Consider the following 57671-nt stretch of genomic DNA (forward strand, 5'->3'; position numbering starts at 1 on the left):
ACGAATTGGTAGACGCGCGAATTCCCGTATCATCACGAAATCCGATGATTGACGAAATCATCTCCAATAAACCAAGAATCATCCTACTAAACAAAGCAGATATGGCAGATGCAAAGGTAACGCGCGAATGGTTGGAGTATTTCAATCTCCCAGGCTCATCAACAAAAGCGATTGCCATTGACTCTCAAACAGGTAAAGGCATTCAGCAAATTGCAACATTATCAAAAGAGCTGTTAAAAGAAAAATTCGATAAAATGCAATCTCGCGGAATCAGACCAAGAGCTATCAGAGCACTGATTGTCGGCATCCCCAATGTTGGAAAATCTACGCTGATTAACAGATTGGCGAAGAAAAATATCGCGCAAACAGGAGACAGACCTGGTGTAACAAAAGCCCAGCAATGGGTCAAAGTAGGGAAGGAATTGGAATTACTTGATACACCAGGTATCCTTTGGCCGAAGTTTGAGGATCAGGAGGTAGGCTATCGCTTAGCTACTACTGGTGCCATAAAAGATACAATCATCAACCTTCAGGACATTGCTGTATTTGCATTAAGATTTTTGACAGACGCATATCCAGAGAGATTGAAGGAACGATATGGTCTCGAGGAAATACCAGAGGATATCGTGGAACTTTTTGACGCAATCGGCTCTAAACGAGGGTGCAAGATGAGTGGTGGATTAATCGATTATGATAAGACTGCTGAACTCATTATACGGGAAATCCGTTCTGAGAAGCTTGGCAAGCTTAGTTTGGAGAAGCCGGAAAAATTATAGAGAAAAGGCTGGCACATGTGCAGCCTTTTTCTTTTTGGGTAAAGGAGTTAAAAACATGAAAAATAAGTCGATAAAAGAAATAGAGAAAATGCTAAATGATATTGAAAGTGAAAAAGACCCCTTTCTCCAATCGATCAAAGAAGATGAACGAAAAGGTGTTAAAGCTCTTTACAAGAGATGGACAAAGAGAAAGGCGGAACAGGAGAAACTTATCGACCAGTTTAAAGAGATGCAAAAATATGAACGCGCTCTATGGCAAAGTGGCCGCAGATTAATTGCAGGTATCGATGAAGTCGGGCGCGGTCCCTTAGCTGGACCGGTAGTAGCCGCTGCAGTCATTCTCCCAGAGGATTTTTACTTACCTGGACTCACTGACTCCAAGAAACTGAGTTCGCAGAAACGAGAACACTTTTACCATTACATAAAAGAATATGCTATTAGTTATGGAATAGGCATCGTGGATTCTGTAGCAATTGATCAAGTTAATATATATGAGGCAACAAAACTAGCAATGATAGAAGCAGTGAAGTGCCTTACTGAAACACCTGATCACCTCTTAATTGATGCAATGAAGCTGGATTTAGCACTTGAACAAACATCCATTATTAAGGGGGATGCTACGAGCATTTCCATTGCTGCCGCTTCAGTGTTGGCTAAGGAAACAAGGGACACATATATGAAGGGCCTTGCAAAGGAATTTCCACAGTATGGGTTTGACAAAAACATGGGGTATGGAACCCGTGAACATCTTTTGGCTTTAGAGGAAGTCGGAGTGACCCGAGAGCACCGTCGATCATTCTCGCCAGTAAAAGAATTGGTTGACTAAAAAGGGAGTTAGCTATGAACATTTTGCAGTTCATCCAATCAAAGGGAATTGGTATTGATTCGTTGTATGGCAAACCATCTATCGACCCTCTTTCACAAATACCTGGAAGAGCTCTTCAAGCAATGGTAACAGAGCAGTTGGATGGTGCTGTTTTTTCCATTAAGAAGGGTTCTATCTCTACACAAGCTGTTATCTATGGCAAAGTGGAGGTTGGCAAGGAATATACTTTCTCCGTACAGAAGGGAGAGAGTGGAGTGTTCTTGGTGCCTACCAAACAAGATATAGCTTCCCATCAATCGCTATCTTCTCCAATAGAAAATAAATCTGATGGGACGGGTAAAGCCGCTATTCAAACAACTTCTTTACCTTCCCCTTCACAAACGACTCAAGAGGTCATACAGGCACTGGTCGCACAAAAAGGAGGAAAGATGCCTTTTGTGACCATAAAAGAAATGGCAGAGGTGATAGACCGCCTGCCACCATTACAAAAGGAAAAGGCAATGGAGTTGGTAAAAGTGCTAGTTTTGCGAAATGGTCTCACCAACATTTCAGAAAAGCTCGAAATGATGGTTACTGGCCTTTCTGATGAGGAAACGACCTTGCAAACACTCGCCAAAGTGGAAGCTCATCTTCAAAAAGCAGCACCTCCTACAATGATTCAGGAAAAACTGTTGAATGTCATTCAAAAAATGCAGCTTCCTAAAACCCTTCACACCAAAGGAGAGGCTTTGCAATTTATTCGACAGGTTTTACCCCTGCTGGGCTTGAATTTTGAAAATGATCTATTCCATTTCGTGCGGCAGGAACAGCCCTTATCACAAGATAAGCTAGAAAACTTGAAGCCGCTACTTTTGAATTATTTAAATCAAGCAACAACAACTGAAGAGAAAGGGATCATCCATCAACTTGTCTCCAAATTGACTAGTTTTCAACTCCTAACAAGAGATGAAGGTAATCTTCATCATGTTTTCATCCCCCTTCCTGTTAACTTGGAGAATGAAGCAAGAGATTGGTATGTACATATAAGCTCGAAAAAAAAGAACGAAACCCTGGATCCCGAGTATTGCCGTATTGTCCTTTTACTGGACCTCCCCATATTTTCATCCGTCATGGTGGACGTGCTTGTACAAGGAAAAGTAGTGAGTATTTCTTTTCAACATTCCTATCCAAGACTTGAAACACTTGTCCAACAAAGCACCAGTCTCTTAAAAAGCACACTAGCTGAGAAAGGCTATACTTTAAGCGCAATCAAAGCTGAATGGAAAAAAGACGATAGAACACCTGGGATCTCGTTGGATTATTTAAGGACGATTTTGTCCCCGCCACAGGAAGGGGTGGACTTGCGAATATGAGTAAAGACATCATAAAGAGAAAAAAAGCGGTCGCCATCAAGTATGAACAGAATAAAAGTATCGCTCCTGTTGTGCAGGCAAAAGGTACGGGGTTGATAGCTGAAAACATTCTAGAGGAAGCAAAAAAACACCATATCCCCATACAGGAGGATCAGGCTTTATTGGAGATACTGATGGAAATAGAATTAAATGAAACAATACCTGAAGAACTATATGAGGTGGTGGCCGAGGTCTTGGCCTATGTGTACACCCTTCATAAAGACGAGAAAAAGAATGTGAAAAATACCACGTGAAAGTTTTTTAACATAATGAAAATAGATTGAATAATCTGTCAAATATGATGTGTTTTTGCGAAATAGCTTCTTTTCCTCGACAAAATAGAATGTCAATCTATTAATTTTTTGAAAATAGTATAATATTTTTGCAGAAAGGTAGACATTTGATGAAGCATTTAATAAAATGAAAGCGCAGTCTATTTTTAAATAATGTTCTGTTATACATAAGATTGGAGGATGGGAAATGAATATCCATGAATATCAAGGAAAAGAGATCCTCAGAAAATACGGGGTAGCTGTTCCAAATGGCCGCGTTGCCTTTACAGTAGAAGAAGCAGTGGACGCTGCAAAAGAACTAGGAACAGAAGTTTGTGTTGTGAAAGCGCAAATTCACGCAGGTGGCCGCGGAAAAGCCGGCGGAGTTAAAGTTGCCAAAAACCTGGATGAAGTTCGTGAATATGCAGGAGATATCCTGGGTAAAACGTTGATTACTCATCAAACAGGCCCTGAAGGTAAAGAAGTAAAACGCTTACTTATCGAAGAAGGTTGCGACATTAAGAAAGAATACTATATTGGACTTGTTTTAGACCGCGCAACTTCCCGTGTCGTGTTAATGGCATCTGAAGAAGGCGGAACAGAAATTGAAGAAGTGGCGGAGCAAACGCCAGAAAAAATCTTCAAAGAAGTGATTGATCCAGTTGTAGGTCTTACTGGCTATCAAGCACGCCGAATCGCATTCAACATCAATATTCCAAAAGAATTGGTTGGAAAAGCAGTTAAGTTCATGATGGGATTATATACAGCATTTGTAGAAAAAGATTGTTCTATCGCTGAAATCAACCCATTAGTAGTTACTGGCGACGGTAATGTAATGGCACTTGATGCAAAGCTTAACTTTGATTCCAATGCGTTATACCGTCACAAAGATATCCTTGAGTATCGTGACCTGGAAGAAGAAGATGCAAAAGAAATCGAAGCTTCCAAATACGATTTAAGCTACATCTCACTAGATGGTAACATCGGATGCATGGTTAACGGTGCAGGACTTGCGATGGCAACAATGGACATCATCAAGCATTACGGTGGAGACCCTGCTAACTTCCTAGATGTTGGGGGCGGAGCTACTGCTGAGAAAGTAACAGAAGCTTTCAAAATTATCCTTTCTGATGATAATGTAAAAGGTATTTTCGTGAACATTTTCGGTGGAATTATGAAGTGTGACATTATTGCTACAGGTGTTGTGGAAGCAGCGAAGCAAGTTGGTCTTGAAGTACCTCTAGTAGTTCGTTTGGAAGGTACAAACGTAGACTTAGGAAAACAGATCTTACGTGAGTCGGGCTTAAACATCGTTGCAGCAGAATCCATGGCTGATGGTGCACAAAAAATCGTAGCGCAAGTAGGATAAGAAAGGCAGGGGACATTCATGAGTGTATTCATTAATAAAGATACAAAAGTAATCGTACAAGGTATTACTGGTTCTACAGCGTTGTTCCATACAAAACAAATGCTTGAGTATGGCACACAAATCGTTGGTGGTGTAACTCCAGGTAAGGGCGGCACTGAGGTAGAGGGTGTACCTGTATTCAATACAGTAGAAGAAGCTGTCAAGACTACTGGTGCTAATGCATCTGTAATTTATGTTCCTGCTCCATTTGCTGCAGACGCGATCATGGAAGCGGTAGATGCTGAGCTTGATTTAGCTATTTGTATTACGGAGCATATTCCTGTTCTTGATATGGTAAAAGTGAAGCGTTATATGGAAGGGAAAAAGACTCGCCTTGTTGGTCCTAACTGCCCTGGCGTTATCACTCCTGGTGAGTGCAAAATCGGAATCATGCCTGGTTATATCCACACAAAAGGCCACGTTGGGGTTGTTTCCCGTTCTGGTACATTAACGTACGAAGCGGTTCACCAATTATCACAAGAGGGTATCGGTCAATCTACGGCAGTAGGTATCGGTGGAGACCCTGTTAACGGTACGGATTTCATTGATGTATTAAAAGCATTTAATGAAGATGAAGATACGTATGCAGTTATCATGATCGGTGAAATCGGCGGAACAGCGGAAGAAGAAGCAGCTCTTTGGGTAAAAGAAAACATGAAAAAACCTGTCGTTGGCTTCATCGGCGGCCGTACTGCACCTCCTGGTAAGCGAATGGGGCACGCTGGTGCAATCATTTCTGGCGGTAAAGGTACTGCGGATGAAAAGATTCGTGTGATGAACGAATGCGGCATTGAAGTTGCTGATACTCCATCTGTTATGGGTGAAACACTAATTAAAGTAATCAAAGAGCAAGGTATTTACGACAAATGTAAAACACATTAATATAATGATGGTCAAGGGATAGTCGAGTTAGGCTATCCCCATTTCCATTAAAATCGAAAGAGGTGTATTGCTTATATGCAAATAGAGAAAAGAAAATTGATAACCCTGCATCATTGTCCAGGACTCTCCTTAAAAACATTCCACCTTCTATTAAGTAAAGATCCCACACTTGACCTTCTTTACACCATGAAACCTTCTGACATTACTTCCTATTTCACTATCTCACAAAAGCAAGCAGATTCCATCTTCTATCACATCCACCACAATAATGTCACACAGCTTCTTTCTATTTATAAAGAACACAGCATTCACCCTCTGACTATTTGGGATGATCATTACCCTGCCATATTAAAAGAAATCTATGATCCCCCTATAGTCCTTTATACAAAAGGTAATCACCAACTTTTGAAAACCAGAATGCTAGGAATAGTCGGTGCTAGGTTGATGTCTGCATACGGCAGTCACTCCTTAAATAAATTGCTTCCCTCGCTAATACAAGAAGACTTTACAATTGTAAGTGGATTGGCAAAAGGGGTGGACATTTGTGCTCATCGGTTAGCGATGGAAAGAGGAGGAAACACCATAGCTGTCCTAGGTAGTGGATTGTTCCATATTTATCCGAAAGAACACCGATCATACGCAGAAGAAATGGCCTCTCACCATCTTCTCGTCTCAGAATACCCTCCATACACACCTCCAACTAGATGGAACTTCCCACAAAGGAATCGTATTATCAGCGGGTTAAGTGAAGGTGTAATCATTATAGAAGCGAAAGAAAAAAGTGGTTCCCTCATTACTGCAGATCAAGCAATGGAACAAGGAAGAGAGGTGTTTGCTGTTCCAGGGTCGATCCTTTCAGAGACGTCCAAAGGGACAAATACACTCATTCAACAAGGAGCAAAACTTGTGATTAGTCATCTTGATATTCTAGAAGAATTGACTAGCAACGAACTAGTAAAATGAAAAAATAGGAACAGAGATTACAATTAAGTGACAAAAAATTAAACTATTTTGAGTGAATTTTTGTTTTTTACTTTACAAATTAATATATGTCTATATTATTATAGGGTACAATGATATAAACATTGTACCCTTTCGTCGTTATAAGTGAGGCTACTCTAACTAGAAAAGTTTGCGAGAACTAGTATATAAAGAAGATTCTGTGTCTACATATAATACATAAGGGTAACCGGAATGTTTAATGAGGATAAAACTAGGAAAATACATAAAATATTGAAATACTCTGTTTGACAAACGGTTACATAATATTTAATAATGGTGAAGATTTATAATAATAGATAAAACTAAAATGAAAATAGAAGCTAAAAACTTTGAGAAAACGCATCATCTTATTGTTTTTTCTAAGAATTTACCCTCTTGAGGAGGATTATTGAATGGCAGATTACTTAGTGATTGTGGAATCACCAGCAAAAGCGAAAACAATAGAACGATATTTAGGAAAAAAATATAAAGTGAAAGCCTCCATGGGGCATGTAAGAGATTTGCCTAAAAGTCAGATGGGTGTTAATGTCGACCATGAATTTGAGCCGAAATATATTACCATCAGAGGAAAAGGTCCTGTCTTGAAGGAATTAAAAACTGCTGCAAAAAAAGCGAAGAAAATTTTTCTCGCGGCTGACCCGGATCGTGAAGGAGAGGCTATCGCATGGCATCTTGCCCATAGCCTCGATATAGATATCACATCTGATTGCAGGGTCGTTTTTAATGAGATTACAAAAGACGCAATTAAAGAATCATTTAAACATCCAAGACCGATTAATCTTGACGTAGTCGACGCCCAGCAGGCAAGAAGGATTTTGGATAGACTTGTAGGATATAATATTAGCCCTTTATTATGGAAGAAAGTTAAAAAAGGATTAAGTGCAGGACGCGTTCAATCCGTTGCTGTACGTCTAGTCATTGAGCGGGAGCAAGAGATAAATGCATTTGAACCTGAAGAGTACTGGTCCATCAAAAGCAGCTTCCTGACCGGGAAATCCAAAGAGTTTGAAGCAAGCTTCTATGGAGTAGACGGAAAGAAAACAGAGTTGAAATCTGAAGAGGATGTTAATGAGATTCTTGGTAGGCTTCACGGCAACTCATTTGAAATCAAGAGTGTCACTAAAAAGGAGCGTAAACGTAATCCAGCTCTTCCTTTCATCACCTCTTCCTTACAACAGGAGGCAGCGCGTAAACTTAACTTCCGTGCCAAGAAAACCATGATGATGGCTCAGCAGCTTTATGAGGGTATTGAGCTTGGAAAAGAAGGTACGGTTGGTCTTATCACTTACATGCGTACCGATTCAACGCGTATTTCAGAAACCGCTAAGAAAGAAGCGGTAGAATATATCGAAAAGACATATGGCAAACAATTTGTTTCTACTGAAGAGAGAAAAGAAACAAAAAAGAGCAACGCACAGGATGCCCATGAAGCGATACGTCCAACATCTACCATGAAGGATCCACAGTCCATTAAAGAGTACCTATCACGAGATCAATTCCGTTTATACAAATTGATTTGGGAGCGTTTTGTTGCAAGTCAGATGGCACCTGCAATCTTGGATACAGTCAGTGTGGACTTGACGCAAAATGATGTGCTGTTCCGTGCGACAGGATCTACGGTCAAGTTTCCCGGTTTCATGAAAGTTTATGTAGAAGGTAATGACGATCAACAGGAAGAAAAAGAGAATCTGTTGCCTCCTTTAGAGAAAGGAGATACAGTCTTTTCTAAAGATGTTGATCAAAAACAACACTTTACACAACCTCCACCAAGATATACGGAAGCTAGGCTTGTACGAACATTAGAAGAGCTTGGAATAGGTAGACCGTCAACGTATGCACCTACACTTGATACAATCCAGAAAAGGGGCTATGTTGCGCTTGATAATAAACGATTTGTTCCAACGGAGCTTGGAGAAATTGTCATCCAATTGATTTTGGAGTTCTTCCCGGAAATCATCAATGTAGAGTTTACTGCAGATTTAGAAACAAACCTCGATAATGTCGAAGATGGAAAAGTAAACTGGGTAAACATCATTGATGGCTTTTATCATGAATTCGCCAAGCGGTTAGAAAAAGCAGAAGTAGAAATGCAGGAGATTGAGATCAAAGATGAGCCTGCAGGTGAGGACTGTGAACTTTGCGGTCACGAAATGGTCTTTAAAATGGGAAGGTACGGAAAATTTATGGCTTGTTCCAATTTTCCAGACTGCCGTAATACAAAACCTATTGTGAAAGAGATCGGCGTACCTTGCCCTAAATGTGAAAAAGGAAATATCGTCGAAAGAAAAAGTAAAAAGAAACGAATTTTCTATGGATGTGACCAATACCCTACCTGTGAATTCCTATCATGGGATAAGCCTATTGCCAGAAAATGTCCTAAATGTGAATCCCTACTGGTCGAGAAAAAGCTTAAAAAAGGTGTACAGGTACAGTGCGTAGAATGCGATTATAAAGAAGAACCACAAGGATAACACAAGGATAAGCTATGTGATAGCAAAGAGGGGACTGACACTTGAGTGGTTGGGTCAGCCCTTTTTCCTTTGTAAAAAAAATAGTAGTTGCAGCAATAAATTTTGGAGGTATCAGATATGACAAACACAGTAGTTAATGTAATTGGAGCTGGCCTTGCAGGCAGTGAAGCAGCATGGCAGCTTGCAAACAGAGGGATACAGGTTCACCTATATGAAATGCGTCCAGTTAAACAAACACCTGCCCATCACACAGATAAATTCGCAGAACTTGTTTGCTCCAATTCCCTACGCGCCAACAATTTAACAAATGCTGTAGGTGTGTTAAAAGAAGAAATGAGAATGCTTGACTCGGTCATCATTCGTTCAGCAGATGACTGTGCAGTTCCAGCAGGCGGTGCCTTGGCAGTGGACAGGCATGAATTTGCTGCTAAAGTTACCGAAAGAGTGAAAGAACATCCGAATGTAACGGTATTTAATGAAGAAATGGAACAAATCCCTGATGGACCGACCATCATTGCAACAGGGCCACTTACGTCCAAAGCCCTTTCCGACCAGCTTCGTTCCTTAACGGGTGAAGAATATCTCTATTTCTATGATGCTGCTGCACCAATTATCGAAAAAGATAGCATCAACATGGACATTGTTTACCTAAAATCCCGTTATGATAAGGGGGAAGCTGCCTACTTGAATTGTCCGATGACAGAAGAGCAGTTTAATCGTTTCTATGATGCCTTAGTGGAAGCAGAAACAGTTCCATTGAAAGAATTTGAAAAGGAGATTTTCTTTGAAGGATGTATGCCGATAGAAGTGATGGCAAATCGCGGAAAGAAGACGATGTTATTTGGACCTTTAAAGCCAGTTGGTTTAGAAGATCCCAAAACAGACAAACGTCCTTATGCTGTAGTCCAACTTCGTCAAGATGATGCAGCGGGCACTTTGTATAATATTGTTGGTTTTCAGACACATTTAAAATGGGGTCCGCAAAAAGAGGTAATCCGTCTAATTCCTGGTTTGGAAAATGCAGAGATTGTTCGGTACGGTGTGATGCATCGCAATACCTTTATTAATTCTCCTAACCTGTTGAAACCAACTTACCAATTCAAAGAAAGAGAAGATCTCTTCTTTGCTGGTCAAATGACAGGAGTGGAAGGATATGTAGAATCAGCAGCGTCAGGCCTGATAGCGGGGATGAATGCAGCGCGCCTTGTGCTTGGAGAGGAACCATTGGTGTTTCCAAAAGAAACTGCAATTGGAAGTATGGCACATTATATTACTTCTACAAATGCGAAAAACTTCCAACCGATGAATGCTAATTTTGGTCTATTCCCTGAGCTTCCGAAGAAAATTAAAAATAAGCAAGAGCGCAATGAGGCACATGCTAGGAGAGCTTTGGAAACAATTCAGAATTTTGTAAAAAATTAATCAAATTAATTGCAAGGGCTACTAAATTGTGATAATATTTAGTAGCCCTTGTGAGGTGATAAGTATGCAAAATGTTAAAGTTCCATTAATTTCTTTTCTAGAATATTTACAAATTGAAAAAAATTACTCAAAATATACTATTGTATTTTATCAAAAGGATATTGAAGATTTTTTTGATTTTATGAAAGAGGAAGCCATTTCAAGCATCAATGAAGTCACTCATACAGAAGCAAGAATGTACTTAACCAGGCTTCATCAAAAAAAGTTCGCACGAAAATCGGTTGCAAGAAAAACATCAAGCTTGCGCAGCTTCTATAAGTTTCTTCTCCGAGAAGAAAAAGTGGAGCAAAACCCATTCAGCAGTGTTTCCTTGCCTAAACAGGAAAAGCGACTTCCACAGTTTCTCTACAATGAAGAGTTGGATAAGTTGTTTGCTGTATCAGACCTTGCAACACCTCTAGGTCAGAGGAATCAAGCGCTTTTAGAATTGCTCTATGCCACTGGCATTCGTATTAGTGAATGTTGTCACATTCAAGTTCATGATATTGACTTTCAAGTCGGTACCATCTTAGTCACTGGAAAAGGAAACAAACAGCGTTATATTCCGTTTGGAAGTTTTGCTCAAGATGCAATGAAGGCCTATTTGGAAGACGGACGCAAATCGCTGCTTGAAAAGCAAAAAAACCCGAATTCCACCAAGCATCTTTTCCTAAATTTCCGAGGAGGTCCCCTTACTCCACGTGGTGTAAGACTAATACTGAATGAGATGGTACAAAAGGCGTGTTCAACCTTACATATCAGTCCACATATGCTTCGGCATACGTTTGCCACGCATATGTTAAATGAAGGAGCAGACCTTCGAGTTGTGCAAGAACTGCTCGGACATGCCAGTTTATCATCCACCCAAATCTATACACATGTGACAAAAGAACATTTACAGAAGACGTATAATCAATTTCATCCTCGTGCATGAGGAACGATTGGAGGGTCATTTCATGTCATCATTTCATGCTACTACGATATTTGCGGTCCAACATAAGGGACAATGCGCAATGTCAGGTGACGGTCAGGTTACATTTGGAAACGCAGTTGTTATGAAGCATACAGCGCGAAAAGTGCGCAAGCTTTTTAACGGAAGGATTCTAGCTGGTTTTGCGGGATCTGTGGCAGATGCATTTACCTTGTTTGAAATGTTCGAGGCGAAGCTGGAGGAATATAACGGCAATATCCAGCGTTCAGCAGTTGAGCTTGCCAAAGAATGGCGAAGTGATAAAGTGTTGAGGAAATTGGAAGCGATGTTGATTGTAATGGATGAGTCCAGTATGTTGTTAGTATCCGGGACTGGTGAAGTAATTGAACCTGACGACGGAATACTTGCGATTGGTTCAGGTGGAAACTATGCACTTTCTGCAGGGCGTGCTTTAAAAAGATATGCGGGCGATCATATGACAGCACGTGAAATAGCAAAAGCCTCCCTGGAAACAGCTGGAGAAATATGTGTGTACACAAATGACAATATCATTGTAGAAGAACTATAGAAAAGGCGGTTGTTGACATGAGTACAAAATTAACCCCTAGGCAAATAGTAGATATGCTCGATCAATATATTGTAGGTCAGACTAATGCAAAAAAAGCGGTTGCTGTTGCTCTTAGAAACAGGTATAGAAGGAGCCTCCTTAAAGGCAGTCTCCGTGATGAGGTAGTTCCTAAGAACATCCTAATGATCGGACCGACTGGTGTTGGTAAGACCGAAATAGCACGCAGAATTGCAAAGCTTGTTGGTGCGCCATTCATCAAAGTAGAAGCAACCAAGTTTACTGAAGTTGGTTATGTGGGCCGTGATGTGGAATCGATGGTGCGCGATTTGGTGGAAACATCCGTCCGTCTTGTAAAAGAAGAAAAGATGGCGAGTGTAAAAGAAAAAGCCTTGGAAAATGCAAACAAACGTTTGGTGGAACTACTGGTTCCAGGCAAACAAAAAAACACGTCATATAAAAACCCGCTTGAGATGTTTTTCGGAGGAAATGCAAATCCGAATGACGCGGATGAGCAGGAGAAGCAAGAAGAAGTTTCTCTGAAAGAACAAAGAAGAAGAATGGCCCATCAACTTGCTCTAGGTGAACTAGAAGACCGTTATGTGACGGTTGAAGTGGAAGAACAGCAAGGCTCCATGTTTGACATGCTGCAAGGCTCGGGTATGGAACAAATGGGCATGAACATGCAGGATGCTCTAAGCAATCTAATGCCAAAGAAAAAGAAGAAAAGAAAGCTTACAGTCCGTGAGGCAAGACCGGTTCTTGCCCATGAAGAAGCACAAAAGCTCATTGATATGGATGAAGTGACTCAAGAAGCTGTGAACAAAGCGGAACAGAGTGGTATCATCTTCATTGATGAAATCGATAAGATCGCGAAAAAGAACAGTGGTTCTTCCGCGGATGTATCCCGAGAAGGAGTACAACGTGATATTCTTCCTATCGTGGAAGGGTCAACTGTTGTGACAAAATACGGCCAAGTAAAAACAGATCATGTTTTATTTATTTCAGCCGGTGCCTTTCATATCGCCAAGCCATCTGATCTCATCCCGGAATTGCAAGGTCGCTTTCCAATTCGTGTGGAATTGACCAAACTATCCATAGATGATTTTGTAAGAATTTTAGTAGAGCCAGATAATGCTTTACTTAAACAATATACGGCATTATTGGAAACAGAAGGTATAAAAGTCGAATTTTCTGACGATGCTATTCGTAAACTAGCTGAAGTAGCGTTCCAAGTGAACCAGGATACTGATAATATCGGTGCCCGCCGCCTTCATACGATTCTAGAGAAGCTGTTAGAGGACCTGTCATTTGAAGCGCCGGATATCAATTTAGAAAAAATCGTCATCACACCGAAATATGTGGACGAAAAACTAGGTAATATTGTAAAAAATAAAGATTTAAGCCAATTTATCTTATAGAGCAGATTTTTAGGAGGATATAAACATGCCATTATTACAAAAAACAAGAACCATTAATGCTATGCTGCAAAGAGCGGCTGGTAAACCAGTTAACTTTAAGGAAATGTCGGAAACGCTTTGCAATGTAATTGAAGCAAATGTTTTCGTATTATCACGACGTGGAAAGCTTTTAGGCTACTCCATTAATCAACAAATTGAGAACGAGCGTATGATTAAGATGCTTGAAGATCGTCAATTCCCGGAGGAGTATACAAAAAACTTATTCAACATCTCTGAAACATCTTCAAACTTGGATGTGGAAAGTGAATATACAGCTTTCCCTGTAGAGAACAAGGAATTATTCAAGTCAGGTTTAACGACAATCGTTCCAATCATCGGTGGAGGAGAGCGATTAGGTACTCTTATCCTTGCACGTCTTCAAGAGCCATTCTCTGATGATGATTTAATCTTGGCTGAATATGGTGCGACCGTTGTAGGTATGGAGATTCTTCGTGAGAAAGCAGAAGAAATTGAAGAAGAAGCAAGAAGCAAAGCTGTTGTGCAAATGGCAATCAGCTCTCTTTCTTACAGTGAGCTTGAAGCAATAGAGCACATCTTTGAAGAGCTTGATGGAAAAGAAGGTCTACTTGTAGCAAGTAAAATTGCCGACAGAGTAGGAATCACTCGTTCTGTTATTGTTAACGCACTAAGAAAATTAGAAAGTGCCGGTGTCATCGAATCCCGTTCCCTGGGAATGAAAGGTACTTACATTAAAGTCCTAAACGACAAGTTTCTATTTGAACTTTCCAAGCTTAAATCACATTAATAAAAAACATAAAAAAGGGTCTGACTCCTATCTGCAACTTGCAGAAGAGTCAGACCCTTTTTTGGTTTAACTTGAGAGAGTATATAAAAATAAAATCCTTGATTTCCGTTCCAGACGCTTCGCTTGCCTGCGGGCGGTCCATGAGCCCCCTCACTGCGTTGAAGGCCACTGAAAAACTAGTATTTGAGAATTTCGAGCTGTGGATTGGAGCAAAAGGCGAAGACTCCTGAGGGAGATAGCGCTAGGTGGAGACCCCGCAGGCTTGCCGAGGAGGCTCCAGCAGCGCCCCTAGGAAAGCGAAGCCATTTGCGGAAATCCACAGCGGTGTATATAGAATAATTAAATTCAAAGACTTTTTCAGTGGCCTTCTGCGTTGTGGGGTCTCACCTGTCCTTTCTTTTCGCGGGCGTCTACGCGCCTTCCACTCCAATCAACTAGATGACCCCATCCACTAAAGGGTTTGTTAAAAAATAATCTTTGAGTGTTAACTATAAAAGCACTAACATTTCGGTTTCTTAAAATCTAGCTGTGGATTGGAGCAAATGGCGTAGACTCCAGCGGGGAAGTAACGGTAGATTGAGACCCCTGAAGCGTTGTGAGGCTCAAGCACCGTCCCGCGGAAAGCGAAGTCATTTGTGGAAAGGAAAAGCGGCGTTAAAGTTATAGTTATATCACTTTCTATCCTGATATAGTTATAGGTCTTTATGCCTAACGAATAAAATGAGTCAAATTATCGATTTTTTTTAACATTTGACACATAGACATATGAGTTACCTTAATTTACAATAAAAGAATACATATTTCGACAAAACTATATAATTCGCAACAATAGATTCATTTACGGGGGTACTAATGAAGATTTTTTCGACATCAATCCAAGCATTGGAAAAAGGTATACAGTATTCAGGTGCAAAGCATAAAGCCATTTCACATAATATTGCAAACGTAGATACACCAAATTTTAAGCGTAAAGAAATAAAGCCTACTTTTGGAGAAACCTACCAAAAAGCATTAACGGCAAATAAGACAGATATCAGGCATAGAGAATTTTCGGGCAGTTCAAATATAGCTTTTAAAATGGACAATACATCTTATTCCTACTCACATAACGGCAATAATGTCGACATAGATAAAGAAATGTCAGACTTGGCTGAAAATCAAATATATTATTACACCTTAATTGATCAAATGAGCGGGAAATTTCAATCGCTTCAAAATGTGATTAAAGGAGGGCGATCGTGATGTCTATGTTTAAAAGCATGAATATCTCTGCCTCCGCTCTTACAGCTCAGAGGTTAAGAATGGATGTTATATCCTCTAACATGGCAAATGTTGATTCTACTCGTGGCGAATATCGCAATGGGCAGTGGGAACCTTACAGGAGGAAGCTGGTGGAAACTGCACCAAAGGAAAATAGTTTCCAATCCTATCTGCAAAAAGCTTCTGGAACAGGGCATGGAACTGGTAGTGGCGTAAAAGTAACTAGGATAAAAGAGGATGACGCTCCTTTCCGCCTTATGTTCGACCCGGAGCACCCAGATGCAAATGATGAAGGATATGTTCAGCTACCGAATGTCGATCCTCTAAAAGAAATGGTAGACCTAATGAGTGCATCAAGGTCTTATGAAGCCAACGTAACAGTATTTAATGCTTCTAAAGGGATTATGATGAAAACGCTGGAGCTTGGTAAATAGGTGGAGGGTAAATAGATGATTACTAAAATAGCAAAATCTAATCAGATGTTTCAGAATCTAAATAGTGTTCAGAAAACCAGTGGTGATGTGCATCAACAGTTTTCTACCTATTTAAAGGATGCCATGAATGAAGTGAACAATGCACAAGTGGCATCCAATCAAATTACTACAAAGCTGGTCAATAATGAAGGGGTAGAACTCCACGACGTATTGATTGCCCAGCAAAAGGCCAGCGTAGCCATGTCGCTTACAATGGAAGTGAGAAACAAGGGTGTAGAAGCATATCAGGAAATTATGAGAATGCAAGTATAAACCAGTTGGAACTATACAAAGAAGATTGATACACTAATAATTTTGTCACCCAACAGTGACAGTGATCTTACAGATAGAAAATAATGCGGTTATTTACTGCATAACCTTGCTGCAAGATAATAACCGGGGGAATTGACGTAATGAAAGAGAGATTACAAGAAATAAAGACAAAAACTTTTTCCTTTTGGACGAATAGATCAAAAGCTCAAAAGACAGCGATGGTCAGTACAGTTATCGTATCTTTTTTTGCAATAATCGCAATGGTGTACTTTTTAAACAAAACAGACATGGCCCCCCTATACAAAGATTTGACTGTACAGGAAACAGGGCAAATTAAAGAAGTATTAGATGGTAGAGGCATCCAATCACAGATAACCAATAATGGTACCGCTATTCTAGTTCCTCAACAGTCAGTAGATTCATTGAAAGTGGAACTGGCTGCCGAAGGTCTTCCGAAAAGCGGAAGCATCGATTATGGTTTTTTTGGCGAAAGATCAGGCTTTGGTATGACAGACAACGAGTTTCGCATAATGAAACTAGATGCTATGCAAACAGAGCTAGCAAATTTAGTGAAAAGTATTGAAGGTGTGAAGGATGCCCAGGTTATGCTCAGTCTCCCAGAAGAAGGAGTATTCGTAAGAGAAACCACGCAAGTGGCATCAGCATCCATCGTCATTGAAAATGATCCTGGATATCAATTTGACCAGAATAATGTAAATGCGCTGTACCATCTAGTATCAAAGAGTATTCCTAACTTATCTACTGATAATATCGTCATCATGAACCAAAACTTTGAGTATTTTGATTTAAAAAATAACCAAAATTCTGGCAGTACTTTTAATGCATCCACACAACTGGAATTAAAGAAGGAAATTGAAAGAGACATTCAAAGACAGGTTCAGCAGATGCTCGGAATGATGATGGGCTATAACAAAGTGGTTGTATCTGTGACAACTGACATAGATTTTACACAGGAAGCAAGGGAAGAAAACACGGTAACACCAGTGGACCCAGAAAACATGCAAGGAATTGCTGTCAGTGTTGAACGAATTACCGAAAGTTATACAGGCGGTGAAGGTAACACTGGAGGGGTGCCAGGGACTGGAGAAGCAGATATTCCTGCATATGTTGCCGGAGGGGGAAATGGCAGTGGCGATTACGAAAGATTGGAAGAAAGAATTAATAATGAAGTAAATAGAATTAGATCTGAAATTGTAGAAAGCCCTTATAAAGTAAGAGATTTGGGCATTCAAGTTATGGTGGAGCCTCCTGTAGCCGATGATCCATTATCCATGCAAGAAAATACGATTGATGATATTAGACAAATTCTAAGCACGATTGTCCGTACAACCATCGATAAGAATATGTTAGGGGATGACCCTGAACAAGCTAACATTGATGACAAAATTGTTGTTTCTGTTCAGCAGTTCAATGGAAAAGTGGAAATGGAAGAAACGACAGAATCAGCAATTCCAACTTGGATATATATTGCAGCTGGTATTCTCCTTGCTGTCATCCTATTGTTATTATTCCTTTTATTCAAACGCAATGGAAAAGAGGAAGAGGAAGAGGAAGAACAAGTAATGGTTACAGAAGAAGAGACTGTCCAAATCCATGTGCCGGATATTAACAATGAAAAAGAATCAGAAAGTTCAGCGCGTCGAAAACAACTAGAAAAAATGGCCAAAGAAAAGCCGGATGAATTTGCGAAATTATTACGTTCCTGGTTGTCGGAATAGAAGGGGAGGGAGACGAATATGGCAAAAGCACCACAGGCAAAATCCTTTTCAAATAAACAAAAGGCAGCCATCTTGTTGATCTCGCTTGGTCCGGATGTTTCGGCTTCCGTATACAAGCATTTATCAGAAGAAGAAATTGAAAAATTAACCCTTGAAATCAGCGGGGTACGTACAGTCGATTCTCACATCAAAGAAGATGTCTTAGAAGAGTTTCACCAAATAGCCCTTGCTCAAGATTATATCTCTCAAGGCGGGATTGGTTACGCCAAAACCGTTTTAGAAAAAGCTTTAGGTAAAGATCAGGCAACAGCCATTATAACAAGGCTTACTTCGTCCTTACAGGTTAAACCCTTTGACTTTGCTAGGAAGGCAGATGCTTCACAGATTCTGAACTTTATACAAAACGAACACCCACAAACGATTGCGCTTGTCTTATCCTACTTGGAACCTACAAAGTCGGGTCAAATATTATCAGAGTTACCGCAAGAATTACAAGCAGATATTGCAAAAAGAATTGCAGTGATGGACAGTACATCCCCCGAGATTATAAATGAGGTTGAGCAAATTCTAGAGCGAAAGCTTTCTACTACCGTTACTCGCGATTATACAAACACAGGCGGAATCGATTCTGTCGTGGAAGTGTTAAATCAAGTAGACAGAAGTACAGAAAGAACGATCCTTGACTCCTTGGAAATTCAAGACCCTGAATTGGCAGAAGAAATTAAGAAACGCATGTTTGTGTTTGAAGACATCGTTACGCTCGATAATATGGCAATTCAACGTGTGATTCGTGATGTTGAAAATGAAGATATGATGCTTGCACTGAAAGTAGCCAGTGAAGAGGTTAAAGAGATTGTGTTTAAAAACATGTCTAAGCGAATGGTAGAAACCATGAAAGACGATATGGAATACATGGGTCCTGTCCGCTTAAAGGATGTTGAAGAATCGCAATCTAGAATCGTAGGAATTATAAGAAAGCTTGAAGAAGCAGGGGAAATCGTCATTGCTCGTGGCGGAGGAGATGACATCATTGTCTAAGTTAATAAAATCATTTTCGTTAGTAGATGGAAAAACGGAATCTGTTTCGATCAAAGTTGCTCCTATTTTTAAGAAGAAACAAACGGAAAACAAAGCGGAAAAGGTACTTGGTTATAGTATAGAATCCATCAATCATGCGATAGAAGAAGCAAATCGTGAGGCCGCAGAGATTTTGGAACAGGCATCCTTAGAAAGAAAAAAGGCTGCAATGACGATTGAAGAGGATAAGTTGGCTTGGGAATCAGAGAAAGAATCCTGGATGCAAAAGGCATATAACGAAGGACTTGAGCAGGGATTTCAAGCTGGTGAAAAACAAGCACAAGCATTATATGAAGAGCGGCTTAATGAGGCAAAACGTATTATTGAGCTGGCTAAATTGGAGTACAACGAAAAACTTGACAGTTCAATAGAGTCCATCGTCATGCTGAGTGTAAAAGTAGCTGAAAAAATTATAGGATCCTCCTTGGATTCTGATCCTTCTACTTTTTTGAATTTGGTTCAGACAGCGCTTAAACAAGTCAAAGAAAAAGAGGAAATAAAGGTTTATGTAAGTCCTAACCAATACCCAAATCTACTGATGAATAAACAAGTTTTGCAAAATATCATCAATAGCCAATATGAACTTATTATTTTTCCTGATGCGGAATTACAAGATGAAGGATGCTGGATTGATTCTTCTGCAGGAAGAATCGATGTTTCTATTGACACACAGTTAAAAGAAATTAAAGAACATCTTCTGCAACTTGTGAGAGTGGAGTTGTAATCATGTTTACCGTGGAAGATTTGCTGAAAGAAATAGATACCATCAATCCATACAGGCGTTATGGCAAAGTAAAAAGAGTAATCGGACTAATGATTGAATCTAAAGGGCCAGAAAGTTCAATCGGAGATGTATGCAATATCATCATCCATAAAAAGAAAAAAAGAATTGTTCAAGCAGAAGTTGTCGGTTTCAGGGACGACCACGTTATTTTAATGCCTTTTACAGATATTCAGGATATTGGACCCGGATGTATGGTGGAAGCAACAAATAACCCTTTAGAAGTAAGAATCGGTGAAGAGTTAAGGGGCATGGTATTGGATGCAATGGGCAAACCATTAAATCCTGAAGAGGAATTACCCGTTGGCTTAGGTAAATATCCCACGGACCAGGCACCACCAAACCCAATGACACGGCCATCTATCAAAGAAGAGTTAGAAGTGGGTGTAAAAGTTATAGACGGCCTGCTGACAGTCGGAAAAGGTCAAAGGGTAGGGATTTTTGCAGGTAGTGGGGTAGGAAAAAGTACACTTCTAGGCATGATTGCACGAAACACCCATGCAGACATTAATGTAATCGCACTCATAGGGGAACGAGGCAGAGAAGTTCGGGACTTTTTGGAACGTGACTTAGGGCCTGAAGGATTAAAACGATCTGTTGTTATTGTAGCCACTTCCGATCAACCTGCTCTTATGCGGATAAAAGGGGCATATACTGCAACCGCCATTTCGGAGTATTTCCGAGATATGGGCTATAATGTCATGCTCATGATGGATTCCGTAACTAGGGTAGCAATGGCGCAGAGAGAGGTTGGCTTAGCTGTTGGAGAACCTCCAACCACCAAAGGTTATACCCCAAGCGTATTCTCTATGCTGCCTAAGTTATTGGAAAGAACCGGTACGAACCAATTAGGCTCCATTACAGCTTTTTATACTGTGTTGGTAGACGGCGATGACATGAACGAACCAATAGCGGATACGGTTCGAGGTATTTTAGACGGCCATTTTGTACTAGATAGAGACCTTGCAAATAAGGGGCAATACCCAGCTATTAATGTATTGAAAAGTGTGAGTCGAGTTATGAATCATATCGTCGACCATGAACATAAAAGAGCAGCAGAATCCATGCGGGAAAAACTATCAAAATATTACCAAGCAGAAGATCTCATTAATATAGGTGCCTATAAGCGTGGCAGCTCCAGAGAAATTGATGATGCCATTCAATCCTACCCGGCCATTATTAACTATCTAAAACAAGAAGTAAATGACAGCTGGAAGTTTGCTGATACAAAAAAAGAACTTACAAACTTAATGAAGTAGGTGTTAGGCATGTCTGTTAGAAAAGGACGTTTAGAGAAACTGTTGGTAGTGAAAAAAGCCGAGAAAGATCAAGCAAGTTCAGAATATCAAAGAGCCATTTTACAGTTTGAAGCGGAAGGGCAAGCCTTATACGAACTTTTAAAGAAAAAAGAGCAATTAGATGAATCACTCCAAGTGAGCCTTCAATGCGGTATACCAATTGAAACCCTTAAACAGCAACAGTTTTTCATGGGGAACTTGGAAAAAAACTTGCTGCATCAGCAAAAGAAAGTAAGTCATGCGAGAGCGTTCATGAATCTTAAAGAAGATAAACTGAAAGAACAAGCGGTGGAATGTAAAAAATATGAAGTGTTGGATAACAAAGAAAAACTTTACTGGAAGCAAAATGATCTTAAAGTGGAGGCAACTTTTATAGACGAGCTCTCCATACTTCAATATTCGCAACACACGAATAGGTGAATAAATAATGAAAAAAGAAAATCAAACAGAAGAAGTAGAAGAAAAATATTCGTTTCTGCAAAAGCTCTTATACTTGTTTATCATTCCCCTTCTTTTTACTCTGGTCATTGTACTGGGCTACCTGACATATGAGGGCAAGAATATATTTGAAGTTGCCCAGTCTTTTCTCCCAGCAAATGAAGAGGCGGCCACAACAGAAGAGAAAAAAGAGGAAAAAGAGGAAAAAGAGGAAAAAGAGGAAAAAGAAATGTCTTTATCACAACAAAATGACAACAAAAATTCCTCACAAGAGATCATTCTCTTAGAAAGGCAAGTCAGTGAAAAAGAGAGAGAGATTACAAAGCTTATTGCAAGCCTTGAAGAAGCAAATAGTAGAATAGAAGATTTAGAGAAACAACAACAAGAGATAAAATCTTCAACCAAAGAGCTGGCAAAGCTATATGAGGGTATGTCGACGAAAAAGGCTGCTCAAATCATGATGGAACTGGATGAAGATATGGCACTCCTGATCTTGAATGAATTAAGCACATCGAAAACCTCTTCCATACTTGGACAATTGGAACCACAACAGGCAGCAAGATTTACGGAACTACTAGCCGATAATGACTAGGTTTTTAGAAAGGAATGAAAGAAGTGAACTTTTTTGTAACAGGGGAAGCTTCTGCTTCTGTCGGATCAAGCAATAAAATGACTAACGACGGAATGAAAAAATTAGAGTTGACTACCGAAAACACAACCGACAGTTTCCGTTTTATGTTGTCTGAAAGTCTCCTTTCCACCATGTTGTCACTTTCAAAGCCTAATAATGACATGCTAGAAGATGAAAATGCGATCATGGAGAAATTGATTAATGAAATGGATGAAACCCTGACATTGCAGCTTGCGTTGTTAAATGAACTTCAAGACTTGCCTAATATGGGATCAAATACAACTGAGACTAAAGAACTTCCAAAAGAATACTTCCATCTATTAGAAGAGGTAATGGCCGTGATGGCACTCTTTTCCAACCTAGACGGTAATATTCAAGGAAAAGTAGATAAACAGTTGATACAACCATTCACTCAAGTTTCAGAAAAAGTGATGATGTTTGTAAAGAGCTTTCTGACGTCGGTTGATGATAAGTCAGATTTGCAAATAACTACGAAAGAACAGTCAAACATACAAGATCTTTTAAAGGCAATAGATTCCAAATTGGGGAAGGTTGAACAGGTGATTAAGGCAACCCAACAAGCATACCAACCATCCAAATCTGATTCACCTTCTATTAGAACAGCATTTGTGCCCAACAATGAAACGTTGCTACAAAACGGTCCTGTTACGATGAATTTGTTGCAACAACCAAAACAGTCAACCATTCAATGGGTGGTAGATACAACCACAAATGAAGTTGCACGTGAACAGTTGATGCAAAAGCTAGAAGGTATTTTGTCTAAAACAACGACGAAACTAGTAAACGGTAACCAGTCAATGACAATAAGGCTGGCACCTGAACATCTTGGAACATTACATATTAAAATGCAGGAAACCCAGAACGGTCTAGTCACAAAGTTAATTGTCCATTCCAAGTCGGCTGCTTCGCTTCTTGAAAGTAGCATAGCCAATTTGAAACAAACGCTTGCCCAAACGAATACAAGTATCGACAAGATTGAAGTTGTGTTTTTAGATCATGATCAGAAACTAACTCAACAACATAAAGGAACAAGTGAAGAAAATGGCCAACAGAAGCAATCTTTTAAACAGGACAAACAACAAGAAGATTCCAATCAATCTTTTGAAGATGTCCTTTTAGAAGAGCTAGAAATAATAATCCCTGAAGGTGAGAGAACATGACAAATACCATTACATCTGATCTTTACATTCAGAACCGTCCGGTGGAATCAACCAAACAAAACAATGTAATGGGAAAAGACGATTTCCTTCGGCTACTTATTGCCCAATTGCAAAATCAAGATCCTCTAAATCCGATGGAAGACAGAGAATTTATTGCCCAGATGGCAAACTTCTCCTCCCTTGAACAAATGGCGAACTTGAACAAAAGCATGGAAGGTTTTATAGACACCCAGAATAAAATGAACGTACTTTCCTTGCAACAGTATCTTGGATCAGAGCTTTCATGGCAGCACACATATATGGTGGAAGACGAACCATTTGTCGAAATGAAGAACGGTACAGTCACAAGTATCTCCATGCAAGATGGAAAAGCTAGATTAATTATGGACGATGGAAGTCAGATCACTGTGGAGCAAATCACAAAAGTGAACCAGGCTGGAAATGGTTCTCACGGTGGAGACACTTCTCTGTTATCTGCAAGTCATCTTATAGGAAAAAAGGTTACCATCAGCTTAGGGGAAGAATCCTATGAAAATATCTTGGTAAACTCTGTTCTTACAAAGGATGGAAAAATCCATCTCACAGTAACTGATGAGCGTTTGTCAGATAAAAAGATACCACTAGAAGCGGTCCAACAAATTACACAATAGAGAATATTGGTAGAAAAGAAAGTGAAATAAGGAGGAAAAAACATGCTACGTTCCATGTATTCAAGTATAGGCGCACTAAGAAACTTTCAAACGAAGTTAGATGTAATCGGAAACAACATCGCAAATGTCAATACGTATGGGTTTAAAAAAGGAAGAGCCACTTTTCAAGAGATGATGGTGCAACAATTATCAGGTGCAAGTGGGCCAGCGGCAGGTAAAGGTGGAGTTAATGCCAAGCAAATCGGCTTAGGATCCATGATCAGTACGATAGATACTATCCAAACTCAAGGGTCTCTTCAAACCACTGCACGACCCCTCGATTTGGCATTATCAGGTGATGGATTCTTCGCAGTAGCCTCTATTGCAGACGTGACAAGAGTGAATGTGGATAGTGACACCGCCTACGGAGACAACAAAATCTTGGGTGGGGCGATAAACAATGCAGTTGCTATGAACTATACAAGGTCAGGTAACTTCTACCTTGATAATAACGGCTACATCGTGAACGCTAATGGTATGTACATGATTGGGGAAACAGGGGAAAAGAGAATTCCTAATGACCAGATCATGGCTGCATCTAACGCTGCTTTGAATTCTGGGGAGATATTCTTCGATGAATACAGAGACTTCAGAAATGATACGAACAAATATCTTGACCTTGCAATGAAGTTCTTGGAGGCACAACGGACATTTGAAGATGCTGAAAAAGCGAATTTGGAATCCGGAGGTAATGATCCACAACTGGCAGCGGCCGCAACGGCAGCCGAAACTGCTAGAGATAATGCAGCAACCCAGTTCAATGATTTTAATACAGATATCTATGTAAACCAAAGAACGGCATTTATTACTTCAGCTCAAAACATGAACAATGGAATTGATAGTTTTATAGGTGCAACTGGCGAAATAGCATACAGAATGATTGACCCTGTTGTCCAGAATCCAACCATTCCAATTCCTAATGGAGCAACTGCCAATATTAATGACTTATCCAATCTCGTCAGCTATGCACAGTCTGTAAAGACCAGCCTAGATACTGCTTTCAGGACTTTTGAGAATTTTATCGCTAAAGCAGAAATGATCCAGCAACCTACATGGACAGATTCATTAAGCGGAAGTCCTGGGCTGATTCAGATACCGCCTAATGCGAGAAGCTTTAGTATTTCGGGTGATGGAAAAGTGAATTTCATCGATCAATTTGGAGACCTAAAAGTTGCTGGCCAGTTAATGTTAGCCAAGTTCCCAAATGATGCTGGATTAGAAAGAATCGGAGAAAACCTATTCCAACAATCAAATAACTCAGGGACCATGGATAAAAACGGTGACGGAATCCAACTTGAAGAAATGTTCAGACCTGGTGACAACGGGGCTGCTTCTATTATTTCCGGTACACTCGAAATGTCAAATGTAGACTTATCAGAAGAATTCACGGAGATGATTACAGCTCAGAGAGGGTTCCAAGCGAACACGAGAATTATCACTACATCTGATGAAATACTTCAAGAGCTTGTCAACCTGAAGCGATAAAGGGGGAAGGGCTAAGTGAGAATGACGTGGCCCGTTAGATATGATAAAGCTAACTAAACTCAATGGTCGTCCATTTGCGGTCAATGTTTGGTTGATTGAACAGGTTGAAGAAACACCAGATACGATGATTACCTTGAATAACGGTAAAAAAGTGATAGTAAAAGAGAGAATGGAAGAAGTGATTCTATCTTGTAAGGAGTTCTATGCTCACATGCATCATGGAACACATTTGGAGGGTAAAAAAGATGTTTCGCAATAAATTACTTAATATCATGATCATTATCCTTCTTGGTATTTCACTTATTGGAGTAGTTGCACTCGTTACAGTAGATAAATTTTACGCCGATAAATCTACAGAAGAGCCGACCATTGATGAAATTATTAAGTACTCCGTTGATTTTGAAGAAATAACAACAAATTTACAAAGCGGTGGCTATGTACGTTTGAAGATGAAAGTCCAAACGGATAGCAAAAAAGCAACGGAAGAACTATTGAAAAGAGATTTCCAGGTGCAAAACATCGTGATACACGAAATTGCCAACAAGACTGCTTCAGATTTTGAAGGTGGAGAAGGTCTGAATCAATTGGAAGAGGAAATAAAACTAAAATTAAATGAAGTGATGCAGGACGGAGAAATCGTGAAAGTCTATACAACCTCCTTTCTCCTTCAAAACTAATCACCAAGAGAACTTTGTAAATTAGGAGGTGATGGGTATGTCAACAGAAGTAATGTCACAAAGTGAAATCGATGCGCTTCTTTCAGCCTTATCAACAGGAGAAATGAACGCCGAGGAGCTAAAAAGGGAAAATCAGGAGAAAAAGGTCAAAGTTTATGATTTTAAAAGGGCACTTCGTTTTTCCAAGGATCAAATCCGAAATTTAACGAGAATACACGAAAATTTTGCCCGATTGTTAACAACCTATTTCTCTGCACAACTTCGAACTTATATACAAATCAGTGTTGCATCCGTTGATCAACTCCCTTATGAAGAGTTCATTCGCTCGATACCTAAAATGACAATTCTGAATGTGTTTGAAGTAGCCCCTCTTGAAGGAAGGGTAGTTCTTGAAATAAACCCAACCATCGCCTATGCAATGCTTGACAGGCAACTTGGCGGAAAAGGGACAGGCGTTAACAAAGTGGACAGCTTGACAGAAATAGAAACAAGACTTATGACCACCCTTTTTGAGGGAGCCATTGAAAATTTTGGAGAAGCATGGGATACAGTGGCCGAAATTCAACCGTTTCTTTCGGATCTAGAAGTGAATCCGCAGTTTTTGCAATTAGTTTCACCAAATGAAACGGTAATTGTCATATCAATGAATATTACCATCGGTGAAGCAACCGGGATGATTAATATCTGTATTCCACATGTCGTGTTGGAACCGGTTATCCCGAAATTATCTGCGCACTATTGGATGGAAGAGAAAAATAAAGTGAGGCAAGATCACGAGATAGCAACTCTCGAAAAAGCAATCAGGGCAACCTCATTAACGATTACGTCTGAATTAGGGAATTCAGAAATATCATTTTCTGATTTGTTGAATATTACCATTGGTGATGTACTCCCACTACAACAGAAAATAGATGAGCCTATCATTGTCAAAGTGGACAATAAACCTAGTTTTTATGCTCAGGTCGGTCAAGTGAAGAAAAACATGGCCGTACAAATATTAGAAAAAATCAAGGAGGGATACGAGGATGATGAGTGATGGAATGTTATCTCAAGATGAGATAGATGCGTTGCTTCGAGGAACAGATAACAACAATGAAGAACCCCTCTTTGTTGAGCTTAATATTGAAGAATATCTATCTACAATGGAACAGGATGCGCTTGGTGAAATAGGGAATATATCATTTGGCAGTTCGGCAACCGCTTTATCTACATTATTAAATCAAAAAGTCCAAATAACAACCCCAAAGGTGTCGCTAATAGAGAAAAGTAGCTTGGAAAGTGAATTTCCCGACCCATATGTAGCCATAAAAGTCAGTTATACAGAAGGGTTTTCAGGTTCTAATATACTCGTAGTCGAACAAAGGGATGCTGCTATTATCGCAGATCTAATGCTTGGAGGGTCAGGTGAAAGTCCTCAAAGTGAATTTGATGAAATCCATCTAAGTGCCGTTCATGAAGCAATGAACCAGATGATGGGATCTGCTGCAACTTCCATGTCGACAGTGTTCGCAAAAAAGATTGACATATCACCACCATCTGTCATGTTAATTGATTTTAGCGCAGGAGATGGTACTGCGGAGATGCCGGAGGATGAACTGTTAATCAAAGTCGCATTTTCCATTAAGATCGGCAAATTAATTGATTCATCCATTATGCAGATACTTCCTTACCCTTTTGCCAAAAAGTTGGTGGAAGAGCTGTTACACCGTGATGATGATACCAATCAATCTTCACAAGTAAACCAAGAAACAGAAACACTGGCAAATCAAGCGGGAGTAACCTCCTATGAACAGCGTAATCAATCACAAACATCATCTACTGCAGAGTATTACCATAAAGAGGATGAGCACTACGTTGCAGAAACTCCTAAACGAGAACATTCGTATGCAGGTGGGCATGAAAGACCTAGCAATCCTGCACCAAGACCGCAGCCAGAAGTTAATGTGCAACCTGCAGTCTTCTCGAGTTTTGAGACCACCGCTGTAGAGGAAACAGAACCTAATAACTTAAGTATGCTACTTGATATACCTCTTCAGGTTACAGTGGAATTAGGTAGAACGAAGCGTTCTGTCAAAGACATCCTTGAATTGTCAACAGGTTCAATTATTGAATTGGATAAGCTTGCTGGGGAACCGGTGGACATCCTTGTCAATAATAAACTTATCGCGCAAGGTGAAGTGGTCGTGATAGATGAAAGTTTTGGAGTAAGAGTAACAGATATTGTAAGTCAATCAGATAGAATCAGAAAACTTCGATAGAATCTAGGAGGAACTAACATGAGTAAAAGAATTTTAATAGTGGATGATGCAGCATTTATGAGAATGATGATAAAGGATATCCTGACGAAAAATGGGTATGATGTTGTCGGTGAAGCGGCTGATGGAATGCAAGCTGTAGAAAAGTACAAAGAACACCACCCAGATTTAGTAACAATGGATATCACCATGCCAGAAATGGATGGAATTACTGCACTTAAAGAAATTAAGGCGATCAATCCGAATGCAAAAGTCATCATGTGTTCCGCAATGGGACAACAAGCAATGGTCATTGATGCAATTCAGGCAGGTGCGAAAGACTTCATCGTAAAACCTTTCCAAGCGGATCGAGTGATTGAAGCCATCCACAAAACTCTTTCCTAGAGGTGTCTGTTTTGTATGCCAACAAGATTTTACGTAGTTTACTAGTTATGGCTTTTCTCTTCTTACAACCGATGTCAGTATTTGCAGAAGGAGAAGAAGGTCTGAAGAACAGTGTGTATGACCAGTTACAAGACCAAAAACCACAAACTGATGAAACAGAAGGAGACCCAAAAGCTCCTTCTTCAAATCAACAAGAATTACTGGAACAAAAGCCGCCTTCCGTTACTATGTTTGATTTTATCCAAATGATATTCGCCCTGCTATTTGTACTGGCGCTGCTTTATGGAGCTTTGAAACTAATCAATAACAGAAATAAGTTAGATAGTGGGCGTTCGGTTGAAAATATCGGTGGGACAAACCTTGGAAACAACAAATCTCTTCAACTTGTAAAAGTAGGAAACAGTGTGTTGGTTGTCGGGGTTGGAGATTCCATTAATCTGTTAAAAGAGATTACAGATGAACAAGAACGTGAACAACTGATTCAATCCTACCGTGATCGCTCAGAGAATCTCGCAATTAATACGGATAGGCTTTCAAGTTTGGTGGAAAAGGTTAAAGGAATGAAGAAAACTAATAGTAAATCGAGTTTTTCATCACTTTTACAAGATCAGTTAGGGCAATTATCTAAAGATCGGAAAACGAAGTTGACGGAAATGGATGATAAGAAGGAGTATGGGCAATGACGGAATTCATGGAACTATTTAGTGGAAATGAAGCGTCGACCGTCTCCACATCCGTGCAACTATTATTATTACTGACAGTTTTCTCACTAGCGCCGGCGATACTTATTCTGATGACGAGTTTTACTAGAATCATTATTGTCCTATCGTTTGTCCGAACATCCCTTGCAACCCAATCGATGCCACCAAACCAAGTCTTAATAGGCCTTGCTTTATTTTTGACATTTTTTATTATGGCACCAACCTTTTCACAAGTGAATGATCAGGCACTTCAGCCTCTTTTCAACGAAGAAATTACGCTCGATGAAGCATATGAAAAAGCGAGTATCCCTTTAAAGGAATTCATGAGCAAACATACTAGACAAAAGGATCTGGCATTATTTATCGATTATGCAGGAATGGAAAGACCAGAAACTATTGAAGATATCCCTCTTACCGTACTAGTTCCGGCGTTTGCTATTAGTGAATTGAAAACTGCCTTTCAAATCGGATTTATGATCTTTATTCCCTTCCTTGTTATCGACATGGTTGTGGCAAGTGTTTTGATGAGTATGGGGATGATGATGTTGCCGCCAGTCATGATTTCATTGCCGTTTAAAATTTTATTATTCGTCCTTGTTGATGGTTGGTATTTAATTGTTAAATCTTTATTGCAAACATTTTGAATGAGGTGTAAAAATGAGCCCGGAATTTGTAATATCTATGGCAGAGCGGGGAGTATTCACGATTCTATTAATTAGCGCTCCTCTTCTGATACTGGCTTTAGTCGTGGGCTTGATTGTAAGTATTTTTCAAGCAACTACCCAAATACAAGAGCAGACGCTAGCTTTTATTCCTAAAATTGTAGCGGTATTGGTGGGATTGGTTGTTTTTGGTCCGTGGATGCTGTCCAATATGCTTTCCTATGCATTGGAAATTTTCAATAATATTCACAGGTATGTGAGTTAGTCCCATGCTAGAATGGGTGAACTATTTTCCGGCATTTTTATTAGTTTTAACAAGAGTGACAGCATTTTTCGTTACGCTTCCTCTCTTTTCTTATCGGAACGTTCCTTCTACTTTTAAAGTGGGTCTTGGATTTTTCTTTGCACTTGTCATGTCTTTTTCATTGGACCTTCCGATAGTCGGTATAGATGGAACATTTATTTTGCTGGTCATAAAAGAGTTGATGGTAGGTTTGCTGATAGGCCTGGTCGCTTATATGGTTTTAGCTGCCATTCAAATAGCAGGAGGTTTCATCGACTTCCAAATGGGGTTTGCGATTGCCAATGTTATAGACCCGCAAACAGGCGTACAAAGTCCAATCATGGGACAGTTTTTCTATATTTTTGCCTTGCTGCTCCTTTTATCTGTAAACGGGCACCACTTAATGATGGATGGGATATTTTACAGCTATGAATTAATAGCGATCACGCAACCATGGATACCTCTTGGGGAATCACAAGTGTTTGAATTTATCTTAAAAACAATTAACACGATGTTTGTCATTGCGCTTCAACTTGCTATTCCGATCGTCGGCGTTCTATTTCTCGTTGATGTGGCACTAGGGATCGTTGCTAGGACCGTTCCGCAACTTAACGTTTTCGTGGTGGGTCTTCCTTTAAAGATTGGGGTAAGTTTTATCACCATTATATTTTCTCTCACCATTCTTTTCACACTGTTTTATAAGCTCTTTGAACTCTTGCTCCATACGATGAGAGGCTTAATGGAATTGTTTGGGGGTTATTAGATGACTAAATGGGTGAGGTTAGATCTGCAATTTTTCAGTGGGGAGAAGACCGAGAAAGCTACACCAAAAAAGAAGCAGGATACAAGAAAAAAAGGCCAAGTTGCTAAAAGTGCCGATGTGAATACTTCCTTCGTGTTAATTTCAGTCTTCCTCTGTCTGTTGGCTATTGGCCCATGGATGAAGGTGGAGATCTTAAATCTTTTTGAACATGCCTTCCGCGTTTATTTGCTTGAGGAAGTGACTGTCCAAAAAGTTCATATGATTTTTTTGGAATTGATTATGCAATTGGTTTGGATTGTAGGCCCGATTATGCTTGCTGCTTTCCTTGGGGCTGTAGTTGCAAATTATCTACAAGTTGGTCCTTTATTTTCAACCGAAGCGATACAAGTGAAACTAAATAAGCTAGATCCCATACAAGGATTTAAAAGGATTTACTCTGTCCGCGCCATCGTGGAATTTGTTAAGTCTATGTTGAAAATAGTGTTTGTTGGGGTCATCACCTTTTCTATTTTGTGGATGAGTTTAGAAGAAGTACTGATACTTTCCCAAAAGAACTTACATGAGGCGTTTTCCTTTTTAGGAAGCTTGACCGTTCGAATGGGGTTATTTGCTGGAGGAGCATTACTGTTTCTATCGATTTTCGATTATTTGTATCAAAGATTTGATTATGAAAAGAACATCCGAATGTCCAAACATGATGTGAAGGATGAATATAAAAAAGCGGAAGGTGATCCGCTTATCAAATCTAAAATCAAGCAAAAACAGCGGGAAATGGCAATGCAGAGGATGATGCAGGACGTTCCTCAGGCAGATGTTATCATTACAAATCCGACCCATTATGCGATTGCATTGAAATATGATGAGTCAAAAGGAGATGCGCCAGTCGTACTTGCTAAAGGAGTGGACTTTGTTGCCAAAAAAATTAAAGAGAAAGCACTAGAGCACAACATTGCCACAGTAGAAAATAAACCGCTAGCAAGGTCTCTTTATGCGCAGGCTGAAATAGGGGACGCCATTCCCGAAGAGTTCTTTCAGGCGGTTGCAGAGATACTTGCATATGTGTACCGATTACAAAATCAAGTGAAATGATGGTTGGAAGAAAAGGAGAGATAGAAGTCTATGTCAGCTAGAGATTTATCCGTATTACTTAGTGTCATTTTAATTATTGCCATGTTAATTATTCCTTTCTATCCATGGATGCTAAGTATTTTTATCATAATCAATATCTCCCTTGCTCTGATTGTTCTTTTAACAACCATGAATATACAAGAGCCGTTGCAATTTTCGATATTTCCTTCCTTACTTTTACTACTAACACTTTACAGGTTAGGTCTAAACGTTTCTACGACAAGATCCATTCTGAGTGAAGGTACTGCGGGTACTGTTGTAGAAACGTTTGGAACATTCGTTGTAGGTGGCAATGTCGTAGTTGGACTGGTTGTTTTCATTATTTTGGTGGTGATCCAGTTTGTTGTTATAACGAAAGGCGCAGAACGTGTCTCCGAAGTAGCTGCACGTTTTACGTTGGATGCAATGCCTGGGAAGCAGATGAGTATAGATGCAGACCTGAACGCAGGAATGATTTCAGAACAAGTAGCCAAAGAAAGACGTGAAAAAATTGCAAAAGAAGCGGATTTCTATGGTGCGATGGACGGAGCCAGTAAGTTTGTGAAGGGGGACGCCATCGCAGGGATCATCATCGTGTTTATCAATGTCATCTTCGGTATAGTAATTGGAATGGCGCAAATGGGATTAAGCTTTGCAGAATCTGCTCAAAAGTTTACTCTTCTTACTGTCGGTGATGGGATTGTTTCTCAGATTCCTGCCCTTTTAATAGCAACTGCTACAGGTATCGTGGTGACAAGGGCGGCATCAGAAGGGAATCTTGGCGGAGATATTACAAAGCAACTGTTTGCCTACCCACAAATGTTATATGTGGCTGGTACCACCATACTCCTGCTGGGAGTTGCCACTCCTATTGGGCCGTTGTTAACCGCACCAATTGCATCTCTTATCATTGTCGGCGGGTATATGATAAGCAAAAAGCAAAAAGAGGATATCGTGGTGGAAGAGGAAACCGAAGAGGAAGTTGTGACAGATGAGCTGAGGAGTCCAGACAGCGTGGTCAATCTTTTATCTGTCGATCCGGTTGAATTTGAATTCGGTTATGGGCTGATCCCATTAGCAGACTCCAAACAGGGAGGAGACCTTTTGGATAGAATAGTCATGATAAGACGCCAATTAGCTTTAGAGCTGGGGTTAGTCATACCTGTTGTTCGCATAAGAGACAATATTCAGTTACAACCCAACGAGTATCGCTTGAAAATAAAAGGGAATGAAGTAGCTAAAGGCGAGCTATTGCTTGATCATTACCTTGCAATGAGTCCAGGAATGGATGAGGACAGTATTGAAGGGATTGATACGATAGAACCTTCCTTCGGTCTTCCTGCTAAATGGATAAGCGAAGATATGAAGGATGAAGCGGAAATGTACGGCTACACTGTTGTCGATCCTCCTTCTGTGGTATCGACCCATATTACAGAAAAAATGAAACAACATGCCTATGAGCTTCTTGGAAGGCAAGAAACAAAACAACTTGTCGATCATTTGAAGGAAAGCACTCCAATTTTAGTGGAAGAGGTAACACCATCACCACTTTCCATTGGGGATGTACAAAAAGTACTTGCCAAACTATTGAAAGAAAATGTATCCATTAGGAACCTGCCTATTATTTTTGAAACGTTGGCAGACTACGGAAAAATGTCAGCAGACACAGACCTATTGACTGAGTATGTAAGACAAGCATTAAGCAAACAAATTACCAATCAGTATGTGGTTGGAAACGAGACGTTTAAGGTCGTTACAATGGCAGGAAGAGTGGAAAAACTGATTGCTGATCATATTCAGCAAACAGAACATGGAAATTTCCTATCACTTGATCCGAATGTATCGATGGAAATTGTCCAGAAAGTGGGAGAGCAAATGGAGAACTTTTCTGTGTATGAACAATCACCGATCCTCTTATGCTCCCCTGCTGTCAGAATGTATGTAAAGCAAATGTTAGATCGATATTTGCCGCAAGTACCTGTTCTTTCTTATAACGAATTGGAAGCAAGTATAGAAGTACAAAGCATCGGGGTGGTGAATGTGGAAGGATGAAAGTGAAAAAATATAAAGCCGAGAATATGCAACAGGCTATGCAACTGGTTCGTCTTGAATTGGGTGATGATGCAGTCATCCTTCATTCAAAGGCAGTCAAAACATCAAGATTTTTCGGGCTCCTTTCCAAAAAAGGAGTGGAAGTGATTGCAGCAGTGGATGAAGAGCCTTCAAACCAAATAGTGAAAACAAAAACTGCCCACATGCGACCGGAGAAGGACATGCAAGTTTCCAAGGAAACAATTTCTTCACCAACCAATATGGGAGAGCAGGATAAACTTCTTGACAGTATTCAGGAAATGAAGAAGATGATGAAAGGCTTAACGAAAGAAAAACAGAGGGATCCTTTGTTGCCGGACTACTTCTTCCACTTAGAAGAAAACCTTTCCAAAACTGATATTAACGCAGTACAAGTTGAAGAGATGATGGATAGGTTGTACGAAAAGTGGTCGGAAAATAGAACACTGCCTTATAAATCTATGTTGGAGCTAGTAGAGTCCCAAATGCTTCAGTCTATGGAAGAGGTAACGTTTGACCAAAACCCTTACAAAAAGAAATTTATCTGCCTTGTAGGTCCGACAGGAGTAGGAAAGACAACGACATTGGCCAAACTGGCTGCAAACGCTGCCCTCAAAAAAGGCAAATCCATCGGATTCATTACAACAGATACATATCGTATCGCTGCAATTGAACAATTGAAAACTTACGCTAGCATACTAGAAGCACCCATTGAAGTTTGTTATTCTGCCGAAGACTTTTCAGCTGCCAAAAACAAGCTCTCCCATTTGGATGTCGTTTTCATAGATACAGCAGGAAGAAATTTTTTAAACGAACATTTTGTAGAGGAATTGAAGGAAGTACTCAATTTCAAAGACGAAATGACCACATTTTTAGTATTATCTCTTACCTCTAAATTGTCTGATATGAAAAAAATAACGGACCAGTTTTGGAATGTAGGGATCCACCAATTCATTTTTACAAAAAAGGACGAAACAACCTCGATAAGTTCTATGTATGAGATTTCTAGGATGTATAAAAAAGGCGCTGCATTTGTAACAGACGGTCAAAACGTTCCTGAGGACCTTATCCCGTTCACAAAAGACTTAATGGTTCGATCCATCATGGAGGAAATTCAAGAATGAATGATCAGGCAAGAGCGTTAAGGGAACAAATGAACCAAACAAAGAGACAGCCTGAAGAAGTAGTTGCGATAAAAAATGAAGCCAGGGCCATTGCAGTGATGAGCGGAAAAGGTGGGGTCGGCAAGTCCAACTTTTCTTTGAACTTTTCCTTAACCCTTCAAAAGAAAGGTTATAAAGTCTTACTTTTTGATATGGACATAGGTATGGCAAATATAGACATACTGTTGGGAGTAACGCAAAGATATAGTATTCTGCACCTTTTTGAACGTGACCTCTCTTTAGAAGATATTGTACAGAAAGGGCCTGAAGAATTATCTTATATTGCAGGTGGTTCCGGCTTAAAGGATATTTTCCATTTTGATGAACAAAAACGAAATCATTTTCTCTCTCAACTGCAGCGATTGTCCAAACAATATGATTACATTATTTTTGATATGGGGGCAGGAATAACAAGTGAAAGTTTACAGTTAATCTTGGCTTGTAATGAAATTATACTCATTTCAACTTGTGAACCTACCGCGATGACGGATGCTTACTCTGCCTTAAAATTTATACACAACCACAATCAGAATATCCCTTTTCAATTGGTTGTCAATCGTGCAATAAGTCCAAAACATGCGATAAATACCGCCATGAGGCTACAATCTGTCACTCAACAATTCTTAAACAGAAACCTTTCCCATTTGGGGTCCATGCCAGACGATAAATATGTGACGTTAGCTGTAATGGAACAAACTCCATTTATAGTAAGATTCCCAAACAGTCATGTAAGTCGTGCCGTCCGTGACATTGCTTCCAAGTACTTACATGGACGTGATACAACTGCCATCAAGAATACGAACACATTCATACATAAGCTTCGACGACTGTTCGGTTAGCTTTATGGGAGAGGAAGAGTTGTAACATGAACAAAATAAAAGTACTTATTACAGATGACTCCATATTTATGAGAAAGCTTTTATCCGATCTGCTTGAGAAACATCCCATGATAGAGGTTATAGCTACCGCCAAAAATGGAAAAGAAGCTATTGAAAAGATAAAAGAGTATTCTCCAGATGTTGTCACCCTGGATGTAGAAATGCCCCATATGAATGGCTTGCAGGCACTCGAGGTCATTATGAGGGAGCACCCTGTTCCTACAATTATGCTATCAAGTACAACATCAAAGGGTTCATTAAACACAATCATTGCCATGGAGCAAGGTGCAGTAGATTTTGTTGCTAAGCCATCGGGTGCCATTTCGCTGGATATACACAAAGTGAAAGAAGAACTCATTGATAAAATACTGCTTGCGTCCAAATCAAACCTAACACTTTTCAGGCAACCTATTAAAAAAGAGAAGGAATTACTTTCCTCTAATAATAATTATAGTAAAATAGACCTATTAGCAAAACAACGTAAGGATGAGGATGCATTGGTCTGTATTGGGACATCAACTGGTGGACCACGGGCCTTGCAAACACTCCTTTCTACGCTTCCAAAATCATTTCCAGCACCGCTTTTTATTGTGCAGCACATGCCAAGACATTTTACCAAGTCACTTGCAGATAGACTGAACACCATGTGCAATATAACAGTACTTGAAGCTGTACATAATCAAAAAGTAGAAATGGGAACCGCCTATATCGCACCTGGAGATTTTCATATGGAAGTGATCAAGCGTGCCGGAAGCCTATTTATTCACCTACATGATGCTCCGCCTAAAAGAGGTCATCGTCCTTCTGTAGACATGTTATTTCAATCTATTAGCACACTAGAAAACTACCGAAAAATTGCAGTGATACTCACAGGAATGGGGAATGATGGGACAGAAGGATTAAAGCAGATAAAAGAAAAAGGGGCTAAAGATACCTTGGCCCTTGCTGAGTCAGAAGAATCGTGCATCGTATATGGTATGCCAAGGGCTGCAATGCTATCAGGTATGGTAGATGAAGTACATCATTTGAAAGATATGTCAAAGAGAATTAACCAATATATTTTGTCATAGGGGTGCAATGAATGGACTTAAACCAATATTTAGATATTTTTTTAGAAGAGAGCAAAGAACATTTGCAAACTATTAATAATCAGCTACTAGAGTTGGAGAAACACCCTGCAAACATCGAGATTGTTAACGAGATCTTCAGGTCTGCTCATACACTTAAAGGTATGTCTGCCACGATGGGGTATGAGGATCTGGCCAGCCTGACTCATCAAATGGAAAACGTACTTGATCTTATCCGTAATGCAAAATTAACCGTTACCACCAACCTATTAGACATCGTCTTTCGATCCGTTGAATACTTAGAGGAGATGGTGCTTTCCATTTCAGAAGGCGGGGACGGGAAAAAAGATGTCAGTGAAGTGGTTTCTCTTCTTGTGAAAATTGAGAAGGGGGAAGAATGCTCCTTGCCAACAAAGTCTGCTGATCAAACAACTTCAGAACATTCTTATGATTCATATGAAGTTACTATCTTGCAACAATCCGAGGAACAGGGATACACGCCTTATGAAGTAACGGTAACTCTTAGACAAGATTGTCTATTAAAAGCGGCAAGGGTGTTTATGGTATTTGAAGTGGTGGAGGGGATGGGAGAAGTTATTAAATCCTACCCATCGGTCGATCTCCTAGAGGAAGAGAAATTTGAAGATAGCTTCCAAATTACAATGGTAACAAAAGAAGAAGTAAGTACTATTAAAGAAAAGATCATGAAGGTATCTGAGCTTGAAAAGGTAACGGTTAATAAGCTAGATACGCAACTTCTAGCCGCGTTCGAGGCAGAAAGCTTCGTAGAAGTTGCAATCGAAGAAGTGTCAACAGCACAAGTAGAAGTGGCTACAACAACAGCTGTATTGGAAAAAAAGGAAGACAAGCCGACTCCAGTCAAGGCAACACCAGGTTCCAATAAAACAATTCGAGTTAGTATTGATCGATTAGACGGATTAATGAATTTATTTGAGGAACTTGTAATAGACAGAGGTAGATTAGAACAAATCTCTAAAGATCTAAATGAACCTGAACTAATTGAAACAGTGGAAAGAATGTCTCGTATTTCTAATGATTTACAAAATATTATCTTAAATATGCGTATGGTTCCAATAGAAACAGTCTTTAACCGTTTCCCTAGAATGGTAAGACAACTGGCGAGAGACCTTGGGAAAAAGGTGGACATTGATATTATTGGGGCAGAAACAGAGCTTGATAGAACTGTAATGGATGAAATAGGAGATCCCCTTGTTCATTTATTGCGCAACGCCATAGACCATGGTATCGAGACACCTGAGGTTAGAAACCGTAATGGAAAGCCAGAAGAAGGAAGAATTACGCTCAAAGCTTATCATAGCGGAAATCATGTTTTTATCGAAATCATGGACAACGGTGCAGGTATCGCAAAAGAAAAAGTTCTTAATAAAGCTATCAGTAAAGGGGTCATTTCTCAACAGGAAGGGGAAAGATTAACCGAACAAGAAGTATATCAACTTATCCTTTCTTCTGGTTTTTCCACTGCAGAAGTAATTTCTGATATATCTGGCCGTGGCGTTGGATTGGATGTTGTGAAAAACACAATTGAGTCATTAGGCGGAAAAATCACCATTGATTCTGTTGAAGGTGCAGGCACAACATTTTCCATCCAGCTCCCGTTAACGCTCTCTATTATCTCCGTATTATTAACAGAGGTAGAGAATGAAAAATATGCGATTCCTTTATCTTCTATTATAGAGACTGCCATTATTAAAAAGGAAGAGATCTTAACGGCACATAATCAGGAAGTCATTGACTTCAGAGGGAAAATAGTACCTGTTGTCTACTTAGAAAAAGTTTTCCAAGTGCAAAAGGAGCAAGTAGAACGGCCAGATTTTTATTCTCTTGTTTTAGTGAAAAAAGGCGAAAAAATAGCCGCCCTAGTGGTTGATTCCTTCATCGGCCAACAAGAAGTAGTACTGAAGGGTCTAGGACAATACCTAAACTCAACCTTTGCAATCAGCGGAGCAACCATCCTCGGCGACGGCCAAGTAGCCCTAATCGTAGACTGTAACGCCTTAATTAAATAAATACCCTAGCTGTTAATTGGAGCAAAAGGCAAAGACTCCTAAGGGAGATAGCGCTAGGTGGAGACCGCGCTGGCTCATGTCAGCCCCTAGGAAAGCGAAGCCATTTGAGGAAATCAACAGCGGTATCAAAAGATACCATTAATCAAATATGAACAGGAGGCAACACTGATGGAGGCAACCAAAAAGAAATTAAAGCTAATCGTATTCGAACTCCAAAAAGAAGAATACGCGATACCAGTCCAACAAGTACGTTCCATTGAAAAACTTTTGCCAATCACACGTGTCCCTAACGTCCCTCCCCATATAAAAGGAGTCATCAACCTAAGGGGCGTCATCACTCCAATAGTGGATTTGAGCACAAGATTCAACCTTGAGGAAAAACTGGAAACAGACGCTTCACGCATCATCATCACCTTAGTAGATGAGCATGAAATCGGATTTATTGTAGATGCTGCCAATGACGTAGTAGATATCACAGAGGAGGCAATGGAACCTGCGCCCGAAGTGGTAGGCTCTGTAGAAAATAAATACGTTCAAGGTGTAGTGAAAATCGACAAAAGACTATTTGTATGTCTAGATCTAAATGAAATCCTGCAGCTAGATCAACCCAAAGTTTGAGGCTTTAAGGATGAATACTTTTAACGAATTAGATCTTTTAAAGGAGTTGGGGAATATTGGCGCAGGCAATGCAGCTACCGCATTATCTCAACTACTTAACAAAGAGATAACGATGAATGTCCCCTTAGCAAAAATTGTTTCTTTTAATGAGATGATGGAATTGATGGGTGGATCAGACAGACCTGTTGCTGCTGTATTTTTGAGGATGGAGGGCGAGTTATCTGGAAGCTTGTTCTTTGTATTATCTTTGGAAGATGCGACAAAGTTGATAAACCAACTGATTCCTGAGAAAGAAATAAGTGTTGATGAGCTTCCCTCCCATGAACTTGGTCTTTCCGCTTTACAGGAGCTGGGAAACATAATATCTGCACATTATTTGACTGCTTTATCTGAGTGCATCGGACTTACCGTTACACCTTCTGTACCAGAAGTAACGATTGATATGGTCGGAGCAATTGTCGTAACGGGACTCTTGGAGATCTCTCAAGTCAGTGATCATTCCATTTTTATAGATACAGAATTGACGGAAACAACAGATAGCCAGGTAGAGAAAGCGAAAGGCCATTTTTTCCTCATTCCTTATCCGGATTCATTTGAAAAAATAGTGGCAGCGTTGGGTGAAGGATAATGATGAGTGTAGAATCAGTCATTAAAGTTGGTATTGCAGAAATGGGAATAGTGAAAGCTCCCCAACTAATTCGCACTGCGGGCCTTGGGTCATGCGTAGGTGTTGTAATCTATGACACCACGACCCAAATTGCCGGTATGGTCCATATTATGCTTCCCGATTCAAATCTTACAAGACAGAATCCTGTTAACGCAGATAAATATGCTGATACAGGGATTGTGCATCTTGTTGACACTCTTCTCCTAAAAGGAATCAAGTCCTACAGCATGAAAGCCAAGATTGCAGGTGGAGCTCAGATGTTCCAGTTTAGCAGTGCGAGCGCTGACATGATGAGAATTGGACCAAGAAATGTAGAAGCGGTAAAGGAGAAGCTAGCCGCCTTACATATTCCATTAATTAGTGAGGACTGTGGGGGAAACAATGGAAGAACCATTGAATTTAATCCTGAAAACGGGAAGTTAATGATAAGAACCGTTAATAAAGGAGTATGTTACATTTAACCGCTTTCGGTCTTAGGAGTATATTAGGAGGAAAGCCATGACTACTTCAACTTCAAACAAAGATTCCCTCTATTGGGATCTTTGGAAAACAAAAAAAGATCCTGACGCAGGGGACTATTTAGTAAAAAAATATATGCCTCTTGTTCATTATCATGTACAGCGGATCTCAACAGGACTGCCTAAAAGTGTGAAAAGGGAAGAATTGAAAAGCTTAGCATTTGTAGGTTTGTTTGATGCCATTGAAAAATTTGATCCGTCACGCGATTTGAAATTCGATACCTATGCTTCATTTAGAATAAGAGGATCAATTATAGACGGTTTACGAAAAGAGGACTGGCTCCCTAGAAGTGTAAGAGAGAAGGCAAAAAGAATTGAGTCCACTCAAGTAAAACTAGAACAAAAACTGATGAGAAATGCCACCTTGGAAGAAGTTGCAACACACCTTGACATGCCAGAAGAAGAAGTCTCTACCGTAATGCATGAAGTCTTTTATTCAAACATTCTATCGATGGATGAGATGCCAAAGGAAAACGATGACCAACCCCAAGGAGCATATGTTCTCAAAGATGAAAAGGTTATTTCTCCAGAAGATGAATTAATCAAGTCTGAACTCATCCATCAGCTAGGTGAACAAATTGAGAACCTAACGGAAAACGAACAAATAGTGATTAGTTTATTCTATAAAGAAGAACTAACTTTGACAGAGATTGGACAAGTGTTGGGACTTACAACATCCCGAATTTCCCAAATACACTCCAAAGCTATTTTTAAATTAAGAAAACAATTAAATCCTATACTGTAACATTTTTTGGCCGCCTGTTGTCCAATCTGGACAGCAGGCAAATGATAAAAGGGTTGTGAAGACATGTTAATAATTTTTACCATTGTAAATTTCGCACTTATTCTTCTTGCGATTTTTTTTATTAGTTTACTCTTTATCAAAATCTCCAAAGTTCAACAGCTAGAACAAGAATACCGTACCTTGTTACAAGAAGCAGAAGATACCATCACAAGTTATGTCTTGGAGATTAAAGAAGAGAATCATTCCTTCCTGCAGAAGCTCTCAAAACCAACTCCTATTCCCTCGACTAACCGAGAAAGCTTTGACACTAGGGAGGACGACATTACTGAAACAGACTTAAAGGAATACTTGACGCCACAAACTGTTGGGGAAGAAAACAAGAATGCTTTGTCTGAAAAGGTGCCATTTGAACATTGGACCTTGAAAGATCAAGTGAATCATTTAAGTGAAAAGGGGCTATCTGCCTCACAAATTGCCAAAAAACTTAATAAAGGAAAAACAGAAATAGAATTGTTGTTGAAATTTCGACAATGAAGCCTATTTAAAACTTGATTGTCAAAAGTGATTATGATATATTTATTTTCGGTGTTATAAATTCACACGTTTGCCGATCTGAGCATTGGTGCTGATTCGTCAGTTTTGCTTGGAGATGACGTTGACGGAGGAAAAAAAACCATTAGGAGGAATATAACATGTCAGTAATTTCTATGAAACAATTATTAGAAGCTGGTGTACACTTCGGTCACCAAACTCGCCGCTGGAACCCAAAAATGAAGAGATACATCTTCACTGAGCGTAACGGCATCTACATCATCGACCTTCAAAAAACTGTTAAAAAGGTTGAAGAAGCTTACAACTTCGTTAAAGAACTTGCAGGTAACGGCGGAACAGTATTATTCGTTGGTACTAAAAAGCAAGCTCAAGATTCTGTTAAAGAAGAAGCAGAACGTTCTGGAATGTACTATGTTAACCAACGTTGGTTAGGTGGAACATTAACTAACTTTGAAACAATCCAAAAGCGTATCTCTCGTCTTAAAGCAATTGAAAAAATGCAAGAAGACGGTACTTTTGAAGTACTTCCTAAGAAAGAAGTTGTAATGTTGAAGAAAGAGCTTGAGCGTCTTGAGAAATTCTTAGGCGGAATCAAGGACATGAAAGGTCTTCCTGATGCATTGTTCATTATCGACCCTCGCAAAGAGCGTATCGCTGTTGCAGAAGCAAGAAAATTAAACATCCCTATCGTTGGTATCGTTGACACTAACTGTGATCCAGACGAAATTGATGTTGTAATCCCTGCAAACGACGATGCTATCCGCGCGGTTAAACTATTAACTGGTAAAATGGCAGACGCTATCTTAGAAGCTAAACAAGGCGAAGAGACAGCTACAACTACTGCATAATTTGATTGAAGAAAAGGTGATAAGAGGGGAAAGCCTTTTATCACTTTTTTTTGGAAAATATGACATTCGTAATAAAAAATATTTACATATCCTAAGGAGGAAATAAACAATGGCTGTTACTGCTCAAATGGTAAAAGAATTACGTGAAAAAACTGGCGCTGGCATGATGGATTGCAAAAAAGCGTTAACGGAAACAAACGGAGACATGGAAAAAGCAATCGATTTCTTGCGTGAAAAAGGTATTGCTAAAGCTGCTAAGAAAACTGACCGTATCGCTGCTGAAGGTCTAACTGCTATCGTAACTAATGGAAACGAAGCAGTAATTCTTGAAGTAAACTCCGAGACAGACTTCGTTGCGAAAAACGAAGGTTTCAAAACACTTGTAAACGAACTAGGTGAATTCCTTATCTCCCACAAACCTGAGTCTGTAGAAGCTGCTCTTGAAACTAAAATGGACAACGGTGTTGCAGTTTCTGAACACATCAACTCTGCAATTGCTAAAATCGGTGAGAAATTAACTCTACGTCGCTACACAATCGTTACAAAAACAGATGCAGACGCATTCGGTGCTTACTTGCACATGGGCGGTCGTATTGGAGTATTGACTCTTCTTGAAGGTACTACTGATGAAGCGGCTGCAAAAGACGTTGCGATGCACATCGCTGCGATCAACCCTAAATATATCTCTCGTGACGAAGTTTCTCAAGAAGAAGCAGACCGCGAGCGCAAAGTATTAACAGAACAAGCTCTAAACGAAGGTAAGCCAGAAAACATCGTAGCTAAAATGGTAGAAGGCCGTCTTGGAAAGTACTTCGAAGATATCTGCCTACTTGACCAAACTTTCGTTAAGAACCCTGACATGAAAGTACGTCAATTCGTAGAAAGCAAAGGCGCTACTGTAAAATCCTTCATCCGTTACGAAGTTGGAGAAGGAATCGAAAAACGCCAAGACAACTTTGCTGAAGAAGTAATGAGCCAAGTTAAAAAATAAGAGGAACAACATATATAAAAGGGGAACACTTATGTGTTCCTCTTTTTAGGAAAATATTCTTAAAATATCTCTGTTAAAGGATAGTTTAGTTGTAATAAAAGTATCCTAGCTGTTGATTGGAGCAAAAGGCGAAGACTCCAACGGGAGGTAGCGCTAGGTGGAGACCCCGCAGGCTAGCGAGGCCACTGAAAAACTGACAACGTAAAGTTTTTTATGATTCCTAGCTGTTGATTGGAGCAAAAGGCGAAGACTCCTTAGGGAGCTAGCACTAGGTGGAGACCCCACAGGCGTAGCCGAGGAGGCTCCAGCAGTGCCCCTAGGAAAGTGAAGCCATTTGCGGAAATCAACAGCGGTGTTTAGTGAAATTTCAAAATCAGTGTCTTTTTCAGTGGCTTCAGGCTAGCCGAGGAGGCTCCAGCAGCGCCCCTAGGAAAGCGAAGCCATTTGCGGAAATCAACAGCGGAGTTTAACAGAACCTTAAACAAACTCTTTTATTAATGGAGGTTACTATGGCTCAAGCTAAATATCAACGTATCGTACTAAAACTAAGCGGAGAAGCCCTTGCAGGTGAACAAGGCTTCGGAATCAACCCATCTGTCATCAAATCCGTATCCCAACAAGTAAAAGAACTAACCGAACTAGGTGTAGAAGTAGCAGTCGTCGTGGGCGGCGGTAACATCTGGAGAGGAAAAGTCGGCAGCGAAATGGGGATGGACCGTGCATCAGCAGATTACATGGGCATGCTTGCAACTGTGATGAACTCCTTAGCACTTCAAGATAGTTTAGAAAATTCCGGTGTGCAAACACGAGTTCAAACATCCATTGAAATGCGTCAGGTTGCTGAACCTTACATTAGAAGAAAAGCAATTCGTCACTTAGAGAAAAAACGTGTCGTCATTTTCGCAGCAGGAACAGGAAACCCATATTTCTCTACAGATACAACTGCAGCATTACGTGCAGCGGAAATTGAAGCGGACGTCATCTTGATGGCGAAGAACAATGTGGATGGAGTATACAGTGCAGATCCTACTATCGACGCGACTGCAACGAAGTATGAAACATTATCTTACCTAGATGTATTGCGTGAAGGTCTAGCTGTTATGGACTCTACTGCTTCTTCTTTATGTATGGACAATGATATTCCTATTATCGTTTTCTCCATCATGGAAGAAGGGAATATTAAACGAGTAGTATTAGGTGAAAATATCGGAACGATTGTGAGGGGGAAATAATTATGGCAAATCAAGTTATTACTCAAACAAAAGACAGAATGGAAAAAGCGGTACAAGCTTACTCCAGAGAATTGGCAACAATCCGTGCAGGTCGCGCAAGTGCTGCATTACTTGATAAAGTGACAGTTGACTACTATGGTGCGCCGACTCCAGTCAACCAATTGGCTTCTTTAAATGTACCTGAAGCAAGACTACTTGTGGTACAACCTTATGATAAAACATCATTAGGGGATATAGAAAAAGCGATCATTAAAGCAGATCTTGGATTAAACCCATCCAATGATGGTACAGTAATCCGTATCTCCATCCCTGCATTGACAGAAGAGCGCCGTAAAGATCTAGTAAAACAAATCAAGAAAATTTCTGAAGAAGCGAAAGTGGGAATCCGCAATATTCGCCGCGATGGAAATGATGATTTAAAGAAACTAGAAAAGAACGGAGAAATTACGGAAGACGAGTTACGCGGCTATACGGATGACATCCAAAAGCAGACGGACGCGTTCATTGCCAAAGTTGATTCTGTTACAAAAGAAAAAGAAAAAGAAATCATGGAAGTATAAGCGATTTACATGTAAAATAGAAAGATGGAAAGACCCTCTAATGTTTACAGGGGGTTTTTTTGTTAATACTGTTACTATAAATGGATAGACCCTTTCGGTACGTCTGTTTATTTTTAATGGAGGATTTTTATGCTGAAGAAAATACAAGAGTGGAGAGGCAAAGAAACCTCTAAATCGCTTAGCTTAAAAGAAGAAATAATGAACCATCCCATACCAGAGCATATCGCCATCATCATGGACGGCAATGGAAGATGGGCAAAAAAACGCGCAATGCCGAGAATAGCTGGTCATCATGAAGGGATGAAAACAGTAAGAAAAATCACCAAAGCTGCTAATAGCCTAGGGGTAAAAGTGTTGACCCTGTATGCTTTTTCCACTGAAAATTGGAAACGACCAAAACTTGAAGTCGATTTTCTGATGAAATTGCCAGAAGAGTTCCTCGGTACCTTCCTTCCAGAATTAATGGAAGAGAATGTACAAGTTCGACTTATGGGGAATAAGTCTGATCTACCGGAACATACACTTAGAGCTGTTAACAATGCAATGGAGAAAACGAAGGATAACACTGGACTTATTCTTAACTTTGCTTTAAATTATGGGGGACGCGATGAAATTCTCCGAGCTGTAAAGGATGTAGCTGCGGATATTAAAAATAACGCACTTACAACCGATCAATTAACAGAAGAGATGTTTTCAGAATATCTTTTCAGCAATTTATTACCGGATCCAGATCTTTTAATTCGTACAAGCGGTGAAATACGATTAAGCAATTTTATGCTGTGGCAGTTGGCGTATGCAGAATTTTATTTTACAGATGTACTATGGCCTGACTTTGAAGAAAATGATTTATATGAGGCAATTAATAGTTTTCAAATGCGCGGGAGAAGATTTGGTGGTATATAAGAAGGTGTTGGACATACAATGAAACAAAGAATTATTACAGCTGTTATTGCAGCAGCAGCTTTTTTACCAATCGTTATTTACGGAAAACTCCCATTTGTTGTCTTTATCTATTTTCTGGCAACAGTTGGACTATTTGAAGCAATGAGAATGAAGCGTATGTCGTTGGCAAGTGTACCAGGAGTGTTGTCATTGTTACTTCTATGGTTTCTGATGATACCTTCTAATATGTATGAGGCAGATTCGCTGATCCTGTCAAAAATGGATTTCATCCTGCTTATCTCCCTTTTGCTTTTATCGTACACGGTCCTTTCTAAGAATAAGTTTACATTCGATGATGTTGGATTCCTTATGATTTCCACTATCTATGTAGGATTAGGCTTTTATTATTTTATAGAAATTAGAGAACTAGCTCTAGCGTTCGTTTTCTTTGCTTTATTCGTTATTTGGACGACAGATTCAGGTGCATACTTTATTGGAAAATCAATGGGGAAGACTAAATTATGGCCTGAAATCAGTCCAAATAAAACGGTAGAGGGATCTCTAGGTGGGGTAATTTGTGCAGTTGTCGTAGGGGGGATTTTTCACTTTGTTGTGGATTTTGACCACTCGATCTTCATCACCATTATCATAGCCATCCTTTTATCCATTTTTGGACAAATTGGGGACTTGGTGGAATCTGCACTTAAAAGACATTACAAGATTAAGGATTCAGGTTCTATTTTACCTGGTCATGGTGGGATATTAGATCGCTTTGACAGCCTTCTTTTCGTATTACCGCTATTGCATTTTATACATATCTTTCTTTTCTGACACATTGTAGTAAAGAGAAGGCTTTTGGAGAGGTGAGTGTTGGTGAGGAAAATAAGTCTATTGGGAGCATCTGGTTCTATAGGAATACAAACAATAGAAGTAATTAGGCAACATAGCGACCAATTTCAGCTGCTAGCTTTCAGTGTGGGTGGAAATGTCAAAGTCGCACAAGAATTGATACAGGAATTTAATCCGCAAGTGGTCTCGGTGCAAACAAAAGAGAATTGTGAAGCGTTAAAAAGTCAATTCGCTTCTAAAGATATTCGCATTGTTTATGGGGAAGATGGATTGATTGAAGTGGCAACCCTCCACGAAGCTGATGTGTTGGTTAATGCTGTGATGGGGAGCGTTGGACTGATTCCTACCTTACATGCCATTGAAAATAAAAAGGTGATTGCACTAGCTAACAAGGAAACCCTCGTCACAGCAGGTCATATTGTGATGGAGGCAGCTAGAAAGCATCAAGTTCCTATACTTCCCGTAGACAGCGAGCATTCTGCTATTTACCAATGTCTTCAAGGGGAAAAAGATAAAAATATTGAAACCATCATTCTCACCGCATCAGGAGGAAGCTTTCGCGACCGAACGAGACAACAGCTGGAAGGCGTAACAAGGGAAGATGCACTCAATCATCCAAACTGGTCGATGGGCGCTAAAATAACCATTGATTCTGCTACCATGATGAACAAAGGATTGGAAGTAATAGAAGCTCATTGGCTGTTCGATATTCCTTATCAAGATATACAAGTTGTTTTGCATAGGGAAAGTGTCATCCATTCTATGGTAGAGTTTCACGATACCAGTATCATTGCCCAGCTTGGAACGCCAGATATGAGGGTACCCATCCAGTACGCACTGACATACCCGGATAGATTGCCTCATCCAACAGGAAAAAGATTGAACTTTATGGATATTGGAAAGCTTCATTTCGAAAAAATGGACTATGCCCGTTTTCAATGTTTACAGTATGCATTTGATGCAGGAAAAGCAGGAGGAACCATGCCTACTGTGTTAAATGCTGCAAATGAGATTGCTGTCGATGCGTTCCTAAATGGACAAATTGAATTCCTTGCCATCGAAACATTTATTGAAAAGGCAATGTCCAAGCATTCCATACAGTTAAATCCTGATTTACAAACCATTAGGGAAGTGGATTTAGAAACTAGAAACTATGTTCGTTCACTAATAGATTAGAGGTGGATATCTAGTGAATACCGTAATCGCGTTTATTATTATTTTTGGCGTACTTGTTTTTGTCCATGAACTTGGACATCTTGTATTCGCCAAAAGAGCCGGTATACTTTGTAGAGAATTTGCAATAGGGTTTGGTCCAAAGGTGTTTTCTTTCAAGAAAAATGAAACAGTCTATACAATAAGACTACTTCCAATTGGGGGATTTGTCCGTATGGCTGGTGAAGATCCTGAAACCATTGAGATTAAACCAGGCTATCATATTGGCCTCTTATTCAACTCTAAGGGAGAAGTCAACAAAGTAGTAGTCAATAATAAAGATAAACACCCTGATGCAAAAGTTATCGAGGTTGAATATGCAGACCTGGAGAAGGAACTTGTCATCAGAGGATATGAAATGAATGAAGAGGAAGTCTTACAGGAATACAAGGTAAGCGAAGAATCGTATTTTGTTATGGACGGGCAGGAAATCCAAAACGCCCCTTATAACAGGCAATTTGGTTCAAAGACATTAGGGCAGCGTACGATGGCAATTTTTGCGGGACCTATGATGAACTTTATACTTGCTTTTTTCATCTTCACATTCCTTGGAATGGTACAAGGATACCCAATCAATGAATCTGTTATCGGTGAATTGACTCCTGATGGAGCTGCACAGGCTGCTGGTCTGCAACAAGGTGATAAAGTGGTTGCCATTAACGATGCAGAAGTTTCGACTTGGGAAGAGGTAGTGAAAATCATTCAAGTGAATCCAGGAGAGGAATTGGATTTCTTGATTGAAAGAGAAGGTCAATCAGAAACAATTGCGGTTACTCCTAAAGCAGAAACTATTGAAGGGGAAACTCGCGGAATTATCGGTGTTTACATGCCTATGGAGCAGTCTTTCTGGGGATCTTTCCCGAAAGCTGCCTCTGAGACCTATAACTGGTCAAAAGAGATTGTGGTAGGGTTAGGTAAATTGATCACGGGTCAATTCTCCCTAGATATGTTATCTGGTCCTGTCGGTATTTATAAATCGACAGAAGTTGTCGCAGAATCAGGCGTTTTCCTATTAATGAGATGGGCTGCGGTCCTTAGTATTAACTTAGGTATTATTAACCTTCTGCCAATTCCTGCATTGGACGGTGGAAGATTGATGTTCTTTGCAGCAGAAGCAGTCAGAGGGAAACCGGTTGATCGGCATAAAGAAGGACTTGTCCACTTTATCGGCTTTGCGCTGTTAATGCTGTTAATGCTTGTTGTAACTTGGAATGACATTCAAAAGTTCTTCCTGTAAAATAGAAACATAAGCACATGGACTTGCATCATGAAATGTGGTGCAAGTTTTCTTTCATTTTAGGTTATGTTATACACCGCTGTTGATTTCCTCACAGGACTTCGCTTTCCGCGGGGCGCTTGTGGAGCCTCCTCGGCAAGCCTCCTCGGCAAGCCTGCCGGGTCTCCTCAAAGCGCTACCTCCCGCAGGAGTCTTCGCCCTGTGCTCCAATCAACAGCTACGGTATCATCTTATTAGATAGTTTAAAGTGAAAATTAATTTACCCTGTTGACTGAAGTGCAAGGTGTGAAACTCCTGCGAGGGTGTAAGATCGTTTGAGACCCCGCTAGGCCACTGAAAAACTGAATTTTTATGTTCTAGTAATCTTTAGCTGTGGATTGGAGCAAAAGGCGAAGACTCCTGAGGGAGATAGCGGTAGCTTGAGACCCCGCAGCGGAGTGAGGAGGCTCAAGCACCGCCCCTAGGAAAGCGAAGCCATTTGCGGAAATCAACAGCGGTTTTCCAATCAGCAACCATAATTCAGATAATTTTTCAGTGGCCTCTAACGAATTGAGGAGGCTCAAGCATCGTCCCGCGGAAAGCGAACACCTGGAACGAAAGGAAACAGGGAGTTTAATATAATTACATAAATTTTATAGAAAAGGTTATGGGGTGCAAAAATGAAACAAAGTAACATGCTAATTCCAACACTAAGAGAAGTCCCTGCAGACGCGGAAGTCAAAAGCCACCAACTACTGCTAAGAGCTGGATACATCCGCCAAAACACAAGCGGTATTTATAGCTTTTTACCACTGGGGAAAAAAGTGTTAAAGAAAGTAGAAGACATCGTCAGAGAAGAAATGGAAAATGCAGGTGCAGTGGAATTACTAATGCCAGCAATGCAAGCTGCTGAACTATGGCAAGAATCAGGAAGATGGTACTCCTACGGTCCAGAATTAATGAGGCTAAACGACCGACATAACCGTGAATTCGCCCTTGGAGCAACCCACGAAGAAGTAATCACAACACTTGTCAGAGATGAAGTGAAATCTTATAAAAAGCTTCCGTTATCACTTTATCAAATTCAAACAAAATTCCGTGATGAAAAACGCCCGCGCTTCGGACTGTTAAGAGGACGCGAATTCCTCATGAAGGATGCGTACTCGTTCCATGCAAATGCAGAATCCTTGGATGAGACGTACCAAAAGATGTTCACAGCTTATTCCAACATTTTTACTAGGCTTGGACTGAATTTCCGTGCTGTAATTGCTGACTCAGGAGCGATGGGTGGGAAGGATACACATGAGTTTATGGTGTTATCTGAAATCGGTGAAGATACCATCGCTTATTCTACGGAATCTTCCTTTGCAGCAAATATTGAAATGGCTCCAGTCGTTGCAAATTATGAAAAGAGATCAGAAGCTGCACGTGAAATCGAAAAGGTGAATACTCCGGATCAAAAAACGATTGAAGAAGTGGCAAGCTACCTACAAATGGAGAAATCCGACTTGATTAAATCCATCGTCTTTAAAGTAGATGAGAAATTTGTCCTTGTATTAGCAAGAGGGGACCACGAAATCAATGACGTAAAGGTCAAAAACTTCTATCAGGCTTCTGTGGTAGAAACGGCAACTGCTGAAGAAGTTCAAAAGGTGATGGGATGTGCTGTTGGCTCATTAGGTCCGATAGAGGTACCTGAAAATGTTGAAATCATTGCAGATACTGCTGTAGAGTATCTAGTTAACGCTGTAACAGGTGCCAATGAAGAAGGCGTTCATAACATCAACGTTAACCCAGGCAGAGACTTTAACGCTCACTATACAGACCTTCGTTTTATAGAGGAAGGAGACCTTTCTCCTGATGGACAGGGAGTCATTAAATTTGCCAAGGGTATTGAAGTAGGTCATATTTTCAAACTTGGTACTCGTTACAGCGAAGCAATGGGAGCCAACTTCCTTGATGAAAATGGAAGAAACCAACCAATGATTATGGGTTGCTATGGTATTGGAGTATCTCGTGTGCTTGCTGCAATCGTAGAACAATATCATGATGAAAACGGAATAGTATGGCCAAAAGCGGTAACCCCGTTCGATGTTCACGTCATCCCTGTAAATGCAAAAAATGAAGCTCAGGCTTCTTTGGCAGAAGAAATATACTCTGAACTAAAGAATTCCAGAATGGCTGTGCTGTTGGATGACCGCCAGGAACGTCCTGGTGTTAAATTCACTGACGCTGACTTGATTGGGCTTCCTGTCCGAGTGACAGTTGGTAAAAAAGCAGAGGAAAAAATCGTGGAAGTCAAGTGGAGAGAAACAGGGGAAATGGAAGAGCTTTCTGTAGAAGAATTAATACAAAAACTACGTTAATATATAGTACAATAGGTATGAATATAAAAAGGAAGGTACCCCATATTGGAGGTACCTTCCATTATGTCTTTATAGAATAAATACCAAAGATTAACTATGCAAGGGAAAGGGGACAGAATTTTGCTTGACCAGATGTCTCAAGAAAAAAAAGATAGACTGCGACTATTGCTTCAACAGTTAGAAATGACAAGTGATGATATTTTTCCTTACTTTGCAGAAGCTGGAATTGAAAAACTTACTGTTGAAAAAACAACAAAACGATGGCACTTTCATTTTGTCTTGGAAAAAATCTTACCAGCAAAGTTGTATGTGCTTTTTTATGAAAGATTGACTAAAAGTTTTGCGCACATCGCAAATGTATCGTTCACACTGTCAGTGCAAGACCGCTCGTTTGAAGATTCCTATATCGCGGATTATTGGCCGATTTGTTTAAAAGAATTACAAGGCGGTTCTCCACCTCTCATGATGTTGCTGAACGGACAAACACCTGCCCTGCAAGGCAACAAGCTTATGTTAAAAGCAAGAAATGAAGCGGAAGCAATTGCTGTTAAGAAAAAATTGAGCTCAACCATATGCACGATTTACGAAGGATTTGGCTTCCCTACCTTCATTTTAGACACTACTCTTTCTCATTCTGAAGAAGAATATCAGCAGTTTGTTGAACAAAAACAACAAGAGGATAAACAAAAGGCATTGGCTGCTGTCACCGAAATGCAGAAGAAAGATACCTCTAAAGATGAAGGTTCCATAAGTGGGCCAGTTATGATCGGGTATACCATTAAAGACGATGCAGAAATTAAGACATTGGCGGAAATCGTGGAAGAAGAAAGACGTGTAGCAGTTCAGGGATACGTTTTTGATGCGGAAACGAAAGAGCTTCGCAGCGGAAGAACATTATTGACTTTTAAAATCACAGACTACACAAACTCTATTATGGTCAAAATGTTTTCTCGTGATAAAGAAGATGTGCCTCTATTACAAGCGGTCAAAAAGGGAATGTGGCTGAAAGTAAGAGGAAGCATTCAAAACGATACTTTTGTTCGTGACCTTGTTATGATGGCAAATGATATCAATGAATTTCATGGAAAAGAAAGATTGGATACAGCTCCTGAAGGGGAGAAAAGGGTAGAACTACATTTACACACTCCGATGAGTACAATGGATGCTGTGAGCTCTATATCCTCACTGGTTGCCCAAGCAAAAAAATGGGGACACGAAGCCATAGCCGTTACAGATCATGCAGTAGCCCAAGCGTATCCAGAAGCATATGCAGCAGGGAAAAAGAATGGTGTCAAAATACTGTATGGACTTGAGGCAAATCTTGTAGATGATGGTGTGCCGATTGCCTATAACCCATCCCATCGAAATCTTGCAGACGAAACCTATGTGGTCTTTGACGTGGAAACGACAGGGTTGTCAGCGATGTATGATACTATTATCGAGCTTGCGGCGGTTAAGGTAAGAGGCGGCGAAATTATTGACCGCTTTGAATCTTTTGCCAACCCCCACCATGCTTTGTCGGCGACTACGATCAACTTGACAGGTATAACGGATGACATGGTACAAGACGCTCCAGAAGTAGGAGATGTATTAAAGCGCTTTTCGGATTGGATGGAAGATGACGTTCTTGTAGCTCACAATGCAAGCTTTGATATGGGCTTTTTAAATATTGGATTCCAACGGATTGGATTAGGAAAGGCAAAGAATCCAGTCATTGACACGTTGGAGTTAGGACGCTTACTTTTCCCATCATTAAAAAATCACCGGTTAAATACGTTATGTAAAAAGTTTGATATTGAATTGACCCAACATCACCGAGCCATATATGATGCCGAGGCAACAGGTTATTTGCTAGTCAAGATGCTAAAAGATGCCTTGGAAAAAGGGATAACCTATCATGATGAATTGAATGAGCATTCCGGTACAACAGATGCCTACAAACGAGCGAGGCCGTCTCATGTCACCTTACTTGCAGTCAATGATACAGGTCTGAAAAATCTATTTAAAATAGTATCTATTTCACATATGAACTACTTTTTCCGTGTTCCAAGAATTCCAAGGTCACAACTCCAAAAATTACGTGAAGGAATTATAGTTGGAACAGCTTGTGATAAGGGAGAAGTCTTTGAAGGCATGATGCAAAAATCCCCAGATGAAGTGGAAGGTATTGCGGAGTTCTACGACTATATCGAAGTACAGCCTCCTAGCAATTATGCTCACTTGTTGGAGCTTGAATTAGTACGGGATGAAAAAGCGTTAAAAGAGATTATCACCAACATTGTTAAGCTGGGTGAAAAACTAGAAAAACCTGTTGTGGCGACAGGAAATGTTCATTATCTAAAAGAAACGGATAAAATCCACCGCGAGATTTTGGTTCGTTCTCAATCAGGTGCAAACCCGTTGAACAGGCATCAATTGCCAGATGTTCATTTTAAGACAACAGATGAAATGCTTGCCGCCTTCTCGTTTCTTGGCGAAGAAAAAGCAAAAGAAATTGTTGTAACTAACACCCAAAAAGTAGCGGGAATGATTGAGGAAATCAAGCCGATTAAAGATGATCTGTATACTCCTAAAATCGAAGGTGCAGATGAAGAAATCCGGGAGATGAGCTACTCCAGGGCAAGAAGCATTTACGGCGAGGAGCTACCAGAGCTTGTCGAGAAGCGAATTGAAAAGGAATTAAAAAGTATTATCGGTCACGGATTTGCTGTTATCTATTTGATCTCTCATAAGCTAGTTAAAAAATCCCTAGACGATGGATACCTTGTAGGTTCCCGTGGTTCTGTCGGTTCATCTTTTGTCGCGACCATGACCGAAATTACAGAGGTAAATCCGTTGCCTCCTCATTATGTTTGTCCGTCATGTAAAAAATCAGAGTTCTTTGATGACGGATCGGTGGGATCTGGTTTTGATTTGCCAAACAAAGACTGTCCTAATTGTGGCGAGGCCTACACAAAAGACGGTCATGATATCCCATTCGAAACTTTCCTTGGCTTTAAAGGTGACAAAGTACCCGATATCGATTTGAATTTCTCAGGTGAATACCAGCCAAGAGCACATAACTATACGAAAGTTCTGTTTGGAGAAGATTATGTATTCAGAGCCGGAACCATAGGTACAGTTGCCGACAAAACAGCCTATGGATATGTAAAAGGATACGCAAACGACCGCAACTTAATCTTGCGTGGAGCCGAAGTGGACAGACTGTCATCAGGTTGTACAGGGGTAAGAAGATCGACTGGGCAGCATCCTGGCGGGATAATTGTTGTTCCAGATTATATGGATATCTTTGATTTCTCCCCAATCCAATATCCAGCAGATGACCAGTCATCAGAATGGAAAACGACACATTTTGATTTCCACTCTATACACGATAACTTGCTTAAGCTGGATATCCTTGGTCACGATGACCCAACCGTAATTAGGATGCTGCAGGACCTTAGCGGAATTGATCCGAAGACTATTCCGACAGATGATCCGTATGTGATGAAGATTTTCAGTGGAACGGAATCACTTGGGGTGACAGAAGAACAAATTATGTGTAAAACAGGAACCCTGGGTATTCCAGAGTTTGGTACTAGGTTTGTTAGACAGATGCTTGAAGATACAAAACCGTCGACATTCTCTGAGTTAGTACAGATATCTGGGTTGTCCCATGGGACCGACGTTTGGCTTGGGAATGCCCAAGAGCTCATTCATAATAAGACTTGCACTCTAAGTGAAGTAATCGGTTGCCGTGATGACATCATGGTTTATCTTATCTATAAAGGGCTAGAGCCTTCCATGGCCTTCAAAATCATGGAGTCCGTCCGTAAAGGAAAAGGGCTCTCAGAAGAATTTAAAGAAGAAATGATTAAAAACGATGTGCCAGCATGGTATATCGACTCCTGCTTGAAAATAAAATACATGTTCCCGAAAGCCCATGCTGCTGCGTATGTACTTATGGCCGTTCGTATTGCGTATTTCAAAGTGCACTTCCCGTTAATGTACTATGCAGCGTATTTCACAGTCCGCGCAGATGACTTTGATATCGATACAATGGTGAAGGGCTCTGCAGCCATACGTAAGGTAGTAGAAGAAATCAATGCGAAAGGCTTAGAAGCATCGCCGAAAGAAAAGTCTCTACTCACTGTTATGGAACTTGCTCTAGAAATGAGTGAACGTGGGTTCTCCTTCAAAAAGGTGGACTTATATAAATCCAGTGCTACTGATTTCTTAATCGAGGGTGATTCTCTGATTCCGCCATTCAACTCCATACCGGGGCTTGGAACAAACGCAGCGATCAACATCGTGAACTCAAGAGAAGACGGAGAGTTTTTATCCAAAGAAGACCTGCAACAAAGAGGCAGAATCTCCAAAACAATCCTGGAGTACCTAGACAATCACGGCTGCCTAACCGGCCTACCAGATCAAAACCAATTATCATTGTTCTAATGTTTATGGAAAATGTCTGGTTCATCCAATCCACCCTGTTAACTGTAGTGCAAGGTGTGAGACTCCTGAGGGAGATAGTGCTAGGTGGAGACCCCGCAGGCGAAGCCGAAGAGGCTCACTTCAGCCCCTAGGAAAGCGAACACCTAAGAACGGAAGTTAACAGGCAGTCGGAAGTGGAAAGCGCCGTAACCCCCTGAAAACACTAGAAAGATTTGCATATTCCATACGGATATGATATATTTACATTGGAAATGCTATATACAGGTAATTAGCAGAGAGTGGGGAAACCCACTCTTTCGTATTGTATTCCCGTTTTTTCTGGCATCCTTGTTTTTTCATGGTTATGATAAAAAGGAAATGTTAGATTTCGTATCAGCTCTACATAAG

At 40.2% G+C, this 57671-nt stretch carries 55 protein-coding genes (1 of these 55 only partly in view); all 55 read left to right on the top strand.

Annotated elements, in window-relative coordinates; translation table 11 throughout:
* Nucleotides 1-776, top strand: partial view of a ribosome biogenesis GTPase YlqF gene (gene ylqF, locus AAV98_RS12365; protein WP_060665877.1) — the 3' portion only. 82 nt of this gene lie to the left of the window's left edge; the window shows 776 of its 858 coding nt (coding positions 83-858); the start codon falls outside the window, past its left edge; it ends in the stop codon at nucleotides 774-776.
* 55 nt (nucleotides 777-831) lie between these two features.
* A complete protein-coding gene (locus AAV98_RS12370) occupies nucleotides 832-1602 on the top strand; it encodes a ribonuclease HII (RefSeq protein WP_060665878.1) in 771 nt (256 codons plus the stop codon).
* A gap of 14 nt (nucleotides 1603-1616) precedes the next feature.
* The gene (locus tag AAV98_RS12375) at nucleotides 1617-2954 is read left to right on the top strand and encodes a hypothetical protein (RefSeq protein ID WP_060665879.1); all 1338 of its coding nucleotides are present in this window, start codon (nucleotides 1617-1619) and stop codon (nucleotides 2952-2954) included.
* Nucleotides 2951-3247 carry an EscU/YscU/HrcU family type III secretion system export apparatus switch protein gene (locus AAV98_RS12380; protein WP_060665880.1) on the top strand — a complete coding sequence of 99 codons (297 nt, stop codon included), beginning with the start codon at nucleotides 2951-2953 and terminating at the stop codon, nucleotides 3245-3247. Before AAV98_RS12375 ends, AAV98_RS12380 begins: the two co-directional genes overlap by 4 nt.
* Before the next feature lie 226 nt (nucleotides 3248-3473).
* Nucleotides 3474-4634, top strand: a complete 1161-nt coding sequence (sucC, locus tag AAV98_RS12385; protein ID WP_060665881.1) for an ADP-forming succinate--CoA ligase subunit beta — start codon at nucleotides 3474-3476, stop codon at nucleotides 4632-4634.
* Nucleotides 4635-4652: 18 nt separating this feature from the next.
* Nucleotides 4653-5555 carry a succinate--CoA ligase subunit alpha gene (gene sucD / locus AAV98_RS12390; protein WP_060665882.1) on the top strand — a complete coding sequence of 301 codons (903 nt, stop codon included), beginning with the start codon at nucleotides 4653-4655 and terminating at the stop codon, nucleotides 5553-5555.
* A gap of 75 nt (nucleotides 5556-5630) precedes the next feature.
* Nucleotides 5631-6518, top strand: a complete 888-nt coding sequence (dprA, locus tag AAV98_RS12395; RefSeq protein ID WP_060665883.1) for a DNA-processing protein DprA — start codon at nucleotides 5631-5633, stop codon at nucleotides 6516-6518.
* 431 nt (nucleotides 6519-6949) lie between these two features.
* Nucleotides 6950-9028, top strand: coding sequence for a type I DNA topoisomerase (gene topA / locus AAV98_RS12400; RefSeq protein ID WP_060665884.1), 2079 nt, complete (start codon nucleotides 6950-6952; stop codon nucleotides 9026-9028).
* Between the two features lie 117 nt (nucleotides 9029-9145).
* Nucleotides 9146-10450 carry an FADH(2)-oxidizing methylenetetrahydrofolate--tRNA-(uracil(54)-C(5))-methyltransferase TrmFO gene (trmFO, locus tag AAV98_RS12405; protein ID WP_060665885.1) on the top strand — a complete coding sequence of 435 codons (1305 nt, stop codon included), beginning with the start codon at nucleotides 9146-9148 and terminating at the stop codon, nucleotides 10448-10450.
* Nucleotides 10451-10514: 64 nt separating this feature from the next.
* Entirely contained in the window at nucleotides 10515-11423 is a 909-nt protein-coding gene (gene xerC / locus AAV98_RS12410; RefSeq protein WP_060665886.1) for a tyrosine recombinase XerC, read from the top strand.
* A 22-nt stretch (nucleotides 11424-11445) separates the two neighbouring features.
* Nucleotides 11446-11988 (top strand): ATP-dependent protease subunit HslV, encoded by a 543-nt coding sequence (gene hslV, locus AAV98_RS12415; RefSeq protein ID WP_060665887.1) that lies wholly within the window; start codon nucleotides 11446-11448, stop codon nucleotides 11986-11988.
* A gap of 17 nt (nucleotides 11989-12005) precedes the next feature.
* Complete coding sequence (gene hslU, locus AAV98_RS12420; RefSeq protein WP_060665888.1) at nucleotides 12006-13406, top strand: HslU--HslV peptidase ATPase subunit; 1401 nt, start codon at nucleotides 12006-12008, stop codon at nucleotides 13404-13406.
* Nucleotides 13407-13431: 25 nt separating this feature from the next.
* Nucleotides 13432-14211 (top strand): GTP-sensing pleiotropic transcriptional regulator CodY, encoded by a 780-nt coding sequence (codY, locus tag AAV98_RS12425; protein WP_060665889.1) that lies wholly within the window; start codon nucleotides 13432-13434, stop codon nucleotides 14209-14211.
* 852 nt (nucleotides 14212-15063) lie between these two features.
* The gene (gene flgB, locus AAV98_RS12430; RefSeq protein ID WP_060665890.1) at nucleotides 15064-15453 is read left to right on the top strand and encodes a flagellar basal body rod protein FlgB; all 390 of its coding nucleotides are present in this window, start codon (nucleotides 15064-15066) and stop codon (nucleotides 15451-15453) included.
* Entirely contained in the window at nucleotides 15453-15905 is a 453-nt protein-coding gene (gene flgC / locus AAV98_RS12435) for a flagellar basal body rod protein FlgC (protein WP_060665891.1), read from the top strand. Before flgB ends, flgC begins: the two co-directional genes overlap by 1 nt.
* Before the next feature lie 15 nt (nucleotides 15906-15920).
* A complete protein-coding gene (gene fliE / locus AAV98_RS12440) occupies nucleotides 15921-16217 on the top strand; it encodes a flagellar hook-basal body complex protein FliE (protein ID WP_060665892.1) in 297 nt (98 codons plus the stop codon).
* Between the two features lie 140 nt (nucleotides 16218-16357).
* Nucleotides 16358-17956, top strand: a complete 1599-nt coding sequence (fliF, locus tag AAV98_RS12445) for a flagellar basal-body MS-ring/collar protein FliF (RefSeq protein ID WP_060665893.1) — start codon at nucleotides 16358-16360, stop codon at nucleotides 17954-17956.
* Between the two features lie 18 nt (nucleotides 17957-17974).
* Complete coding sequence (gene fliG, locus AAV98_RS12450; RefSeq protein WP_060665894.1) at nucleotides 17975-18994, top strand: flagellar motor switch protein FliG; 1020 nt, start codon at nucleotides 17975-17977, stop codon at nucleotides 18992-18994.
* A complete protein-coding gene (fliH, locus tag AAV98_RS12455) occupies nucleotides 18987-19757 on the top strand; it encodes a flagellar assembly protein FliH (protein ID WP_060665895.1) in 771 nt (256 codons plus the stop codon). The genes fliG and fliH overlap by 8 nt, the downstream gene beginning before the upstream one ends.
* Nucleotides 19758-19759: 2 nt before the next feature.
* Nucleotides 19760-21073, top strand: coding sequence for a flagellar protein export ATPase FliI (gene fliI / locus AAV98_RS12460; protein ID WP_060665896.1), 1314 nt, complete (start codon nucleotides 19760-19762; stop codon nucleotides 21071-21073).
* A 9-nt stretch (nucleotides 21074-21082) separates the two neighbouring features.
* Nucleotides 21083-21532 (top strand): flagellar export protein FliJ, encoded by a 450-nt coding sequence (fliJ, locus tag AAV98_RS12465; protein WP_060665897.1) that lies wholly within the window; start codon nucleotides 21083-21085, stop codon nucleotides 21530-21532.
* Between the two features lie 7 nt (nucleotides 21533-21539).
* On the top strand, nucleotides 21540-22142 hold the full coding sequence (locus AAV98_RS12470; RefSeq protein WP_060665898.1) for a MotE family protein: 603 nt from the start codon (nucleotides 21540-21542) through the stop codon (nucleotides 22140-22142).
* 14 nt (nucleotides 22143-22156) lie between these two features.
* Nucleotides 22157-23362, top strand: a complete 1206-nt coding sequence (locus AAV98_RS12475) for a flagellar hook-length control protein FliK (RefSeq protein ID WP_060665899.1) — start codon at nucleotides 22157-22159, stop codon at nucleotides 23360-23362.
* A complete protein-coding gene (gene flgD, locus AAV98_RS12480) occupies nucleotides 23359-24012 on the top strand; it encodes a flagellar hook assembly protein FlgD (protein ID WP_060665900.1) in 654 nt (217 codons plus the stop codon). The genes AAV98_RS12475 and flgD overlap by 4 nt, the downstream gene beginning before the upstream one ends.
* Before the next feature lie 42 nt (nucleotides 24013-24054).
* Nucleotides 24055-25536: a flagellar hook-basal body complex protein gene (locus tag AAV98_RS12485; protein WP_060665901.1), complete on the top strand. Its 1482-nt coding sequence runs from the start codon at nucleotides 24055-24057 to the stop codon at nucleotides 25534-25536.
* Between the two features lie 40 nt (nucleotides 25537-25576).
* A complete protein-coding gene (locus AAV98_RS12490; RefSeq protein ID WP_060665902.1) occupies nucleotides 25577-25795 on the top strand; it encodes a flagellar FlbD family protein in 219 nt (72 codons plus the stop codon).
* Nucleotides 25782-26213 carry a flagellar basal body-associated protein FliL gene (fliL, locus tag AAV98_RS12495; protein ID WP_060665903.1) on the top strand — a complete coding sequence of 144 codons (432 nt, stop codon included), beginning with the start codon at nucleotides 25782-25784 and terminating at the stop codon, nucleotides 26211-26213. The genes AAV98_RS12490 and fliL overlap by 14 nt, the downstream gene beginning before the upstream one ends.
* A gap of 37 nt (nucleotides 26214-26250) precedes the next feature.
* Entirely contained in the window at nucleotides 26251-27249 is a 999-nt protein-coding gene (gene fliM / locus AAV98_RS12500; protein ID WP_060665904.1) for a flagellar motor switch protein FliM, read from the top strand.
* Complete coding sequence (gene fliY / locus AAV98_RS12505) at nucleotides 27239-28471, top strand: flagellar motor switch phosphatase FliY (protein WP_060665905.1); 1233 nt, start codon at nucleotides 27239-27241, stop codon at nucleotides 28469-28471. Before fliM ends, fliY begins: the two co-directional genes overlap by 11 nt.
* Nucleotides 28472-28489: 18 nt before the next feature.
* A complete protein-coding gene (locus AAV98_RS12510) occupies nucleotides 28490-28852 on the top strand; it encodes a response regulator (protein WP_060665906.1) in 363 nt (120 codons plus the stop codon).
* 11 nt (nucleotides 28853-28863) lie between these two features.
* Nucleotides 28864-29535 (top strand): flagellar biosynthetic protein FliO, encoded by a 672-nt coding sequence (locus AAV98_RS12515; protein ID WP_060665907.1) that lies wholly within the window; start codon nucleotides 28864-28866, stop codon nucleotides 29533-29535.
* On the top strand, nucleotides 29532-30197 hold the full coding sequence (fliP, locus tag AAV98_RS12520) for a flagellar type III secretion system pore protein FliP (protein ID WP_060665908.1): 666 nt from the start codon (nucleotides 29532-29534) through the stop codon (nucleotides 30195-30197). Before AAV98_RS12515 ends, fliP begins: the two co-directional genes overlap by 4 nt.
* Before the next feature lie 13 nt (nucleotides 30198-30210).
* Nucleotides 30211-30480, top strand: coding sequence for a flagellar biosynthesis protein FliQ (fliQ, locus tag AAV98_RS12525; protein ID WP_060665909.1), 270 nt, complete (start codon nucleotides 30211-30213; stop codon nucleotides 30478-30480).
* Between the two features lie 4 nt (nucleotides 30481-30484).
* Entirely contained in the window at nucleotides 30485-31261 is a 777-nt protein-coding gene (gene fliR / locus AAV98_RS12530; RefSeq protein ID WP_060665910.1) for a flagellar biosynthetic protein FliR, read from the top strand.
* Nucleotides 31262-32350, top strand: coding sequence for a flagellar biosynthesis protein FlhB (flhB, locus tag AAV98_RS12535; protein ID WP_060665911.1), 1089 nt, complete (start codon nucleotides 31262-31264; stop codon nucleotides 32348-32350).
* 30 nt (nucleotides 32351-32380) lie between these two features.
* Nucleotides 32381-34420 carry a flagellar biosynthesis protein FlhA gene (flhA, locus tag AAV98_RS12540; RefSeq protein WP_060665912.1) on the top strand — a complete coding sequence of 680 codons (2040 nt, stop codon included), beginning with the start codon at nucleotides 32381-32383 and terminating at the stop codon, nucleotides 34418-34420.
* 2 nt (nucleotides 34421-34422) lie between these two features.
* Nucleotides 34423-35562 carry a flagellar biosynthesis protein FlhF gene (gene flhF, locus AAV98_RS12545; protein ID WP_197284288.1) on the top strand — a complete coding sequence of 380 codons (1140 nt, stop codon included), beginning with the start codon at nucleotides 34423-34425 and terminating at the stop codon, nucleotides 35560-35562.
* A complete protein-coding gene (locus AAV98_RS12550; protein WP_060665914.1) occupies nucleotides 35559-36440 on the top strand; it encodes a MinD/ParA family protein in 882 nt (293 codons plus the stop codon). The genes flhF and AAV98_RS12550 overlap by 4 nt, the downstream gene beginning before the upstream one ends.
* A gap of 26 nt (nucleotides 36441-36466) precedes the next feature.
* Nucleotides 36467-37549 (top strand): protein-glutamate methylesterase/protein-glutamine glutaminase, encoded by a 1083-nt coding sequence (locus AAV98_RS12555; RefSeq protein ID WP_060665915.1) that lies wholly within the window; start codon nucleotides 36467-36469, stop codon nucleotides 37547-37549.
* Between the two features lie 11 nt (nucleotides 37550-37560).
* Complete coding sequence (locus tag AAV98_RS12560) at nucleotides 37561-39594, top strand: chemotaxis protein CheA (protein ID WP_060665916.1); 2034 nt, start codon at nucleotides 37561-37563, stop codon at nucleotides 39592-39594.
* A 168-nt stretch (nucleotides 39595-39762) separates the two neighbouring features.
* The gene (locus tag AAV98_RS12565) at nucleotides 39763-40212 is read left to right on the top strand and encodes a chemotaxis protein CheW (RefSeq protein WP_060665917.1); all 450 of its coding nucleotides are present in this window, start codon (nucleotides 39763-39765) and stop codon (nucleotides 40210-40212) included.
* Between the two features lie 10 nt (nucleotides 40213-40222).
* Nucleotides 40223-40840, top strand: a complete 618-nt coding sequence (locus tag AAV98_RS12570) for a chemotaxis protein CheC (RefSeq protein ID WP_060665918.1) — start codon at nucleotides 40223-40225, stop codon at nucleotides 40838-40840.
* A complete protein-coding gene (locus AAV98_RS12575) occupies nucleotides 40840-41340 on the top strand; it encodes a chemotaxis protein CheD (RefSeq protein ID WP_060665919.1) in 501 nt (166 codons plus the stop codon). The genes AAV98_RS12570 and AAV98_RS12575 overlap by 1 nt, the downstream gene beginning before the upstream one ends.
* Nucleotides 41341-41377: 37 nt before the next feature.
* The gene (locus AAV98_RS12580; protein WP_060665920.1) at nucleotides 41378-42142 is read left to right on the top strand and encodes a FliA/WhiG family RNA polymerase sigma factor; all 765 of its coding nucleotides are present in this window, start codon (nucleotides 41378-41380) and stop codon (nucleotides 42140-42142) included.
* Between the two features lie 63 nt (nucleotides 42143-42205).
* Nucleotides 42206-42676, top strand: coding sequence for a hypothetical protein (locus AAV98_RS12585; RefSeq protein ID WP_060665921.1), 471 nt, complete (start codon nucleotides 42206-42208; stop codon nucleotides 42674-42676).
* Between the two features lie 158 nt (nucleotides 42677-42834).
* Nucleotides 42835-43542, top strand: coding sequence for a 30S ribosomal protein S2 (rpsB, locus tag AAV98_RS12590; protein WP_060665922.1), 708 nt, complete (start codon nucleotides 42835-42837; stop codon nucleotides 43540-43542).
* A gap of 109 nt (nucleotides 43543-43651) precedes the next feature.
* Complete coding sequence (tsf, locus tag AAV98_RS12595) at nucleotides 43652-44533, top strand: translation elongation factor Ts (protein WP_060665923.1); 882 nt, start codon at nucleotides 43652-43654, stop codon at nucleotides 44531-44533.
* A 509-nt stretch (nucleotides 44534-45042) separates the two neighbouring features.
* Nucleotides 45043-45765, top strand: a complete 723-nt coding sequence (gene pyrH, locus AAV98_RS12600; RefSeq protein ID WP_060665924.1) for a UMP kinase — start codon at nucleotides 45043-45045, stop codon at nucleotides 45763-45765.
* Between the two features lie 2 nt (nucleotides 45766-45767).
* Nucleotides 45768-46325, top strand: a complete 558-nt coding sequence (gene frr, locus AAV98_RS12605) for a ribosome recycling factor (RefSeq protein WP_060665925.1) — start codon at nucleotides 45768-45770, stop codon at nucleotides 46323-46325.
* Between the two features lie 129 nt (nucleotides 46326-46454).
* Nucleotides 46455-47228, top strand: coding sequence for an isoprenyl transferase (locus AAV98_RS12610; protein ID WP_060665926.1), 774 nt, complete (start codon nucleotides 46455-46457; stop codon nucleotides 47226-47228).
* A gap of 18 nt (nucleotides 47229-47246) precedes the next feature.
* Nucleotides 47247-48038 carry a phosphatidate cytidylyltransferase gene (locus AAV98_RS12615; RefSeq protein WP_060665927.1) on the top strand — a complete coding sequence of 264 codons (792 nt, stop codon included), beginning with the start codon at nucleotides 47247-47249 and terminating at the stop codon, nucleotides 48036-48038.
* Nucleotides 48039-48080: 42 nt separating this feature from the next.
* On the top strand, nucleotides 48081-49232 hold the full coding sequence (gene dxr, locus AAV98_RS12620; protein ID WP_060665944.1) for a 1-deoxy-D-xylulose-5-phosphate reductoisomerase: 1152 nt from the start codon (nucleotides 48081-48083) through the stop codon (nucleotides 49230-49232).
* Nucleotides 49233-49245: 13 nt separating this feature from the next.
* Nucleotides 49246-50505 carry an RIP metalloprotease RseP gene (gene rseP / locus AAV98_RS12625; RefSeq protein WP_060665928.1) on the top strand — a complete coding sequence of 420 codons (1260 nt, stop codon included), beginning with the start codon at nucleotides 49246-49248 and terminating at the stop codon, nucleotides 50503-50505.
* 659 nt (nucleotides 50506-51164) lie between these two features.
* Nucleotides 51165-52850: a proline--tRNA ligase gene (locus AAV98_RS12630; protein WP_060665929.1), complete on the top strand. Its 1686-nt coding sequence runs from the start codon at nucleotides 51165-51167 to the stop codon at nucleotides 52848-52850.
* A 132-nt stretch (nucleotides 52851-52982) separates the two neighbouring features.
* Complete coding sequence (locus AAV98_RS12635) at nucleotides 52983-57284, top strand: PolC-type DNA polymerase III (protein WP_156317754.1); 4302 nt, start codon at nucleotides 52983-52985, stop codon at nucleotides 57282-57284.
* Nucleotides 57285-57671 lie beyond the last annotated feature (387 nt).

The organism is Bacillus sp. CHD6a, assembly GCF_001293645.1.
Taxonomy (GTDB): domain Bacteria; phylum Bacillota; class Bacilli; order Bacillales; family Bacillaceae_I; genus Sutcliffiella_A.

What these genes read in the sequence shown, in the direction of transcription:
- AAV98_RS12370 (WP_060665878.1), top strand. Translation starts at nt 832, where the DNA reads ATGAAAAATAAGTCGATAAAAGAAATAGAGAAAATGCTAAATGATATT.
- AAV98_RS12375 (WP_060665879.1), top strand. Translation starts at nt 1,617, where the DNA reads ATGAACATTTTGCAGTTCATCCAATCAAAGGGAATTGGTATTGATTCG.
- AAV98_RS12380 (WP_060665880.1), top strand. Translation starts at nt 2,951, where the DNA reads ATGAGTAAAGACATCATAAAGAGAAAAAAAGCGGTCGCCATCAAGTAT.
- sucC (WP_060665881.1), top strand. Translation starts at nt 3,474, where the DNA reads ATGAATATCCATGAATATCAAGGAAAAGAGATCCTCAGAAAATACGGG.
- sucD (WP_060665882.1), top strand. Translation starts at nt 4,653, where the DNA reads ATGAGTGTATTCATTAATAAAGATACAAAAGTAATCGTACAAGGTATT.
- dprA (WP_060665883.1), top strand. Translation starts at nt 5,631, where the DNA reads ATGCAAATAGAGAAAAGAAAATTGATAACCCTGCATCATTGTCCAGGA.
- topA (WP_060665884.1), top strand. Translation starts at nt 6,950, where the DNA reads ATGGCAGATTACTTAGTGATTGTGGAATCACCAGCAAAAGCGAAAACA.
- trmFO (WP_060665885.1), top strand. Translation starts at nt 9,146, where the DNA reads ATGACAAACACAGTAGTTAATGTAATTGGAGCTGGCCTTGCAGGCAGT.
- xerC (WP_060665886.1), top strand. Translation starts at nt 10,515, where the DNA reads ATGCAAAATGTTAAAGTTCCATTAATTTCTTTTCTAGAATATTTACAA.
- hslV (WP_060665887.1), top strand. Translation starts at nt 11,446, where the DNA reads ATGTCATCATTTCATGCTACTACGATATTTGCGGTCCAACATAAGGGA.
- hslU (WP_060665888.1), top strand. Translation starts at nt 12,006, where the DNA reads ATGAGTACAAAATTAACCCCTAGGCAAATAGTAGATATGCTCGATCAA.
- codY (WP_060665889.1), top strand. Translation starts at nt 13,432, where the DNA reads ATGCCATTATTACAAAAAACAAGAACCATTAATGCTATGCTGCAAAGA.
- flgB (WP_060665890.1), top strand. Translation starts at nt 15,064, where the DNA reads ATGAAGATTTTTTCGACATCAATCCAAGCATTGGAAAAAGGTATACAG.
- flgC (WP_060665891.1), top strand. Translation starts at nt 15,453, where the DNA reads ATGTCTATGTTTAAAAGCATGAATATCTCTGCCTCCGCTCTTACAGCT.
- fliE (WP_060665892.1), top strand. Translation starts at nt 15,921, where the DNA reads ATGATTACTAAAATAGCAAAATCTAATCAGATGTTTCAGAATCTAAAT.
- fliF (WP_060665893.1), top strand. Translation starts at nt 16,358, where the DNA reads ATGAAAGAGAGATTACAAGAAATAAAGACAAAAACTTTTTCCTTTTGG.
- fliG (WP_060665894.1), top strand. Translation starts at nt 17,975, where the DNA reads ATGGCAAAAGCACCACAGGCAAAATCCTTTTCAAATAAACAAAAGGCA.
- fliI (WP_060665896.1), top strand. Translation starts at nt 19,760, where the DNA reads ATGTTTACCGTGGAAGATTTGCTGAAAGAAATAGATACCATCAATCCA.
- fliJ (WP_060665897.1), top strand. Translation starts at nt 21,083, where the DNA reads ATGTCTGTTAGAAAAGGACGTTTAGAGAAACTGTTGGTAGTGAAAAAA.
- AAV98_RS12470 (WP_060665898.1), top strand. Translation starts at nt 21,540, where the DNA reads ATGAAAAAAGAAAATCAAACAGAAGAAGTAGAAGAAAAATATTCGTTT.
- AAV98_RS12475 (WP_060665899.1), top strand. Translation starts at nt 22,157, where the DNA reads ATGAAAGAAGTGAACTTTTTTGTAACAGGGGAAGCTTCTGCTTCTGTC.
- flgD (WP_060665900.1), top strand. Translation starts at nt 23,359, where the DNA reads ATGACAAATACCATTACATCTGATCTTTACATTCAGAACCGTCCGGTG.
- AAV98_RS12485 (WP_060665901.1), top strand. Translation starts at nt 24,055, where the DNA reads ATGCTACGTTCCATGTATTCAAGTATAGGCGCACTAAGAAACTTTCAA.
- AAV98_RS12490 (WP_060665902.1), top strand. Translation starts at nt 25,577, where the DNA reads ATGATAAAGCTAACTAAACTCAATGGTCGTCCATTTGCGGTCAATGTT.
- fliL (WP_060665903.1), top strand. Translation starts at nt 25,782, where the DNA reads ATGTTTCGCAATAAATTACTTAATATCATGATCATTATCCTTCTTGGT.
- fliM (WP_060665904.1), top strand. Translation starts at nt 26,251, where the DNA reads ATGTCAACAGAAGTAATGTCACAAAGTGAAATCGATGCGCTTCTTTCA.
- fliY (WP_060665905.1), top strand. Translation starts at nt 27,239, where the DNA reads ATGATGAGTGATGGAATGTTATCTCAAGATGAGATAGATGCGTTGCTT.
- AAV98_RS12510 (WP_060665906.1), top strand. Translation starts at nt 28,490, where the DNA reads ATGAGTAAAAGAATTTTAATAGTGGATGATGCAGCATTTATGAGAATG.
- fliP (WP_060665908.1), top strand. Translation starts at nt 29,532, where the DNA reads ATGACGGAATTCATGGAACTATTTAGTGGAAATGAAGCGTCGACCGTC.
- fliQ (WP_060665909.1), top strand. Translation starts at nt 30,211, where the DNA reads ATGAGCCCGGAATTTGTAATATCTATGGCAGAGCGGGGAGTATTCACG.
- fliR (WP_060665910.1), top strand. Translation starts at nt 30,485, where the DNA reads ATGCTAGAATGGGTGAACTATTTTCCGGCATTTTTATTAGTTTTAACA.
- flhB (WP_060665911.1), top strand. Translation starts at nt 31,262, where the DNA reads ATGACTAAATGGGTGAGGTTAGATCTGCAATTTTTCAGTGGGGAGAAG.
- flhA (WP_060665912.1), top strand. Translation starts at nt 32,381, where the DNA reads ATGTCAGCTAGAGATTTATCCGTATTACTTAGTGTCATTTTAATTATT.
- AAV98_RS12550 (WP_060665914.1), top strand. Translation starts at nt 35,559, where the DNA reads ATGAATGATCAGGCAAGAGCGTTAAGGGAACAAATGAACCAAACAAAG.
- AAV98_RS12555 (WP_060665915.1), top strand. Translation starts at nt 36,467, where the DNA reads ATGAACAAAATAAAAGTACTTATTACAGATGACTCCATATTTATGAGA.
- AAV98_RS12560 (WP_060665916.1), top strand. Translation starts at nt 37,561, where the DNA reads ATGGACTTAAACCAATATTTAGATATTTTTTTAGAAGAGAGCAAAGAA.
- AAV98_RS12565 (WP_060665917.1), top strand. Translation starts at nt 39,763, where the DNA reads ATGGAGGCAACCAAAAAGAAATTAAAGCTAATCGTATTCGAACTCCAA.
- AAV98_RS12570 (WP_060665918.1), top strand. Translation starts at nt 40,223, where the DNA reads ATGAATACTTTTAACGAATTAGATCTTTTAAAGGAGTTGGGGAATATT.
- AAV98_RS12575 (WP_060665919.1), top strand. Translation starts at nt 40,840, where the DNA reads ATGATGAGTGTAGAATCAGTCATTAAAGTTGGTATTGCAGAAATGGGA.
- AAV98_RS12580 (WP_060665920.1), top strand. Translation starts at nt 41,378, where the DNA reads ATGACTACTTCAACTTCAAACAAAGATTCCCTCTATTGGGATCTTTGG.
- AAV98_RS12585 (WP_060665921.1), top strand. Translation starts at nt 42,206, where the DNA reads ATGTTAATAATTTTTACCATTGTAAATTTCGCACTTATTCTTCTTGCG.
- rpsB (WP_060665922.1), top strand. Translation starts at nt 42,835, where the DNA reads ATGTCAGTAATTTCTATGAAACAATTATTAGAAGCTGGTGTACACTTC.
- tsf (WP_060665923.1), top strand. Translation starts at nt 43,652, where the DNA reads ATGGCTGTTACTGCTCAAATGGTAAAAGAATTACGTGAAAAAACTGGC.
- pyrH (WP_060665924.1), top strand. Translation starts at nt 45,043, where the DNA reads ATGGCTCAAGCTAAATATCAACGTATCGTACTAAAACTAAGCGGAGAA.
- frr (WP_060665925.1), top strand. Translation starts at nt 45,768, where the DNA reads ATGGCAAATCAAGTTATTACTCAAACAAAAGACAGAATGGAAAAAGCG.
- AAV98_RS12610 (WP_060665926.1), top strand. Translation starts at nt 46,455, where the DNA reads ATGCTGAAGAAAATACAAGAGTGGAGAGGCAAAGAAACCTCTAAATCG.
- AAV98_RS12615 (WP_060665927.1), top strand. Translation starts at nt 47,247, where the DNA reads ATGAAACAAAGAATTATTACAGCTGTTATTGCAGCAGCAGCTTTTTTA.
- AAV98_RS12630 (WP_060665929.1), top strand. Translation starts at nt 51,165, where the DNA reads ATGAAACAAAGTAACATGCTAATTCCAACACTAAGAGAAGTCCCTGCA.
- AAV98_RS12635 (WP_156317754.1), top strand. Translation starts at nt 52,983, where the DNA reads ATGTCTCAAGAAAAAAAAGATAGACTGCGACTATTGCTTCAACAGTTA.